This is a genomic window from Pseudomonas frederiksbergensis, from assembly GCF_003732275.1.
Lineage (GTDB): Bacteria > Pseudomonadota > Gammaproteobacteria > Pseudomonadales > Pseudomonadaceae > Aquipseudomonas > Aquipseudomonas frederiksbergensis_H.
In genome coordinates, this window is record NZ_MOBM01000012.1 from 460724 (window position 1) to 518394 (window position 57671).

Below are 57671 nucleotides of genomic sequence, written 5' to 3' on the forward strand. Positions count from 1 at the left end.
GATGCCGGTTTATCAGGCACTGAACACGGCAGAAATCGAGCGACTGGAAGCGGCGATCGATGTATGGAATGAAGAGTTGGGACCGCTGGAGAATTTCATTCTGCCCGGCGGTTCCGCGCTCATTGCCCAGGCCCACGTATGCCGCTGCCTGGCGCGCAGTGCCGAACGGCGCTGTCAGCAGTTGAATGCGATCGAGCCGTTGGCCGGGGTGGGCCTGGCGTATATCAATCGGTTATCGGATTTGTTGTTTGTGGCGGCGAGGTTGATTGCCAAGCGTCAGGGGATTGCCGAGATTTTGTGGCAAGCGGCTGCGAAACCCCAAGTTTAGTCGGCGCGTCCGAAGACGCCATCGCGAGCAGGCTCGCTCCCACATTGGATTTGTGTACACCTCGATCCACTGTGGGAGCGAGCCTGCTCGCGATGAGGTCAGTGGCTACACCGCAGAATCAGACCTCAGGCCAAAACGCCCGAATCCCCGCCACGCCCTGCGCCCCCGCTTCCCAGGCTTTCTGCCGCTCGGCAGGACCAACGCCGCCGAGCAAAAACACCGGCTTGCTGAAGCCCTCGATCAAAGTTGAAGCCTGCTCCCAACCCAATGGCAACGCATCCGGATGAGTCTGCGTCGGTTGCACCGGCGACAGCGTCACAAAGTCCACGCCCATCTGCTCGGCCAGTGCCAGCTCTTCAGCATTGTGGCAAGACGCTGCCAACCAGCGCGACGCCGGTAGTGGACGCCCGGCCGCCGCGTACTTGCGCAACTGTGCCGATGTGATGTGCCAACCGGCGGACGGGAAGTCCCCCAGCCATTCAAACGGCCCCTTGATCATCAACTGCGCCTTGCCGGCACACAGCCCCGTCGCATCCACCGCCAGATCGCGGTATTGCGGGTCGTAGCCGTTGGGCGCGCGCAATTGAATCAGCTTGATTCCGCCAGCGATGGCTTTCTGGATACCGCGCAGCAAGGCCGGGGTTTCCAGGCCCTCCGGGGTGATCAGGTATTCACCGGGCAAACGGGCAGCGGCGACGATCGGCTGGTTGGCGGCCGGAAATTCGTAGTCCACCAGTTCCCGCGCAGTCACCCAGGCCAAAGGCTGACCTTCGGCGCCATGGGGTTCGCCGGTAAACGCCGAGACTTCCCAGACATCCAGCAACACCTGCTTGTCCGGGTAGTCGTGGCGGACTTTGATCATCGGTCGTGCAGTATTGACCACGATACCCAGCTCTTCGTGAAGCTCGCGAGCCAGGGCCGTCTCGACGGATTCGTCATCCTCGACCTTGCCACCGGGGAACTCCCACAAACCGCCCTGATGCTGGGTGTCGGCACGGCGGGCAATGAGGATCTTGCCGCTGCTATCGCGGATAACCGCGGCTGCTACATGGACTCGTTTCACCGCTCTATTTCCTCCAGACCCGCCTTCCGCCAAGCCTTGAAGGCTGGCCATTGGTAGATGGTTTCGACATAGGCCGCGTCGGCCTCGGGCAGTTTTACCTGATAGGTGCGCAGGCGTACGGCGATCGGTGCAAAAAACGCATCGGCCAGGGTCGCGCCCCCAAACAGGAACGGGCCGGTTTCAGTCGCGGTGGCGCGACATTCAGCCCACAACGCCAGCATGCGCTCGATTTCAGCCTGAACCTCAGGTGGGGTCGGCGACAGTGGCGCATCGTGGCTCAGGTCGAACGGCATGTTGCCGCGCATGGCGAAGAAACCGCTGTGCATCTGCGCGCATGCCGAACGCGCCTGGGCACGGGCGGCAGTGTCTTTAGGCCAAAGGTTGGCATCGGGAAATTGCTCGGCCAGATATTCGGCAATCGCCAGCGAATCGGCGATGGTGCCGTGTTCGGTTTTCAGCAGCGGGACTTTCCCGGTCGGCGAATGCTTGAGCAGGCGCTCGCGAGTGTCCGGCTGGTTCAGCTTGATCAGTTCTTCGGTGTAGGACGCGCCGGTCAGGTCAAGGGCCAGTGCGGCGCGCAGGGACCAGGAGGAATGCAGTTTGTCGCCGATGATCAGGTGGAGGCTCATGTTCGGGACCTTTTGATGAGGAAACAGGCCAGTCTAGCTAGCGACTGACAGACCGCCATCGCGAGCAGGCTCGCTCCCACATGTTTTTCTGCCGTACACAAAATCTGTGTTTACTGGAGATCTACTGTGGGAGCGAGCCTGCTCGCGATAGGGTCGACTCGGTCTTAAGTACGGTACTCAGCGTTGATCTTCACGTATTCGTGGGACAGGTCAGTGGTCCAGATGGTTTCGCTGCAATCACCGCGACCCAGTTCGATGCGGATGGTGATTTCTTCCTGCTGCATCACCGCCGCGCCCTGGGCTTCGGTGTAGGTGGCAGAGCGAGCGCCGCGGCTGGCGATGCACACGTCGCCGAGGAATACGTCGATCTTGCTCACGTCCAGGTCAGGTACGCCGGCACGGCCCACGGCGGCCAGAATGCGGCCCCAGTTCGGGTCGGAGGCGAACAATGCGGTCTTGATCAGCGGCGAGTGGGCCACGGTGTAACCGACGTCCAGGCACTCCTGGTGATTGCCGCCACCGTTGACTTCCACGGTGACAAACTTGGTCGCGCCTTCGCCGTCGCGCACGATGGCCTGGGCCACGTCCATGCAGACTTCGAATACCGCTTGTTTCAGCAAAGCAAACAGCGGACCGCTCGCTTCGGTGATCTCCGGCAGTGCTGCCTGACCGGTGGCGATCAGCATGCAGCAGTCGTTGGTCGAGGTGTCGCCGTCGATGGTGATGCGGTTGAACGACTTGTTGGCGCCGTCCAGCAGCAGGTTTTGCAGCACGTCGCGCGAGACTTTGGCGTCGGTGGCGATGTAGCCGAGCATGGTCGCCATGTTCGGGCGGATCATGCCCGCGCCTTTGCTGATGCCGGTGACGGTGATGGTCACGCCATCATGCTGGAACTGGCGGCTGGCACCCTTTGGCAGGGTGTCAGTGGTCATGATGCCGGTAGCGGCGGCTTCCCAGTTATTCACCGACAGATCGTCGAGGGCAGCTTGCAGCGCGCCTTCGATCTTTTCGACCGGCAACGGCTCGCCGATCACACCGGTGGAGTACGGCAGCACCAGGCTTGCATCGACACCAGTCAGCTCAGCCAGTTTGGCGCACGTGCGCTCGGCAGCTGCCAGGCCTGGCTCGCCGGTTCCGGCATTGGCATTGCCAGTGTTGGTCAGCAGGTAACGTACCGGGCCTTGCACGCGTTGTTTGGCCAGGATAACGGGAGCGGCGCAAAAGGCGTTCAGGGTGAACACACCCGCCACTGTGGAACCTTCGGCACAGCGCATGACCACGACATCCTTGCGCCCCGGGCGCTTGATGCCGGCCGAGGCGATACCGAGTTCAAAACCGGCAACCGGGTGCAACGTTGGCAAAGGACCAAGACCAACAGCCATGAATGCGCTCCTTAAAAAGTAGTGTCTGCACCGTCATTACCCCGTTCTTTTAACGTGGCGCGGTGGTTTAAATGGCAAAACGCCGCGACGGCATAAGCCGGTCGCGGCGCGGGTATTTCAGCGTATGAAACGGGTTTACTGGATCTGCCCGTGGCAATGCTTGTACTTCTTGCCCGAACCGCAGTAGCACAGCTCGTTACGGCCCAGCTTCTGCTCGTTGCGTACCGGTGCGGTGGCGAGGGCTACATCGACCTCTTCACCCAACACTTCTGGTTGCTCCAGGCCAGGTGCTTCGTCGTGCTGGAACTGCATGCGCGCAGCCAGTGCCTCGGCTTCCTGACGCAGGCGAGCTTCTTCTTCGATCGGGTCTTCGCGGCGAACCTGAACGTGCGACAACACACGGATCGAGTCGCGCTTGATCGAATCCAGCAACTCGGAGAACAAGGTGAAGGACTCGCGCTTGTATTCCTGCTTCGGGTTCTTCTGCGCATAACCACGCAAGTGAATGCCGTGACGCAGGTGATCCATGGTCGACAGGTGGTCTTTCCACAGGTCGTCCAGTACGCGCAGAACGATTTGCTTCTCGAAGGAGCGCAGTGCTTCGGCACCGGCCTGGTCTTCTTTCTCGTTGTACGCGGCGATCAGCTCGTTCATCAGCTTCTCGCGCAGGGTCTCTTCGTACAGGTGATCGTCTTCGTCGAGCCATTGCTGGATCGGCAACGCCACACCGAAGTCGCTCTGCAACGCCGCTTCCAGACCGGCCACGTCCCACTGCTCTGGCAGCGATTGCGGTGGAATGTGCGCGCTGACGGTTGCGTTGAGCACGTCCTGACGAAAATCGGCGATGGTTTCGCCAATGTTGTCAGCGGCCAACAAACTGTTACGCATGTGATAGATCACTTTACGTTGTTCGTTGTTGACGTCGTCGAACTCGAGCAGTTGTTTACGAATGTCGAAGTTGCGGCCTTCAACCTTGCGCTGAGCTTTCTCGATGGCGTTGGTCACCATGCGGTGCTCGATCGCTTCACCGGACTGCATGCCCAGCGCCTTCATGAAGTTCTTCACCCGGTCAGAGGCGAAGATGCGCATCAGGCTGTCTTCCAGCGACAGGTAGAAACGGCTGGAACCGGCGTCGCCCTGACGACCGGCACGACCACGCAACTGGTTGTCGATACGGCGCGATTCGTGACGCTCGGAAGCGATCACCTGCAAACCGCCCGACTCCAGCACTTGCTGGTGACGTTTCTGCCAGTCGGCCTTGATCTGGGCAATCTGCTCAGGGGTCGGGTCTTCCAGCGAAGCCACTTCCACTTCCCAGTTACCGCCCAACAGGATGTCGGTACCACGACCGGCCATGTTGGTGGCGATGGTCAATGCGCCCGGGCGACCAGCCTGAGCGATGATTTCGGCTTCTTTTTCGTGGAACTTGGCGTTCAGAACCTTGTGTTCGATGCCTTCCTTCACGAGCAGGCTGGACATGTGCTCGGACGTTTCGATGGTGGCGGTACCCACCAGCACCGGACGACCCTGAGTCATGCACTCCTTGATGTCGTTGATGATCGCCGCGTATTTCTCTTCGGCGGTCAGGAACACCAGGTCGTTGTAGTCTTTACGCGCCAACGGTTTGTTCGGCGGAATCACCATGACCTGCAGGCCATAGATCTGGTGGAATTCGAACGCTTCGGTGTCTGCGGTACCGGTCATGCCGGACAGCTTGTTGTACAGACGGAAGTAGTTCTGGAACGTGGTCGACGCCAGGGTCTGGCTCTCGGCCTGGATGTTCAGGTTTTCCTTGGCTTCGATGGCCTGGTGCAGGCCTTCGGACAAACGGCGACCCGGCATGGTACGGCCGGTGTGTTCGTCGACCAGCACGACCTGACCGTCCTGCACGATGTATTCGACGTTGCGATTGAACAGTTTGTGCGCACGCAGGCCGGCATAAACGTGGGTCAGCAGACCGAGGTTATGCGCCGAATACAGGCTCTCGCCTTCAGCCAGCAGGCCGACGCGGGTCAGCATGTCTTCGATGAACTGGTGACCGGCTTCGTTGAGTTCGACCTGACGGGTCTTCTCGTCCACGGTGTAGTGGCCAGCCTTGGTGACTTCGCCTTCGACTTCTTCGACGTGCAATTCCAGCTGCGGGATCAGTTTGTTGATCTCGATGTACAGCTTGGAGCTGTCCTCGGCCTGACCGGAGATGATCAGCGGGGTACGGGCTTCGTCGATGAGGATGGAGTCGACTTCGTCGATCACGGCAAAATTGAGTTCGCGCTGGAATTTTTCTTCCATGCTGAACGCCATGTTGTCGCGCAGGTAATCGAAACCGAATTCGTTGTTGGTGCCGTAGGTGATGTCGGCGGCGTAAGCGGCGCGCTTCTCTTCCGGCGGCTGGAATGGGGTGACCACGCCGACCGTCATGCCGAGGAATTCGTAGAGCGGACGCATCCAGTTGGCGTCACGGCGGGCCAGGTAGTCGTTCACCGTCACAACGTGCACGCCCTTGCCGGACAGCGCGTTGAGGTAAACGCCCAGTGTTGCCACCAGGGTCTTGCCTTCACCGGTACGCATTTCCGCGATCATGCCTTCATGCAAGGTCATGCCGCCGATCAGCTGGACATCGAAGTGGCGCATACCCATGACGCGCTTGCCGGCTTCGCGGGCGACCGCAAAGGCTTCGGGCAGCAGTTTGTCGAGGGTTTCCCCTTTGGCGAGGCGGACCTTGAACTCGTCGGTCTTGGCACGCAATTGATCGTCCGAAAGGGCTACCATTTGCTCTTCGAAGGCATTGACGAGCTGCACCGTCTTGAGCATGCGTTTGACTTCACGCTCATTCTTGCTTCCAAAAAGTTTCTTTAACAAAGGCGCAAACATATCGGCAGGATCTTCCACACTAAAGGGATGGAGGGCGGCCCCGTGAGTCGCCCGTGCAGCCCTCATGGCCGCATGCGAACGAGCATTCTACCCGGAAACGATGGTGAGGAAAGTGGCGTTGTTCCACGATGCATGCACTGCGCTGTGACGGGGCTCACCTAAAATAAGGGCTTTTTACTGAACTTCAACCCGTTCCGGGCACAAGTTATTCGTTGATTTAATGAGTAAAACGTTCACAAAGCAATGGGTCGGGAGCAACGGGGGCTTTCTGTTACCATAGCCGCTCTGTTACTTCAGGTGTCTGATCATGGCATTTCGCCCTCTCACGGCCAGAGCACCCGCCGTTCTGCTTCGCGAAGCCAAACCGCTGAAAGCCATCTTTGGCCACGCTCAACGCCTGGGCCATTTACAACGTTTGGTGGAAAGCCAACTGCAGCCGGCTGCCCGCGAGCATTGCCATGTGGCGTCGTGGCGTGAAGGCAGTTTATTGCTGATTGTCACCGACGGCCACTGGGCCACCCGCCTGCGTTATCAGCAAAAGCGTCTGCAACGACAGTTACAGCTGTTCGACGAGTTCGCCAGCCTGACGCGCATTCTGTTCAAGGTCCAGCCGCCTACCGTTCAGCAAGGGGCTGCGGGACATACGATAAATTTGTCGACGGATGCGGCGGCGACCATTCAGGCGACGGCCGATGGCATTACCGACCCGAACCTGCGGGCAGCCCTCGAACGCCTGGCGGCGCACGCCAAACCCAAGGTTTAAAAGCAGGATCAAAAGATCGCAGCCTTCGGCAGCTCCTACAGGATGTTCACAATTCAATGTAGGAGCTGCCGCAGGCTGCGATCTTTGCTTTTCAGCGGCGTTTGCTGCCTCCGAGCAATGACCCCATCAACCCGCGTACCAATTGTCGGCCCAATTGATTCGCCGCCTGCCGCATGGCTGATTTCAACGCCTGGCCTGCCGCTGTGCCGAGGAATTCCCCAGCCTGTTCGGTGAAACCCGGCTCTTGAGGTGCAGGTTTGCCCGGCGCGGCTTCAGGATCCGGCGCCAGCCCTTTACGCCCCATCAGCACTTCATAAGCCGATTCGCGATCGACCGGTTTGTCGTAGCGCCCCTTGAACGGCGAACCGGCGATCAGCACGGTGCGTTCGGTCTCGGTCAGCGGCCCGATCCGCGATTGTGGCGGTGCAACCAATACACGCTGGACCATTCCCGGCGTGCCCTTGTCTTGCAGGGTACCGACCAGCGCCTCGCCGATCCCCAATTCCGTCAATACCGACAAGGCGTCAAATGCCGGGTTCGGCCGGAAACCGTCGGCGACCGCGCGCAGGGATTTCTGTTCTTTGGCGGTAAATGCACGCAAACTATGCTGAATGCGCAGGCCCAGTTGGGCCAGCACATCATCCGGCAAGTCGCCGGGCGATTGGGTAACGAAATACACCCCCACGCCTTTCGAGCGGATCAGTCGCACCACTTGTTCCAGACGCTCCTGCAACGCCTTGGGCGTACCGGCGAACAATAAGTGGGCTTCGTCGAAAAACAACGCCAGCAGCGGTTTCTCGGCATCGCCACGCTCCGGCAGTTGCTCGAACAGTTCGGCCAACAACCACAGCAGGAACGTTGCATAAACCTTCGGCGCTTCATGCACCAGACGGCTGGCATCGAGCAAGTGAATGCGCCCGCGACCATCCACGGCCGGTTGCAACATGTCTTCCAGTTGCAGCGCCGGCTCGCCGAACAACGCTTCGGCGCCCTGCTGTTCCAGCGTCGCCAGACGGCGCAACAGGGCCTGGCTGGAACCGGTGGTCATCAACGCGGCGTCATCCCCCAGCAATTCGGGGTTGTCGCGCAGGTGATTGAGCAGCGCCTTCAGATCCTTCAAATCGAGCAGCAACAACCCTTCGCGGTCGGCCACCTTGAACGCGGCATAGAGTGCCGACTGCTGACTGTCGGTCAGTTCCAGCAGGCTGCCGAGCAGCAATGGGCCCATTTCGCTCAAGGTTGTGCGCAGTGGATGGCCGGACTGACCGTTAATGTCCCACAGGGTCACCGGATACGCCTGAGGCTTATGGTTCAGCCAGGGCATCCCGGCGATCCGCTCCGCGACTTTGCCTTGAGGGTTGCCGGCGGCGCCCAGGCCACACAGGTCGCCTTTGATGTCCGCCGCGAACACCGCCACGCCGGCATCGCTGAAGGCTTCGGCCAGGCGCTGCAAGGTGACGGTTTTACCGGTCCCGGTAGCGCCCGCTACCAGGCCGTGACGGTTGGCCAGGCGCATGGCCTGGGCGACGGACTGGCCCGCGAGATCGGCGCCGATAACGAGTTGTGATGAGTCAGGCATTTTGTCACCCATGGTTAATCTTTGATCCTTCATGGCCGATAACAAGCCAGAGACCAGACTGAAAATAGCGTCGGTAATTCCCTAAGGAGAGACGGAACTATCAGCTTACTTTCAACACTGCCCATTTTGCGCGCCTTTATAAAAGCACGCCCTGGACATTAAGACTTTAGCGGACCCCCAAGCCATGAATAAAAATCTGCGCTTCAGCCATAAAATACTGCTTGCCGCCGCCCTCATCGTTATTGCTGCCTTCGCCTCGTTTACGTTGTACAACGACTATTTGCAGCGTAATGCGATACGCAACGATCTAGACAACTATCTGCAAGAAATGGGCAGTGTGACGGCCAACAATATCCAGACCTGGCTGGCTGGACGTAGCCTGCTGATCGAGAACCTGTCACAAAACGTCGCCCTGAACGCTGACACCGGCAATGTCTCCAAACTACTTGAGCAGAAGGCCGTGACCTCGACCTTCATGGGCGCCTATCTGGGCAACAAGGATGGCACCTTCATCATCCGCCCTGACAGCAAGATGCCCGACGGCTATGACCCTCGCGTCCGGCCTTGGTACAAGAGTGCCCAAAGCACCGGCGGCTCGGCGCTGACCGAACCGTACATCGATCTCGCGTCCGGCCAGCTGGTCATTTCCATCGTCAACAATGTGCTCAAGGACGGTCAAAGCATCGGCGTGGTCGGTGGCGACCTGAGCTTGCAGGTGATCGCCGACAGCCTCAACGCGCTGGACTTCGACGGCATGGGTTATGCCTTTCTGATCAGCGCCGATGGCAAGATCCTGGTTCACCCGGACAAAACCCTGGCGATGAAGTCCCTGAGCGAGGCGTATCCGAACAACACCCCGCGCATCAGCAGCGAACTCAGTGAAATCGACGTCGACGGCAAGACCCGCATCGTCACGTTCACCCCAATCAAAGGCTTGTCCTCGGTCAATTGGTACATCGGCCTGTCGGTGGATAAAGACAAAGCCTTCTCGATGCTCAGCGAATTCCGCGCCTCGGCGGTCGTCGCGACGGTGATTGCTGTGGCAATCATCATCGCCCTGCTCGGCATGTTGATCCGCATCCTGATCCAGCCGCTGCATGTCATGACCCGCGCCATGGAAGACATCGCCGACGGTGAAGGTGACCTGACCAAGCGCCTGACCATCCAGAATCAGGACGAATTCGGCATCCTCGGCACGGCGTTCAACCGTTTCGTGGAACGGGTTCATACGTCAATCCGCGAAGTGTCCTCGGCCACCGGCCAAGTCAACGAAGTGGCCCTGCGTGTGGTGGCCGCCTCGAACTCGTCGATGTTCAATTCCGACCAGCAAGCCTCGCGCACCAGCAGTGTCGCCGCGGCGATCAACCAGCTTGGCGCCGCCGCCCAGGAAATCGCCCGCAACGCCGCGCAAGCGTCAAGTCAGGCCAGCGACGCGCGCAGCCTGGCCGAAGACGGCCAGCAAGTGGTGGATCGCAGCATTGCCGCGATGAATCAACTGTCGAGCATGCTCAGCGCTTCGAGTACCAATATTGAATCGCTGAACAGCAAAACCGTGAACATCGGGCAGATTCTCGAAGTGATCACCAGCATCTCCCAGCAAACCAACCTGCTGGCGCTGAACGCGGCCATTGAAGCGGCGCGGGCCGGTGAAGCAGGGCGCGGTTTTGCCGTGGTGGCCGACGAGGTGCGCAACCTGGCGCACCGCACGCAAGAGTCGGCGCAACAGGTGCAGACCATGATCGAGGAGCTGCAAGTCGGTGCCCGGGAATCCGTCAGCACCATGAGCGACAGCCAGCGTCACAGCCAGGACAGCGTGGAAATCGCCAACCTGGCCGGTGAACGCTTGAACAGCGTGACGTTGCGCATCGGCGAAATCGACGGCATGAACCAGTCCGTGGCCACAGCGACCGAGGAACAGACGGCGGTGGTTGAGTCGATCAACGTGGATATCACCGAGATCAACACGTTGAACCAGGAAGGCGTGGAAAACCTGCAATCGACATTGCGTGCGTGCTCGGACCTTGAGCAGCAGGCTTCGCGATTGAAGCAGTTGGTGGGCAGTTTCCGCATCTAGAACGTTTGACAGGCCCCAATCGCGAGCAGGCTCGCTCCCACATTTGATCTTCGTTGCTCACAAATAATGTGTTCACAACAGATCCAGTGTGGGAGCGAGCCTGCTCGCGATAGCGATCTGTAAAGCCCCGCAAAACCCCGCTGACACCCCCTCCGCAAAACCCCAACCGAACATCTATCCTTCATATAGGTCAACCAAAGGGAGAACAACGGTCCCGGAGGAATGTTCATCGTGCATATCGCTGACATAACCATGTTCTACGCCCCTGCCAGCGGTGGCGTGCGCACTTATCTGGATGCCAAGCACCGCCGCCTGGGCAACAAGCCAGGCATTCGTCACAGCTTGCTGATCCCTGGGGCTCATTTGAGTGAACAGGATGGCATTTACACGGTTCCGGCCCCTGCCCTGCCCTTTGGCAAGGGTTATCGCTTCCCTCTCCGTCTCGCGCCCTGGCGCAATGTTCTGCAGGATTTGCAGCCCGATCTGATTGAAGTCGGCGACCCTTACCTGACTGCCTGGGCTGCTTTGGACGCCAAGCGCCAACTTGATGTGCCGGTGATCGGTTTTTATCATTCGGACCTGCCGCTGTTGGTCAGCAATCGCATGGGCAACTGGGTTACCCCCAATATCGAAGCATATGTCAGCAAACTCTATGGCAACTTCGACCGGGTTCTGGCGCCGAGTCAAATCATGGCCGATAAACTGATCGGGTTGGGCGTGAAGAACGTTTTCGTACAACCGCTGGGTGTCGACCTGCAAACGTTCAATCCCAGTAAACGGGATCCAGGTTTGCGGGCTGAATTGGGCATCGATGAAAACACTCATCTGCTGATCTTCGCCGGCCGTGGATCCAAGGAAAAAAACCTGCCAGTGCTGCTCAAATGCATGAAACGCCTGGGTCGTCGCTATCACCTGTTACTGGTGGGCTCTTCGATGCCGACCCTGGTACCGCGCAATGTCACCGTCCTCGACGAGTTCTACCCGGCGGCGCAAGTCGCGCGCTTGATGGCCAGTGCCGATGCGCTGGTGCATGCCGGTGATCAGGAAACCTTTGGCCTGGTGATCCTCGAAGCCATGGCCAGCGGCATTCCGGTGGTGGCCGTGGCGGCCGGGGCTTTTCAGGAAATTGTCACTGATCAATGCGGCCTGCTTTGCACGCCGAACAATCCAGCAGCGATGGCCAACGCTGTGCGTGAACTGTTCAGTCAAGGCAGCGCCGCGCTGGGCAAGCAAGCCCGCAGCCATGTCGAGCAGCATTACGCCTGGGATATCGTGGTCGACAGCCTGTTGGGGCACTATCACGCCGTACTCGGCACTCAATGGCCACTGACCGCCAATGGTTGAGCCCATGAACGCGCCCAGCCTGTTACTGGTATTGCACGACGTTGCGCCGCAAACCTGGCCCGATTACCAAGCCTTCGTCGAAGCCGTCGACGCGCTGGGTGAGGTGCCGATCACCTGGCTGGTGGTGCCCGACTTCCACAAGCATAACGACCTGGACGCGTATCCGGCGTTTCGACGTTTGCTGACCCGCCGCGTCGCTCTCGGCGACGAACTGGCACTACACGGTTACTTCCATTGCGATGAAGGCCCCATCCCCCTCACTCCCCGAGACTGGTTCATGCGCCGAATCTACACCCATGAAGGCGAGTTCTACGACCTGTCACAGGAAGCCGCCCTCACCCGCCTGCGAGCCGGAATAGAGGTGTTTCACCGTTACAACTGGCCATTGCAAGGTTTCGTCGCTCCGGCGTGGCTGATGAGCGAAGGCACCCGCCAGGCCTTGCGCCAGTTACCGCTGCGCTACACCAGCGACTCGCAGCATCTGTATCGATTGCCGGATTTCACCGCGATCGATGCCCCGTGCCTGGTCTGGAGCGCGCGCAGCGCCTGGCGTCGAGGCCTGTCGAAAATCGTCAGCGATCAGCGCGAACAACGCTGGCGCCAGGCGCCGGTGATCCGTCTCGGCCTGCACCCCGTGGACATGCGCCATGAGTTCTCGCGTCACTACTGGCTGAAAACCCTCAAGCGCTTGCTCGACGAGGGCCGTGTGCCGATGACCAAGGCCAACTGGCTGGCACAGCAACGCGACCCTATCGGTCGCGCCGCATGAGCCGCGGGATTCTGCTGGTCGTCGCCCTGCTCGCTGCGGTGCTCATCCCGTCGTTGCTGGGCGGCGGCGAGACATGGTCGCGGTTGCAAAGCTTTCCGCTGAAATGGTTACTGATCATGTTCGGCATGATCCTGCTGTGCTGGATGCTCAACACCCAGCGCTTGCGCCTGCTGCTGGGGGATCAACGCGACAAGATCAGTCGCTTCAAAAGTCTCGGGGTAGTGATGTCCGCCGAATTCGCCTACTGCGCCACCCCCGGCGGCAGTGGCGGACCGCTGACCATCATGGCGTTGCTGGCACGCCACGGCGTACGACCGGCCAGGGGCAGCGCCGTGTTCGCCATGGACCAGTTGAGCGATCTGCTGTTTTTTCTCTGCGCGCTGAGCGGGATTCTGATTTATGCACTGTTCCAGCACCTCAGTCAGCGCATGGAATGGCTGCTGACCGTCAGCGCCATCTCGATGTTCGGCGGGCTGTTCAGTTGCGTATTGGCGGCTCGCTACCACCGTTCGCTGATTCGTCTGAGTGGTCGGTTGCTCGCTCGTCTCAATGTCAAAGGCACCACCCGGATGCGCTGGGCCCGAAAGCTCCTGCACTTCCTGGCGGCGTTCACTGACACATTGAAGTTGCCTTTTCAGACGTTGATCACGGTGTTTGCACTGACCTGCCTGCATTGGCTCTTGCGCTATAGCGTGCTGTATCTGGCGTTACGTGGGCTGGGCGTGGATTTGCAGTGGGCCTGGTGCTTTCTGATCCAGATGCTGTCGCTGAGTGCGGGGCAGTTCAGCCTGTTGCCGGGCGGTGCCGGGGCGGCGGAATTGACATCGGCGGCGCTGCTGGCGCCCATGGTCGGGAAATCCACCGCGGCGGCGGCGATTCTGATCTGGCGAACAGTGACCTATTACTTCTACCTGGTGGTCGGTGGGCCGGTGTTTTTGCTGATGCTTGGGCGGCCATTGCTCAAGAAGTTGATGAAGTTCAAGCAGGCTTGAAAGATCACAGCCTTAAAAGATCGCAGCCTTCGGCAGCTCCTACAGCGCCCTTGTAGGAGCTGCCGAAGGCTGCGATCTTTTTCATGCGCCCCCGACTGCATCGTCGGAATCGCCCTGCAACTGCTCCCACAACTCCGCGGCACCGGGAAACTCCGTGCCGTCTTCGGGGCTCAGGTCATCCGGGTCATAGCGACTCAAACAGCCCTCACCCAATGTGGCGGGTGCTTTGGAAGTGGCTTTGTCCAGTGGATCGGCCATGGTCATGTCTCTCTTCACCTGGATCATTCCCACGTGGAGCGTGGGAACGATCCGCAGATCATCAGAACACGACGGTTTTGTTGCCATGCACCAGCACCCGGTCTTCCAGGTGATAACGCAGACCACGGGCCAGCACCATTTTCTCGACGTCACGGCCGAAGCGCACCATGTCCTCAATACTGTCACTGTGACTCACGCGCACTACGTCTTGCTCGATGATCGGACCGGCGTCCAGTTCTTCGGTGACATAGTGGCATGTGGCGCCGATCAACTTCACACCGCGCATCGAAGCCTGGTGATACGGCTTGGCACCGACAAAAGACGGCAGGAAGCTGTGGTGAATATTGATGACTTTATGGGCATATTCGCTGCACAACTCGGGCGGCAGAATTTGCATGTAACGGGCAAGTACCACCACTTCCGCTTCGTGCTGTTTAACCAGGCGCGAGACTTCGGCGAAGGCCGGCTCCTTGTTCTGTGGGTTGACCGGGACATGGTAGTAAGGAATACCGTGCCACTCGACCATACTGCGCAAATCATCATGATTGGAAATCACACAGGCGATTTCGCAGTCCAATTCGTCGCTGTGCCAGCGGTGCAGCAAGTCGGCCAGGCAGTGGGATTCACGGCTGGCCATCAACACCACGCGTTTCTTCTGCTCGGTGTCGGTGATGCGCCAGTCCATCGAGAACTCTTCGGCAATCGGTGCAAACGCCTCGCGAAAGGCTTCGATACCAAAAGGCAGCGAATCGGCACGAATTTCGTGACGCATGAAGAACCAGCCACTGAGATTATCCGAGTGATGGCTCGCTTCAGTGATCCAGCCATTATGTGACGCCAGAAAGTTACTGACTTTAGCAACGATGCCGACGCGGTCCGGGCAAGCAATCACCAGCCGAAAAGTGCGCATGAGGGGGAAACTCCAGAACTTCGCAAAGGCCGCCATTCTAGCGATTGCGCAGCAAAACTGCAGTATTGATGACGTGTGGCCTTGCCCGCAGGTACGGTACAGGTCCTGCAAGCACCGCGTTGCCCCACGCGATGGTGATCTTGTGGGCAATCTTCAAGAGGTCAATGGTGAATATTTGTGACGCTATTTAACTGTCACTCCAAGGTGTGTCCTATTCCGCAACTAATTTAAATAAAACTCCGGTTAAATGTTTACTTGATGAAACACCCTGACTATTATTGTCGCACTGTCACCTGCCATCCAGCGCCCAACATAAGGTAGTCCTCATGTCCTTGATCAACGAATATCGCGCCACCGAAGAAGCTATCAAAGAGCTACAAGCCCGTTTGAAGAATCTGTCCCAAGACGACAAACTGCAAACCGAGCTGGAATTCGAAGGCAAACTGCGCACCCTGATGGGCGAATACTCTAAATCCCTGCGCGACATCATCGCATTATTGGATCCAGAGTCCAAAACCAAGGCTCCACGTGGTGGCGCAGTAAAAACTACCGGCACCAAGCGTGCTCGCAAAGTTAAACAATACAAAAACCCGCACAACGGCGAAGTCATCGAAACCAAAGGTGGCAACCACAAGACTCTGAAAGAGTGGAAAGCCAAGTGGGGCGGTGACGTGGTTGAAGGCTGGGCTACCCTGCTGGGCTAAGCCGCAAGCGTGTCGCAGACTGATCCGCGACCAAAAGAACGCCAGCAAATGCTGGCGTTTTTTTATGCCTGGAATTCAAGCGCAGATTATTTTCATTTTTCAAAGACTCAAACGTTTGCGTAATACCTGGACATGATTCTGCCATTCATCCAGAACCTCTCGCTGAAACGATGAAGCACTAGTCATCAATTGGGCAGCCTCTGTCAGAAAACTTTCCAGGGTATTGGGAGCGCCCCACTCAGGTGCAGACAAACGTTTCTGACAGAATATTCGCCAGCGCTCTTGCTCTTCGAAACTCAACGTCTCGGGGAAGTTGCGTGCGCGATAACGAAACAATAATTCAGGCAAACGTTCATCATCGAAAGGCCATTGCTCTTGTGCTAAATGCGCAGGATCAGCGGTTCTGACTTGCTCGCATAGACGCCGATCCCGATCACCAATAAAACCGTCGTATAACTGTTGCTCGGGGTCCAGGCTCGGGCAGAAATCGTCGCTGGCGTAAATGCCCGACACTTTGTCTCGCCAAACTTGTTGTGCGGCACTTAGCCGCAGCGCTCGTTCGTGATAGAGCGCCATATCCAGCCCCAGACGTTGCTGATCTACAGGACGAAGTACGGACAAAGGCGCCACTACCGGGCACTTATTAATGTGTATGAGCTTGAGCGGCACCGGCAGCTCGCCTTCGGCCAAGTCATCGCGGCGGGTATAAAGCCGCTGACGCAAGGTTTCGGCATCCAGATCGAGCAACCCCTGAGGGTCCAGGTGCAGGTCACAGACAATCAGCGCGTTGCGATTGCGTGGATGCCAGGCCAATGGCAGCACCACCCCCACATAGTTGCGGGCCGCCGAAAAGCGCCCGGAAATATGCACCATCGGCTGCAACAGCCGAATTTGATCCATGACCTTTTGTTTGCCGCGCAATTGAAACAGCCAGTCATACAACTTCGGCTGTTTTTCCCGAATCAGACGCGCCAGGGCGATGGTGGCGCGAACATCCGACAACGCCTCGTGTGCATGCCCGTGATCGATGCCATTGGCGGCGGTCAGACGTTCGAGCTTGAGCGTGACTCGCCCTTCGTCGTCCTTGGGCCAGACGAGACCATCGGGACGCAAGGCATAAGCCGCGCGCACCACATCGATCAGGTCCCAGCGGCTGTTGCCGCCCTGCCACTCCCGCGCGTAGGGGTCGAAAAAGTTTCGATACAGGCTGTAACGGGTCATCTCGTCGTCAAAACGCAGCGTGTTGTACCCGGCCCCACAGGTGCCGGGCGCCGCGAGCTGGGCATGCACCCGTGTCATGAAATCGGCTTCGCTCAAACCTTGCTCGGCCAAGCGGCCAGGCGTAATACCGGTGATCGCGCAAGCCGCCGGATGCGGCAGGATGTCGTCACTGGGCTGGCAATACAGGTTGACCGGTTCGTCTATTTCATTGAGATCGAAGTCGGTGCGAATTCCTGCCACTTGCAGCGGGCGGTCGCAACGGGGGTTGATGCCAGTGGTTTCATAGTCGTACCAGAAGATCGAGGTCACGGGTTGTTCCTGAACTGAAGACCGGCGAAGTCTAGGCGCACATATGGCGCCCCGACCAGCAATCTTGTTATTCAATCATCTCTGACTACTTACCGTGCAATACATAGTTATGTCGTTTTTCCCCAAGAGGCTGCTAGCATCCGACAGACCAGGCCACATCAAGGTTGCCCATGCTCGAAACCACAGCACTGCCAGGGAAAGCGACGCTGTCCTGGCCACTGGACACGCGGTATCACGTCGAAACGCCCGAAGGCATCGACTTGCCGTTGCGCCCGGCCGGGTTGATGGTACGTGCGCTGGCGTTCGCCATCGACCTGGGCCTGCGTGGGGTGATGCTGGGCCTGCTGTTTATTATGTTGGCGTTTCTCGGAAAACTCGGCGCCGGGCTGGGCTCGATCCTGCTGTTCGTGGTGAGCTGGTGGTACATGGTGCTGTTCGAGGTGCTCAATCAGGGCCGCTCGCCGGGCAAGCAATGGATGGGGTTGCGCGTAGTGCATGACGATGGCACGCCGATCGGCTGGTCTGCGTCCTTGCTGCGCAACCTGCTGCGATTTGTCGACATGTTGCCATTCGGTTATTTTCTGGGGGCGATCAGTTGCCTGCAACATCCCACCTTCAAACGCCTCGGCGACCTGGCCGCCGGTACGCTGGTGATCTACCGCGAACAACCGCTCACCCGACCGCAACTGCCTGATGTCCCGCCGCGGCGCGCTGCCTTCGCGCTGACGCTGACCGAGCAACGCGCCATCCTCGGGTTTGCCGAACGCCAGGGTGAACTCTCCGAGGCGCGGGCCAACGAGCTCGCCTCGATACTCGCGCAACCGTTGCAGGTATCGAAGCCACAGGCGAGGGCCGAACTCAACGGCATCGCCCGTGGCCTGTTGGGCCCCACATGAAGCAAAGCCTATTCGAGAGTCGCCACAGCGCCGAATGGGAGCAGTTTGCACTCATGCTTGAACGGCTGGAACGTGGCAAGGACGCCTCTGGAGTCGCCAGTTTTCCCAGCGATTATCGACGACTCTGCCAACACCTGGCCCTGGCTCAGGAACGCGGTTACAGCAGTTTCCTGATCGATTCATTGCAGCAACAGGTCCTGCGCGGGCATCAACAGCTTTATCGGCATCGCAGTCGACTGGGTGCCAACATACTGAGTTTCATCCTCGCCGATTTCCCGCGACTGGTGCGTGAGCAGTGGCGTTTCGTCCTTGCCGCCAGCCTGATGTTTTTTGGCAGCCTGATCGGCTTCGCGCTGTTGGTGTATCTGTTCCCGGACCTGATATACAACCTGATCCCGGCCGAGCAGGTCAGTGAGATGCAAAGCATGTACGACCCCCTCGCCGGTCATCTGGGACGTTCGGCCGAACGGGCGGCCAGTGAAAACTGGGTGATGTTCGGTTACTACATCATGCACAACATCGGCATCGCCTTTCAGACCTTCGCCAGCGGTTTGCTGTTTGGCCTGGGCAGCGCGTTTTTCCTGTTCTTCAACGGGTTGATGATCGGTGCGGTGGCCGGGCACCTGACGCACATCGGCTACGGGCAAACCTTCTGGTCGTTCGTGATCGGTCATGGTGCCTTCGAACTGAGTGCCATCGCCCTGGCCGGTGCGGCAGGCCTGCAACTGGGCTGGGCCTTGATCGCGCCGGGGCGTTTGCCCCGCGCCGAAGCCCTGCAACTGGCGGCGCGCAAAAGCGTGTTGCTGATTTGCGGGGTCATGCTGTTTCTGCTGATTGCGGCGTTTATCGAAGCTTACTGGTCGTCGCGGACCGGGTTCGCGCCGCTGACCAAATACCTGGTCGGCGCGGCGCTCTGGTGCTTGATGGTGACTTATCTACTGTTTGCCGGACGGACTCGCCATGCGCCTGAGTGATGCCAGTGTGGTGATCCGCCCGCGCACGACCTGGGAAGCCATGGACCTGGGGGTGCTGCTGAGCCAGCGCCATCGACGCTTGCTGATGACCAGTTGGGCCATCGTGACCTTGCCGATCTTCGCCCTGCTCACCCTGATGCTGTGGGATTCACCCTCCCTCGCCGTGTTCCTGTTCTGGTGGCTCAAACCAGCGTTCGATCGGCTGCCGTTGTACATCCTGTCCAAAGCCATGTTCGGCGAAACCCCCACACTGAAACAGGCCCTGCACCAATGGCCGCGTCTGCTCAGGTCACAATTACTCGCCAGCCTGACCTGGCGCCGCCTGAGCCTGAGCCGCAGTTTTCTGATGCCGGTGGTGCAACTCGAAGGGTTGGGGGGCGAAGCACGCCAACAACGTTTGCGCGTGTTGCAGCAACGCAACGCGGGCGCCGCCCAGTGGCTGACAATCATCGGCGTGCATCTGGAAACCGCGCTGTGGATCGGCTTGATGGTGCTGTTCTACATGCTCTTGCCGCAACAGGTCGAACTCGACTGGGGCTGGCAGACCTTGATTACCGCTGCCACACAAGACTGGCGCTGGCTGGAACACCTGACCAATACCTTTTACGTTCTGGTGCTGATTGTCTGGGAACCGATCTATGTGGCCTGCGGTTTCAGCCTTTATCTGAACCGGCGCACGCGGCTGGAGGCCTGGGACATCGAGCTGGTGTTTCGCCGATTGCGTCAACGCTTGGCCAGCACGGTCGTCACGCTGCTGCTCGCCGCGATCCTGCAAGTGCCGACGGCGCAAAGCGTCTGGGCCGCCGAACCGGTCATTTCACCGGACTCTGCGCGTCTGCTGGACCAGCCACTGACCAGCCAGGCGTCCCGGGACAGCATCAAGGCCATCCTCGATCAACCCCCCTTCAAGAATAAGGAAACAGTAACGCGCTATCGCTTTGGCGAAGACAAACTCGCCTCCGACACTGCGGACAATGGTCAAACGCCCGCCTGGCTGAAGGCCCTGTTCAGCTTGCTGGATAGCCAACGCTTTGGCGTATTGGCCAGCCTGATCGAAGTGTTGCTGTGGGGCACAGTGATCGGCGCCATTGGGCTGTTGATCTGGCGTTACCGCGACTGGCTGCAGGCCTTCGTCAGCCGTCGACCCACGTTAAATCGCAAGGTCACGTGGCCGTTACCGCAGCAGGCGTTCGGCCTGGACCTCAACCGCGAAACCCTGCCCGCCGACATCGCCGCCAGCGCCGAAAGCCTCTGGCAGACCAATCCCCGTGAAGCCCTCGGATTGCTCTATCGTGCCCTGCTCAGCCACTTGCTGCATGACTTCAACATGGCGCTCAAACCCGCCGATACCGAAGGCGAAGTGCTTCAGCGCGTTGAGCAACTGCAACAACCTGCCTTGCTGGCTTTCAGCAAAAATCTCACCGGGCATTGGCAAAACATGGCGTATGGGCATCGATTGCCACCGGCGCATTTGCAGCAGGAGCTCTGTGACGGCTGGCGCGCGTTGTTCGGCCCGGGAGCGGTCCGTTGAACCGGCGCTTGTGGCTTTCAGTCGGTGCGTTCATCGCCGTGTTGTTGGGCGCGCTGAGTGTTTACCTGTATTTCAAGGCCATACCCTATCCAGCAGAAATCGATCACGGCCCATCCCCCGAAGCCCAAGCCAACCCTTATCTGGCGGCCGAGCATTTTCTGCGCAAACAGGGCCTGACCGTCAGCCACGCCAACAGCCTCGACATCCTGCCGACCCTCGAGCCTCATCAGCGCAGTTTGTTGTTGCTCGGCGATCGGTCGAACATGTCGCCACGACAGGTGAATCAGGTGTTGAACTGGACCCGGGCCGGTGGACGTCTTTTATTCGTCGCCGAAGCCTTGTGGGATGAGAAGACCGGTCAGAGCAATGACCTGCTGCTCGACCGTGTGCAGTTGCACCAGTCCCTGAGCAAAGACCTCAAGGAACCGCCACCCGATCCTGTCGACGATCCCTATCCCAAACTGACCAAGCTCTACCTGGAAAACGAAGAAGCGCCGGCCTACTTCAGCTTCGATACCGCATTCCACCTCGACGACCCGAAAAACCTCGCCCAGGCCTGGGCCAACAGCGGCAAGGCCACGCACATGATGCAACTGACTCACGGGCTCGGTTCGATCACCGTGGTCACCGACGCCGACCTCTGGAAAACCCCGGCCATCGACCAGTACGACAACGCCTGGCTGCTGTGGTACCTGACGGCCGACACCGACGTGACCCTGCTGTTCAATACCGATCACGACAGCTTGCTGACCTTGCTGTGGCGCTACTTTCCACAAGCCCTGGTGGCCCTGATCGCCTTGATCGTTTTCGGGTTCTGGCACGTTGGCGTGCGTAACGGCCCGCTGCTGCAACCGGCTCCGAGAGCTCGCCGCCAGCTTCAGGAACACCTGCGCGCCACTGCTGACTTCATGCTCCGTCACAACGGTCAGCACAGCCTGTTGCATGCCTTGCAACAAGATATCCTGCGGCGTGTCCGTCACCGTCACCCCGGTTTTGAACAACTCGGCGTTGCCGAACAATGGCTGGTGCTCGCACGCCTGACTGGCCAACCCACACGCGCCATCAGCCAGGCCATGAGCCCGCGACCGAAGCAGCGGTTGCCCAGCGCTGAATTCAGCCGTCAGGTCGCCCACCTGCAAACCTTGAGGAACGCCTTATGATCCGGTACTTGGAAAGCGTTAGATAGCTGTGTTATTAGAAACAGACACTTAGAAGCTCAGGCGCTTTAGGGTCGATCTAATGCCCTCAAACTGGTCAGAACAGACAAAGTGATTGGGTTTCTGATTAGTACAAGAGGACGGCAGATGGAACTTGTGTGGGCTACTGAGGATTTAGTGATCGCTGGGCAACCCTATCCGGGGTTCCCTATTCTGCTTTGGGAGTCAATGGAGAGTTGCGTCCCGGCCAATCAGTTTTTTCGTCACTACCTGCTTCGTGGAGCCATTGGCTCTAGGCAGTCCTGGCCCAGTACCGGGCGCGCTCTGTACGATTTCTTCAGTTTCATCCAAGCGCATGAACTGGACTGGTGCGACGTGGATCGTGGCGAGGCCAAGAGCCTTGTAGCGGCCTATCGGGACTACTGCAAGGAGGCGTGCGAGCTGGCACCGAATACCACTCGCCAGCGCCTGACTTACATCTGCAAATTCTACGAGTACGCCATGAAGGAAGGTTGGGTGAAACGCCTGCCTTTCGCCTATGAAGAACGTACCGTGAGGCGTGAAACAGGCTTCCTTGCGCACGTCGATGCCAGTGGCGGCAAAGCCATGGCAAACGATGTGATGCCGCGAAGCCATAAGGCCCTGCCCAAGTTCCTGAGCATGGCCGAGATCAAGTCGCTGCTGGCCACAGCGGATAATCCCCACCACCAGATAATAATGCGCCTGGCGCTGCATACGGGTCTGCGCCGCGAGGAAATCGCCACTTTCCCGCTGGCCTATGTTTTCGACCCGGACAAGGCTGGACGCACCGAACGCAACCTCCGCATTCCGCTCGATCCGTTCGACGGCAGCGGCATGGTGACCAAGCGCAGCAAGCCGCGATATATTTACGTCAGCCGCAAATTCATGGCTGAACTCTATCGCTATGTGACGAAGGTGCGCGGCGAGCGCGCCTCGCTAAGCAAGACCCCACAAAAGGCGCTGCTCCTTAACCAGTCCGGGGAACCCTATAGTGACGGCGGCAAAAGCCTCAACCGAATCATCAGCGAAACCGGTAAACGGGCCGGAATCAAAGTACATACGCACATGCTTCGGCATACCTATGCCACCCAGACCCTAGTCAGCCTTCAGCGCAACCCTGCGAACGGACTGGATCCCCTTGTGTTCCTTCAGCGGCAACTTGGCCACAGTTCAATTCAGACGACCATGGTGTACCTGCACCTGGTCAACGATATGGCCGACGCGGCAGTGCTGGCCTATGACGATGAGTTGAACGCGCTGGCGGGGGCCGCCTGATGGGCAAGCGCAAAGTTTTTACTAAGACCGACCTCAGCGTCCCGCAAGTCGAGCACAGCCACGACATGGCAGGCAATGTGGTAATTTTGCCCGAAGCCATCCCTCCGAATAACACCATGGTCAAGTTTGGACGGAACGCTTCCAACAGCCGTAGCTTCGACTTTGCCCGCTGGTACGGCACTAGCATCAATGCCATCACCTATGCCTGCCAGCGCCAAATTGAACGCTTCCTCGCCGGTCAGGAAGGTGCCGTCATGGGCAGCACAGTGGCTAACTACTGCTTGAATGGACTGCGCAATTTTCTCGACTACTGCATGCTGCGGGCAACGGCTTTTGGCCGTGACTTGGCCCTGGCCGATGTGAACCGGGACCTGATCGACGGCTATCTTGGCCATCTTGCCGGGCTGGGCGTGGCAACTATCGGTCAGAAAAGTTTATACATGAGTACCAAACCCGTGCTACTCGCTTTGGGGCGGCGTGGGCTGATCCCCTTGCTCGCCTACGGCGATGCGGCCACCTTCCCGCACAATCCGTTCCCGCACAGCAATCGCAAGACCAAGGGCGAGACGGCGCTGTCCAAGCGCGAGCGGCAAGCGTTCACGGTGGCGCTGCGGCAGGCAATCAAGCCGATCTGGGCCGACAACGCGCCTGTAACAGGCGAACTGCTTGTCTTCGCCCTGCTGGTCGTAGCGCTGCACACCGGTCGCAATACCACGCCACTGCTGGAAATGGGCCGTGACTGTCTGCGCCCGCACCCCAAGGAAAACATCGTGTTCATGGTGCTGTGGAAACGGCGCGGGTATAACTCCAGCAAGGTGGCTCTGCGCGCCGGGTCGGACGCCGAGCGCCTTCTAGAGTCCACGCCGAGCGTGAGAACCAATGTGGCGAGCCTGATCCGCCGCGTGATGGCCCTGACCGAGCCCTTAGATGCAGAGGCTCCGGACGACCTCAAGGGTCGCGTATGGCTGTATCGCACTCGCGACCCCAAGAGTGTCGGTCAAGTCACGACGCTGAGTGCACAAACGTTGGCTCAGGCGAGAAACCGCCTTGTAGCTGAGTATGGCCTGACCGACAGCGATGGAAGGCCGCTGCGAATCAACATCTCGCGCCTGCGCAAAACCTTTGCCAACCGCATCTTCGAGCTGACCGACGGTGATCTCGCGACTACCGCCGCAGCCCTTGGCAATACCCCTCAGGTAACCGACCAAAACTATTTGGGGCCCGACGAGAATGCCCGTCGCAACTGGCAGTTCATGGGCGTGGTACTGGTTCAGGAGTTGCTGACTCGGACCATCGGTGCAACCTACAGGGACACCCCCATGGGCCGATGCGCCGACCCGGTGAACGGCCAGTACGCCCCGAAGCGCGAGGGCGCGACCTGCATGAACTTCATGAACTGCCTGCGCTGCAAGCACTACGCGGTGACCGCCGAGGATCTGTACAAGCTTTTCAGCTTCTACTTCCGCGTACTGGCCGAGCGCTCGCGTATGGACAAGCGGCGCTGGGCCCGGGAGTACGCCCACATCCCCCGCTTGGTCGACCACTACATCGTTGCCGAGGGACTGCGGCGCGGCACCTTCAAGGCCGAAGCCGTGGAGGCGGCGCGTGAGCGCGCCCGCGCCCTGCCGCACCCGTTCTGGACGGTTGAATTGATCAACACCCTTGAGGTATTTGCATGAGCGACAACACCTTGGCGGCGCTACCCTGGGCACCCCTTGCTGCCCAGCCGGGCGATGTACGTGAGCTCTCCGAATCCGAACGCGACGCCCTGATCATCAGCGCTACTCAGGTCGATGGGCAGTGGGTCATCCTCAGCCACTACGGCGACGACACCTGGCAACTCGACGGCTTCCCCAGCAATGTGCCGGCCAGCAAGAAACGGCTCGACTTCGGCACCGTGCCACCGGCGTTTCGGGCGGTGATGAAGGCAATGCTTTACCGCTACCTACGGCGCGGGCGTCGCGGGATGAATCGGCCTAAAGGCGCCGTGCTGCAAGGATGTTTCTTAACTGCAAAGCCATTTCTGCGCCACCTGGAAGCGCTCAAGCTCGACCACTTGGGTGCGGCGACACCCCTAATCTGCGCGACCTATGTAGCCACCTGCAAGGCGCACCGCCAGACCAGCCGATCCAAGGGCAAGCCACTGTCGCCGCGTGGGCTGCAATGCCGTTTCAGCGCCGTCGAAGCGCTCCATGAACTGAGCCAGTATACCGACGACAGGATGCCGCAGCCCCCTTGGCCCGAGACTTCCGCGATGGCAATGGCGGGGCTTACAGGCCGCGGCGCTCAGAGCGGCAAGACGCCGCTGATCCCCGATGATGTTTTCTGCGCCCTGTTCGAGCGCGCCTACCAGCAGGTTGAGCGCGGCCAGCAACTGCTTGACCTGCGCGAGGCGCTGGATGCCCTCGCGGGGCAGCGTAGGGGGCAGAGTCGTAGGTCTGTCATTGCGGCCAAGAACCACCACCTGGGCGCCCGTGGTTGGGAGGGCGGTCTGAGGGCATTCAACAAGGCGCTGATCGACCTGCGCACGGCCTGCTACATCTTCCTCGCCAGCACCTCCGGCTGTCGCAACCACGAGCTGGCCAACGTGCAGTCGGGCTCGCACCACCGTAGCCAGGACGATGAAGGCACCGTCTTCCACTGGATGCGCTCACGGTCGGACAAGACCGATGCCGGTATCCATGACTGGATGATCCCCGAGGCCGCCGTGCGAACCCTGCGTCTGATGGAACGCTGGGTCGCACCCTATCAGGCAAGGATTGCCGCCGAAATCGTGCAGCGCCGCCGCGCCAGCCCGCATGATCCGCAGATCGTCGAGGCGCACAAGCACCGCCATGCTCTCTTTCTCGGCGTAGATTCGAAAGCGGACAACCAGGTGCGCACACTTACCAACACGTCTTGGGATCTTAACCTCAAGACTTTTGCCAAGGATTGCGGACTGAGCTGGAATCTCGCCAGCCACCAGTTCCGCCGCAAGTTCGCCAACTACGCCGCGCACAGCCGCTTTGGTGACCTGCGCTACCTCAAGGAGCATTACGCGCACTGGTCACTGGACATGACCTTGGGTTACGCCTTGGACGACAGCTGGGGACAGCATCTGGACCTTGAGCTGTACGCCGATATTCAGGCGGAGTTGGAAGATATAAAATTCGGCGTCGTCGATAACTGGCTGGGTGACGAACCCCTGGCCGGCGGCTTTGGCCGCACGCTCAAGCAGTGGCAGCGGGAGCCGCAGAATCTGCTGATCTTCAAGGATCACGCCTCAATGCTGAAGTCCATTGCCGAGAGCACCGCGATTCGCAGTAACGGCCATGCCTGGTGCACGGCGGACAATGACGGTTGCGTCGGCAATACCCTTGAGCGCACTCGCTGCGGAAACTGCAACAATGCTGTAATCGGGCCACGCCACGCGGTCATCTACCAGCGACTCTACGATGATTTGAAAGGGCTGCTGCACTGTACGGACATTGGCGAGGGCGGTCGCCAACGCGTTGAGCGCGACCTGAATCGCTGCCGTGACGTACTGGCCCAGCTGGGAATGGACCCGGAGATTTTAATCGCATGAAGCGCAATAAAAATACAATCAACTACAAGCCAGCGGAGCATCGAGAGAAGGATCTGAAGCTCGCTCTCTACCGCATCCAGAAGGGTCGCTCCAAAACCGGGGAAACCAAGGTTACCATCGCCGCAGTAGCCCGCGAGGCAGGCGTATCGACGGCGCTGATCCACAACCACTACCCAAACTTTGCCGAGGTTATCCGTGAGGCTCAAGGGCGCTCCAGTCGCGCCATGCGTGATGTGAAACACCAAGACTTGGTTGCCGAACGGAAGAAGTCCGCAGCCTACCGTCAGGAGATCGAGGAATTGAGGGCTAAAGTCGCCAGTCTCGCATCCATCAACGAGGTGCTATTGGACGAGACCCGTGTTCTCAAGGCTAAGATGAACGACCGTAAGGTGGTGGATCTGGCTTCAAGGAAGCCGAATGGATAGGTCAATTTCGCAAAGTGCGCACTTTCCGGGAACCCCAACTGTTTCATAGACATGGAACCCTCAATGTCTGTCGCTAAGTCAATCGCCAAACGAATCCAACACATGCCTTTGGGGCGTCCTTTTCTGGGTAGGCTTGTCGCGCAATCTGGCAGTCGCGCTTCGGCAAACAAAGCGCTCTCTAGACTTGTTCAGGCCGGCGCCCTTGAACGTGTGGTTCGTGGTATCTACATGCGGCCTAAGGCGAGTAAGTACTTTGGCAAGGTACATGCTAGCCCTCTGGCTGTGATGAGATTGATGACTAAGGCAAACGGAGAGACGGTTCAAATACACGGGGCTGAAGCTGTTCGTTTGATGGGACTGAGTACACAGATGCAGGTGTTGCCCATTTTCTACACCACCGGGACGACGCGCAAAATCCGTGTTGGGAGTGCCATCTTTCGTTTACAACACGCATCAAAGGATCGCTTTCAGCACGTAAATACCAAGGTAGGAGTAGCTCTTACGGCTCTGCACTACATCGGCAAAAAAGCTTTGTCTTCCGAGGTAGCGTCACATATCCAAAAAACGCTTAGCAAAGACGAATTCAAAACACTCCAGGCTTGCCAAATGCCAAACTGGATGAGAACCGCGTTGAATCTTGTGAGTATTTGAAGTGTGGCATATGGCTCACGCCATTGCTTGGGGGGACCTCTCTGCAGTTTGTTGCATCGACCGGTTGAATCCACAACCCAAAGCCGTCGATTGTCAGAGGGTGCTGCGCCGATAGACAAAAGGTGAGCGCAGACCACGCGTTCACCTCTCGCTGCTGGGCCTACATCTGCAGACCAGGCTCCGGATCTCGCGCCCGATTAATTAACGGAGTCGATAATACCCCGCAACACCCCGCGGACTCGCCACACGTCCATTAAATGCGGCAAGCCAGAGGATTGCTCGGGACCACAATAAACCGCGATCGCGTCGCCGAATGTACCGACGCTTTCGAAGATTCGTAGATCTCCGCTGACCGTCATGCCGACCCGCTTCAAGTACTCACTTTTTTGCCCATCCTTCTCGGCCACGAACGCCACAAGCTCACCACGTAAACTTTCCAGATCTTCCGACTTAGAAAATTTGTGGGATTCCAACAATACCCAGTCGTGATGACGTATTAATGGGTAGCCGCTGTGGTCGACAATTCTGGCAGCGGCGAGTGGGGCCCCTAATATCGCGCTGCCACCAAGAACTCGAGCCTCATCCCCACCTACAGCCGTGACCGAATCGTAAAGCACCCCAACAATCGGCATGAGACGGACCTTATTCCTTGGCAACACTAAAGCTGGCGCGACTCTTTCGCTGACAGATTGCTCACATGCAAGCGTAAGCTTGCTGATATCCGCTTTATCCGAGTGATATCGGCGAGCAAATATTTTTTCGTTGTACAGAGCAACAACAGGTTCACCGCACTTAGTGGTGCGGTTGAGAGAGACAATCAAAACTTGCCCCTTTCTTGCGAAAGCCCCCAAAGAATCCCCTTGGACAACATAAAGAGCTATCTCCCCCAGACAGTCCAGCGAGAAAGTAGCCGCAGGCTCATGCAATGACGCGATGTGAGCCTGTGTCTGCGCGCTAAAGTCCCCCAATACATGGTATTTCTGGTGCTGACACTCAGACAGTGCGGTCGGCGCCTGCGGGACCGTTGCAAAAAAAATGTCTTCATCGTCACGAGTCAGCCGCCCCATAAACCTTGCATAAGCTGCAGCACAACTCCGGATCAAACGATCCACCTCCAAGAACCCTTCTTCGACCACCCCAGCGTCGTAAGGCGTAATCTTCCGAAGGTCGTGGTGCGCCTGGTTTATTGCGGTGTAAAAGTGCGTCCCGGATTTCAAGAGGTTGCAACTCAGTAGCTTTTCAAATGGAGTCTCTTGGAACGGCGATTCTCCTCCGGTACGCGCAGCCGCAAGGTGGCCAATGAGATCTGCGAGGGTCGGTTTGTAAATAAGCATCGGGTCGGCTGCAAGCAAATCCCAAAGTCGGTTCTCAATGTGCAACCGGACTCGCTCCACAAACTCTTGGCTTACTGTGACATCATCGGGATCAGTGGCCCATGCTTCACGACGTTCTTTCACTTCATCAATCGTCGGGGTCAACGCAATCGTCGATCTAGACAAAGACAATGGGCTGATCTGTAGCATGGTCCACGATGGCTGCCCAGATGAGCTTTTCGGCAATTTGTCCTTAACTCCTGCAATAAAACGATTGTCGTTGGAGGTGATAACTATCGCCATCCCGGCGCGCACCAGTGCCGGAACTGCAGCCGCGAGATGTTCGGTGTTTATAGGATCGAAGAAGGTTTGAGGATCATCGAGCTGTAGGATCTCCAATGCCCCGGTACGCTCACGGATACGCTCCCACAGACTAAATACGAACGCCCACACGCAGGCTCTGAGGTGTGAAGAGTTCATGATTTGGTGCGCTTGCACACGCACGGGACCCAGCCCTGCGTAGAGACCTATCCCCTGCGCGCGGGAAGGATCCAGCCCAACGTAACGAGGTCCTCCATTGTAATGAGGACGGTAAATCAAGTTTAGCCAAGTAGTCGTGCGGGCATCCAACGTGTGGATGAGGCCTTGAACTTGGTGTTCGACCAATTCCGGCAGCCGGGTTAGCTGCTGAACGGCTGCAGCGGAGCGCTTGATGAGTCTAAGTCGCTGACTCGCCGCTACCCAGCGCTTACGAGCCGCCTCGATCACGTCAATTTGACGGGTTAGACCAACGAGAGGCTCTGCGGCAGTGATAGCTTGAGTCAGCGCTTGCAGCTGATGCCGAATTGGGAGCTTCACCAACTCAATCGCTTCGTCTAGCTGTTCTCCCCGAGAGAATGGCCCCACCCCTAAATAGCTCATCAGCAGTGGCTGAATAACGCCATCCACGGCCAAGCGTTGAGCACTCAACGTCAAGGCGTATTGCAAATTGGCAAAGCGACTAGCGAGCACACCGCCGACAAGCTCCATGGGCAACTCAATTTGCTCTGGAAGCTCTATGGTTGAAAGCGGTAGCTTCGCCACAAGGCTATCCCACAGGCCCCGTGCACTTATTCGAAGAGGGCGAAGGTCGGTTGCGAAACACTGATCTTTGAGTGCTTCACTGACATAGGCAGTTTTGCAGAGATCAAGAATGCTGTTCCGGCTTCTGTGATCAACGAAAACCTTCAGGCTTTCTGGCAGAGACTCGTTTAGATCGCTCGCAGCTGCTTGCTGCCATTCAGCGAGGGATTTACTGGCATCATTGTGCGCTTTGAGTCCTAGCTGCAACGCGGCTGCAACGTCGGAATCCAACAGAGCGTCAGCAGGCACTTCAGCTAAATCTGTTCCGCAGACGGGGCAGTCCGTAATCGGTTGGTCGGGGGCTTGTCGACGATGCCATTGCGCAACCATGGTATAGAGCTGGTGACGTGCCGCTTGTTGTTTGTTGTGTTGTCGCTTGACATGAGCGTCAGCTCGCTCCGCAAGTTCATTCAGCTTGGCAAGAAGAACCTCTTTGTCTGCTTCGGTGATGTCCTTAACTTGCTGAATGATGCGGAGAGAGGGCAGCCCCTTTAGGGCAGCAGTGCTCAGGTGCTCACGCGCTGAAGTAAGCTGATTGAGCAATTCCTGGCTACGCTCCGAGGTTTCCACCGAAGCGGCGTTCCCAAGGATCGTGGCAACATCCACCAGCCCCGTTGTCTGGTGTTGAACAAGCCTGTCCCGAACACTTGCAATCGCACTGCTGCAATTCTGTTCCGCGCTTACTTTATCGGGAGTAAGTAGCTCCGGCTCAGATCCAAGCGTCTCGCTCTCAGCACGCCACGCTTCAAGGAATGAGTTTTTAGCGTCTATGAACTGACTACGAGCGTTGTCTTTGGCATCTGTAGCAGAGTCAGTTTCGTCCTTCTCCAGTCGCCGGACAAGACGCGGCAATCGCAGCCCCAAATCCTGTAATGGCCGTAACCCTGTAAGTTGAGCTATTGCTTCGGCAAAGGTCGTCTTATCATCAAAACGCATACTAGCAGCGATTGCAGGCATGAGAGTACCGGCTTCGATTGCCCACTGCGGTAACCCTAAAGCTTCTAACCCAGTGGAAATCTCAGACACGGCCCCCCTGTCATTTCGCTTCAGCTCTCGCCTCACAGTCGCAACATTCCCATGCTGGTCTTTTAGGTCCAGCTCTACCCACGTGTCGCAGGCGGGGCGATCATCTAAAAGCGACAGATCAACTGCTGAAGGCAAGGGGACGATTGCAGGCAGGGTGAAGCTGCTCTCGCTATCACGATCAGTTGAGATGACGTCGACCGAGATTGGAATGTGGACCGGCGACGGCATATGTTGTGAACGGTGAGCTTTACCGGTCAGGCACCACATGATTGCACTCTGCAGAGCGGACTTCCCCGCCCCGTTGAACCCCCAAATGCAAGTTACGTCACGACCAAGTCGAAACGTGAAAATTTCAGGGGCTTTTCCTGCAGCATCGCAATGACGATGTAGCCCTGCAAAACGATGAGCACGGAACTCTTGGATACGCCAGCGAGGGCGAGAGGTGCTCGATTTCAAGAGCTGACCGCAAGCCTGGTACGCCTTCGGCTTAGCGATTGCATCAAGTAACTGCTCGACCTCCGCACCAACTACTTGTTTTGCCTGCACCCAGAGTTCTTTCCGACCAGCATAAAAGCCTAATGCCATGCGAGCATCTTCGTGATCCAAAACGAAAGAGCCAGCGCCTTGGGACAGATTGATCGGTTGACAGTTGCACAAGGCATCGATGATTTGATCCAAAGTGCAGCTTTCTAAATCCAGTGCTTCAGCTTGTGTCGCGGGACCGGCTTGCATGAGTTCATTCCTTGGCATCATAAACCAGTAGAGGCTATGACTCTGAAAGTGAGCACGACCCGCTGGCTGACTGACGGCCTTGCTGAAGGTACTCCCCGTACCAAGTAATTATGCTCGTTCACAACATAAATTTTTGAGAAGACTTTCGCCAGGGAAATTAGGTGTGCAAGCGGAACGTGGGGTGGGGTTGGCGTGACCAAGCCTACGTCCTGATTGTGCTGGAATTGGCATTAGCCGTAATGAATTTTCGGGGGTTCAAGAAGAACCTGGGCATGCGCCAGGCTGGCGGTGAGGATGCACAGCAGCATTAAATTTGTAACAGACACAGCGGCGCACCTTGCTGCTGTCGGAGGGAAAGGATAATAGCCTCGAGCCCGGCTTTCGCTGACGCGGATCCAGTATTCAATCACTACAGAACCCGTCTCGCTAAGCAGCGTGCCACTGTCCGAAATGGGTCGTTCTCTGCCGGTCTTCACTGTGGGAATACTGGTAAATTCCGATGCAATCGGGTGGTTCGGTGGCTGCATTTCGTATCTGGGCGCGTAGAGCTTTAGGATTAAGTAAAGAATTTTTGTCCTTGTGGGTGTTTTATGCATTTAGAGGAAAGATTCCTTTCCCTTAAAGCTGATATTTAAGTACAAAGTGGAGAAGCAATGCGACGCATCAACCAGAGCGCGATGAGCCGCGTCGTCATTTAGTTTCTCGGTATCACGAGTAGTCGGAGTCGACCCAAAGCTGATGGTGGCGACAGGAAGAAATCGGCCAGAAGCGGCAGGTCGACAACAGTGCAGGTGCCGCATTGTTCTGAGTATTGGTGGAGACGCGGCCACACACCGCGAGACCAGATAGAAGCGTTTCGACCTCAACATCCACCCAGTGCGTAGGATACAAATAATTTCAGACCCACTTGCTCACTCGAAGCTTCTGAAAAGCTCCATTGCCTCATCATCGGAAAGTCCCCGCATGAACAGTTCATAGCTTTTCATTTCCTCTGCCGTAGGAACGGTGAAGTCTGGAATCGCCCGAATTCCATCAGCAATGTCCCTGCGAGAAATATTTCCCTGAATAATCATGCCGCTATTCATCTGATACTCCAGCGAGCCGCATTCCCGGTTCATGTACCCCACAGCACCACCTACCATCATCGCGCTAGGACGCTTCCTGACCTCATGCTTGGCGAGGGCGACACGTAGGGTCTCCAGCCTAATGAAAAGGAAATTGATACGCGCCAGATCGTCCTCCAGCGCCTTCACAAGCGAGGGGTCATCAATCAGAGCCTGAACCTCATCCGCCCTTTGTAGAGCTGTGTAGTTGATATATCCCCGGTCGCGTTTGAGGTCTTTGAGCTTTAGATGAAGTCCTGAATTCTTAGCAGTTTTGACGTAGCCTTTGGCTTTCTCACCACGTTCGCATGACCTCATAAGCGCTGAAAATCCACATCTGCGACTGAGCGGCAAGGAAGACCGAATCATAGGGGTTGGAGGTTTCGTTGAATTTCGCGCGGAGGTAGTCGTACTCCAAATCCATCACGAATTCATCGACGATGGTCAGGTTCATCGACTGACTGACGAGGTTCATATCCGTGTTGAACAATTTCAGCGATTTCAGAGACTCACCCAATGCGTATTGGGGAATCTGACCTGGGTGGAGATAGGAAGGCACATAATCCCTGTCATGGCCGTAGTCATCGTCAATCATGAGCGCCCTCCCCCCGTGTGGGATTTTATTATTCAGTTGATCCGCAATCAGTTTTTAACTCATCAAGGATGTCTTGCGAAATATCAACACCTGGAGACATATTTTGGAAGACTACAAGCCGAAGGAAGGAAATAGGAATGACATGCCTGAGAATGCCGTGCGTGGTGTTGGGCACAATACCTCTTTCAGTTACCCGGCTCTGGGGGCAGCTCAATAACGAATTCGTCGCCGAACCAAGCTGTAATCTGCCGCAGCGCATTTGGACTGAGCAGTTGGGTAAACAATAGTGCCAAACGTATCTTTGGACGTGAGCACGCCACGTAGAAGAGGTTGCGATTGTTTTCAAATCGCGCACGCTTATCCGCAGGAGGCCCAGCCTCACACCATTCGAGCATTTCAGCGAAGTTGTACTCGTTCCAGCCGCGTCCTAGGACAACGACCACGTTCTCAAACTCAGCTCCCTTGACCCCATGCTTGGTCGCGAAGGGCGTGTGCCCATCGATGAACTCATCAAGTGCTATCAATTCACGATAAGGCACCCCCCGCAACTTTCGCAGCTGCGTAACCCTCCGAGGTTCTTCGTCACTCACCTCTTCCCCAGCAGCCTCCAACCTTTGTTCGTTCCGCACCACGGCATCGGGCAATTGCATTTGGGGCACCCTGCGGAGGTGATCAATTACGTCGCCAATGGTTCCTGTCAGCCTCAGCTCGTCCAGTGTGTCCATGGCTTCGACCCACGCCACTTTATCGTCATGCTGGCGGATTGTTGGACGGTCACTCGCCAAGTGTTTGAACATTTCGCCAAAACGGCGCTGAGCGTATGCCGCGCAAGCGGGTTCAAGATGATCAGTAAGGTACTTTATGTGCGGATCTTCCTTTTTTAACCACGACTCATTGAACCGCCCAAAGATTGGTGGAATGGACTCGTAGCCCTGCTCCCGGGCAATGCCGCTATGGTTGAGGATCAAAATCTTGGTTTTCTTGGGAGAGAAGTCCCATCCTTCAGCGATGAGCTGCGCTTTCAGGTATGAAAAATATGCACGTGCAGCATCGGGGCTAGTATCACCTTTCCAATGCCCACCACCCTGTCCTGTTCGTCTAACGCCAGGCCAACCATTGGTGTGAAACACACGAGCCTCACCGATCAATTCGGGGTCACTCACCATCTGAAGTAATTCCGGCCGCATGTGATTGAGCACGTCGACAATACGAGAGGCAGATCGGAAATTCGCGTTTTTGTCGATCACCTGAAGAGCTTCATGTTCGACCAAACCACAGCCTGAACCGTAGATTTTTTGCCAATGATCCCCAAAGAGACCAATCAATGGCCCCTCTGCACGATCCAAAAACCATGACCGTAACGCTTCGAAGAATTGCTCATCCGTGTCCTGATACTCGTCGATGAACAAAATGGGATATCGCGAGGTGATCACCGCCCTGAATTTCTGCGACGGTAACGCTTGAATCATCAAAGTGAGCACATCTTCATGCCGAATCAAGACTTCTTCGTCAGAGACCCTAGGGATGCCCATTTCGTAATGGATTCGTCTCCCGCCTATGCCTCCCAGAGGTTCAAAGCGCTCTCGCCAAAAGTCTTGGCCACTGAGGAAGGTCCGGAGCGAGGTCTGAAAATCCTTGAGAACAGACCAGCAGAAGCCATGCACCGTCTCTGCTCGGATCGCAGGGTGGGCCTGAAAACGAGAGATGATTTCGTCTTTCGCAACGTTGGTATAGGTGATGCAGGCAATCTGCTGCCCCTGACGGACCAAGGCAGTTCCCCTACGTTCGATCAGAAGGCTCAGAGCCTTCTCCAGAGAGTACGTTTTGCCCGCACCTGCTCCGGCTTCGAGTCGAAAACTTTGGCCTTCGTCGAGACATGCGAACATGCATTCTAGTGCTTGTCGACCGGCAATATCTGCTGGGCTCTCCTGACGGTTAGGCATCACCATTGCCTCTTTCAGCGGCTATTACTTGGCCGGCAGCCTCTGCGACGACGGCCATTGCTTGGACAGCTACCTGCGCATCGACGACCGGAGCGCCAACGGCTAACCACCGCAATCCTTCTGCGATATATCGAGGCACCGCCCAATTCGTATCCTCAATCGCATATTTCAGAGCGAACTCAGATTTTTTCTGATCAGCCGCATGCCCATAAGCCAAAAACGCTGCATCACCTTGGCCTAAATCAAATCGGCCCAGATTTGCCAGAATGAAGGCGTCCTCAAAACTCCTGCCCGATGGTCCATCGGCCACCTCAGGTACCTGGTACGCCAGACGCCTAGCTCCCTTCGTCTTCTCCGCCGACGTTTTTGCAAGCAGTTGCGTCGGAGAGATGTTGGGTTCAAACCAGTCCTTGAGGCATCCATTGCTGGTGAACTGACCTTCTGCTACGGGACAAGCTTTTCGTTTGTTGTCCGCGTTTGGCTTAACGGAATCGATATCCGTCACAATCAGGGTACGCAGCTCCAAGAAGGAGAGAAGGTCGTGAAACCGGTGCGCATACGCCCCACCAACTTCCATCACAGTCACGTATTGACTCGCAAGCTTGGGCTCGCCGACCGCGGCTGCGTCAGTTTTGGCAATCATGGTCGGCAGAAGCAGACGCTCAGATGTGCCTTCAATCAAGATTGCCTTGTCTGCAAAGAACAGATCACAGCGCGTGAGCGTGAGGTACTGGTACAGAAAATCTCTATCCGGCAGGGACACGCCACCCATCCCCTGCCTGAGGTCCTTGATTTTGGACTGCCGGATACCGTGCTCATCGGCCGCTGACAAGAAGTAACGCATGGTTTCAAAGCGCGCCTCGTTGGCCATATGCGGAGAGTGAGTGGAAATCACAAACTGCACTGGCCATGGCCGACTGTCGTTCAGCTGCTTCTCAAACTCCCCTTTGATCAGATGGAGCTGACGGATGAAGACTTCCTGCATCTGGGGATGCAAGTGTGCTTCAGGCTCTTCGATGAAAATGAGGTGGACACTTGCCGCTGCTGGCGTTGCCTGGAACTCCCTGAAAAATTTCAGCAACTGAAGAAGGATGTATACCAGGTTGCGGACGCCTAAACCGTTGTAGCTCTCCGGCAAAGTCAGTCCATTTACGCCCCGATACCTAACCTGCGTATGGTCTTTAAGCAGCCGCTCGACATCAAAGGTCGTGACGGTAGTAAGGCCGGGATCATCGAGCCCCGGGTATCCAAACAGCTCGAATGTCGGGAGTAGGGATGTCAGGCCGGCATTGAAGCCGTCATGAAGATCCTTCTGAATTTTTTCAACGGCACCGTGAAGTTGTTCAGCGGTTGTGCGCTTTTGAGGATCAGTCGGATCCGTCAAGGCCGACTGGAAAAGCACCTCAACCACTTTGCCAAGAACATCGCGTTCCCGATGGGTGTCATCGTCCAGTCCGCGTTGCGCATTGATGAATCCTCCGCGGATCAGGGTGGTGAGAGATCTGAGTTCAAGATCCTTTCGATTCGTGGGGTCGTTAGGGTCGACAGCTTCAAGTCGAGCCTCGTAAGACGATGCTAGGCGTACCTTGATCAGGTTAAAAAACGCAGATCGCTCAAATTGTTCATCTCCGGGCAGCGGAATTACCTCGAACAATGAATCCAAAGCTGTAGGCTTCGGCCCATACGTGAGGACGATGCGCGCACACGAACAATCTGGATCAAGATCCACAATGCACTCGCTGAGCGAACCCAGATCCGGCGCGTTGATGTCGTAAGAAATGTCCAGCGTGACTTGGACAGCTGGAAGCATGGCTGCGACGTCGGCACGGGGAACACCATTATGCAACGCATCAAATGCTGTCCAAAACCGCTCGTGGCAGCCGAGGGAAAAGTCCTCTAATTTGAAAGAGGGCGCCCTGTCCGAGAGCAACCGACGAAACACCTCGGCAATAGACGTTTTGCCACAATTGTTCCGCCCGACAATCAAAGTGGTTCCAGCTTCAAGCCCAAGACTGACGTCTTGAAGCAACCTGAAATTCTGAATTTCAACGCGCTCGATCTGCATGATGTCCCTACCGTGAAATCGTATGGCCATCAATGTAGATGCAAACGCAGAGTAGTCAATACCGACTCAAAAATGCACTCTGACGTCGACGATTAAAGTTCTCCCGGCCCCAACCACACCCACTGGCAGTACTCCACGGAGCAGGTTACTCCGTAGTTTGAATAGAACGACCTGCGGAAGCATCATAGCGGCTCTCAACCGGAAGACCCGAATCCTGGCTTGCCGCTAGCGGATAACCGTCCGCTTCGGTTCGGTTGCCGTCCTTCGCGACAGGCAAAAAACGGCCATTTGCGGCCTGTCGCGAAGGTAGGATGCCGATCTATAGCTGCATCCTTTCGTTATCAGAATTAGGTCGAAGGCTAACACCGACAAGCTAAAGTTTTTCGTACACCACCTCGAATTCTTCACCCAATTCCTGTTGGATGGATTTCAGTAATTTAGCGGCAGCCTCGTCAAATCTTGCGTAATCGTCTGCATTCCAAGGGCCGGGATCAGGTGGGTAATCCCAGTTCAGCGAGGTGTCATGCCACTGTGAAAGCTCGTTAAGCATTGCTTTGACTTCGTCACTGAGTGGTAGCCTCTCTTCAATAGGCCCTACAGAAAATTTATCCCGTGCAATATTATTTCCACACCAAAGGCAACCGCCGCCCCATTCGAACATTAAGCGAACACGATAGCGTTCTGCCCTCATCATTATTGGGCTCCAATTTTTTGTGGGTACATGGTGTGCACAATAGGCTGGCAAAGATATCCACGCTAGGCCAGCGACTGTTATGACAGGCAGCTTAGGGTCGTTTTCAGCCCTTTGTCACAGGCAGTAATCGGCCAATACCCGCTAGAATCAGCGGCGTGAAGTGTGTGTTGGGAGACATCAGGCATGCCTCCAAAGCGGCTTTCAGGTACCCGATGAGAGACGGGCGACATCGGGCGTGGATTCGGCACCAACGCAAATCTCGCTTTGACGTCCCAGGAATAGAAAGACCACGGCGGCAGTGAACAGCGTGAACATCGCCAGCAGTTGCAACAAGGTGTTGAATCCTGCGGTGTAGGCCAAGCGCAGCATCGTCAACGGGATTTGGCTGGCGTCGGTACTCGCGTGCTGGATATCACCCATCACCAGGCGTTGCGCGATAGTTGAATAGTCAACAGCGGACAGTTTGACCGAGTCACTGATGCTCAGATGGTGTGCGACCAGGGCCGTCAGCACCGCAACAGTGATTGCCAGGGCGACACCTTCGCTGGCCACTCGCGTCGTGTTGAAAATACCGGCGGCCATCCCAGCCCGTTCCATAGGGATCACGCTGATCGACAAACCATCCATCAAGCCCCAAGGCAGGCCTGTACCGATACCGGTCAACAGCATGGCCGCGATGATCTGCGCGTGCGCGCCGACCGGGATCTCACTCAGCCAGTAGAGCCCGGCAGCTGCGATCACGAAGCCGATTGCGCAGAGTACGCCTGCCGACAACCAGCGAGTCAGCGACGCGGCAATGATCGGGACAATCAGCATCGGGGCAGAGAGTGCCAACATCATCAGCCCCGCTTCAAAGGCACTGGCCCCTTCCACGCCGATAAACCGAAACGGCAACAACACAATCAAGACGATGTAGCAATAGCAGGTGCCGATCGGCAGGATCTGTACACCGACAAAGCGCGGAAACAGAAATAGCCCCAGTTCCAGCATCGGATGTTTTGCCCGATTCTCAACAATGATAAACAGCAGCAAAAAGACCGCCGACGTTCCAAGCAGTGCATGGATGACCGGCGAGCCCCAGCCTTGCTCAGGTGCCAGGATCACCGCCGTGGTGAAGGTGATCAACAGGCCGGAAAACGTCAGCACGCCGGGTGTATCCAGACGCTGTGCTTGCGGGTCGCGGCTTTCTCGCATTTTCGGCAGGGCAAATATCAAGGAAAGAATGGCGAGCAGGGCCGTGAAAAGGAAAATTGCGCGCCAGCCCATGTACTCGATCAGCAACCCCGATAACAACGGACCGAAGGCCAGGCCAACCCCGAAAGTGGTGCCCAGAAGGCTGAAAGCACGCGTCCTGGTATGCCCATCAAACTCCTGTGCCAATGCCGCCGATCCGCTGGCCAGGGCTGCCGCCGCGGCAATGCCCTGCACGCCGCGCAACAGGTCCAGCCAGAAAATATCGGGAACCACCGCCAACAGGGTCGACACCAATGCAAACAACGCCATGCCGCACATGAACAGGCGCTTGCGTCCGTAGAGGTCAGCGAGGGTGCCGGCGGCCATCAGTAGGCTGCCGAAGCTAAGCATGAAGGCATTGGTGATCCAGGCCAGTTCCGTGGGTAGGGCATCAAAAGTTTGACCAATGAACGGCGTAGCCACTGCCCCGCCGGTAAAACTCATGGGTAATACCAAGGCTGCCAGGCAAATTGCAGCCAAGATGGAGTGCCGACCATGGGCCGGCAGCGGTTCGGTAGCTGAGTTCATTAGGTGATTCCCTGCATATCTATGAAGTATCCGTGCTGTCCAGGCCGAGGCGCGCGATCGTTCGTACACTCTAGTTAGGATACAATCGAAGATAAACGGGCTTCTATTCCACTTATAGCGAACCAAAAGGATGTAATTGAGTTGTGGACAGTCTTAGTGGGGTGATCTCATTCGTAAAAACCGCCGAGGCGCTCAGTTTCATCAACGCCGCCAGGGCGTTGGGGATTTCTGCCTCGGCCGTGGGCAAAAACGTCGCCAAACTTGAGGCTTCGCTGAATGTGCGGTTATTGCACCGCAGCACCCGCAAAGTCAGCCTGACCGCGGAGGGACAGTTGTTCTATGAACGCTGCCGCAAGATCCTCGACGATCTTCAAGATGCCCGGGCGATGCTTTCCCATGCCACACAGGAACCCCGTGGAAAGTTACGCGTCAGCTTGCCCACCATCGGTTATCGCTTTCTCTTGCCCCATATGGCGCGGTTTCGCAAAGCCTACCCGGAGATTGAGCTGGAACTGGACTTCAACGACCAGTTGGTGGATGTGATCGATGAAGGCTTTGACGTGGTGATTCGCAGCGGCGGGCAGGCCGACTCCAAGCTGATGGCCCGCAAGCTGGGGCCTTTTAAGTTTGTCCTGTGCGCATCGCCTGACTATTTGCAGCGTAAGGGACGGCCCGTCACTATCAGTGACCTGGAGCATCACGAGTGCTTGCGTTACCGATTTGTCACGACGGGTAAAATAATGGACTGGAGTATGTCTTCAGCCCCCCAGTTCACGCAGTTGCGCCTGCCAACCGCTCTGACATTGAACAATATGGAAGCCATGCTGATGGCCGTGGTGGATGGGCACGGTATCGCATTTGTCCCGGACTTCCTGGCGCGCGAAGCTATCGCCCAGGGGCACCTGGAAACGGTGCTCGACGGTCACAGCGAAGATCAAGGGCAGTTCTGGGCGTTGTGGCCGTCCAGTCGCCATCTTTCACCGAAGATCCGCGTATTCGTGGACTTTGCTGCCGAGCATCTGTTTGCCATCCCTTCCGTCGACAGACCAACTGTAACTCGCTCATGAAGCCGGTAATCGCTGACCGTCCGTTGTGGGTCGATTTCGGTCAGTCGACAGGCAACAATCGGCCAATAGCGGTCACTGGGATGCGCCTAGAAAACGAGTTGATTCTGGGCATCAGAAATGACTGTATTTGCCGACACGATGGCTGATATCTTTCCCGCGCACCAAATCGTGTCCAACCCATCAAGGAAGATAAAGACAATGAAAATATTACTCATTGCTTCGCTAGGAGTTTTGTCGCTAATTCAAACATCACTATCCTTCGCGGATAATGTTAATGGAAAAAATCTCTATTTACAGCGATGCACCATGTGCCACGGAATAGATCTCAAAGCAACAGGGCCATTGGCTAATAAAAGCAATCCTCCTACACCTGATCTAACAACATCCGCCTTTAGAAAACGATTAAATGATTATCCGGGCGTAATTGTATCATCGATAATACTTCGACCCAATGGAGACTTGATTCCAAAAACTTTGCGAGAGAATGGTGTAAAGCTATCGCCGTACTCATGGAGGATTAAAGATTTGCGCGATTTGAATCAATACATGGGTGGTGTGATTTCAAAAAACCGATGATTTTTGAGATGAGAGGTAGGCACAGAAATCTAAAAGCTATTTCAGGTTTGAGGGCTTGTGGGGCAATGCCGGTGAGCCAATCCACAGCCAAAAGCAATGGGATGGACTCCTCCTCACCTCGGCATCTTGAGTGCCAGACTGACGGTGCGAACCACAGTCAATAGTGAGAAGGAGTCCACACATGAAGCTTATGCGCATTGGGGTCGACTTGGCCAAGAACGTGTTTCAGATTCACGGCGTGGATCGTCATGAGCAGCCCGTCTGGCGGCAGCGTTTACCGCGCGATCGCTGGCTTCAAGCGGTGCTGGAGAAGATCGAGCCCGGCTGTGAGATCGGCATGGAAAGTTGTGGCGGTGCGCACCATTGGGCGCGGCAGCTACAGGCACGTGGATATCGGGTAAGGCTGATCGCGCCGCAGTTCGTCAAACCATACGTCAAGAGTAACAAGAACGATGCCAACGATGCCGAGGCAATCTGTGAGGCGATGAGCCGCCCCAGCATGCGCTTCGTCGCCGTCAAGACCATCGAACAACAGGATATCCAGGCGACGCATCGCATCCGGGCCGGCTTAATCGAACAGCGGACGGCCAAAGCCAATCAGATTCGTGGGCTGATCGCCGAGTACGGCCTCGTTGCGCCGAAGGAATTACTGATGCTGCGTCGCGCAATACCATGCTGGCTAGAAGATGCAGATAACGGTTTGACGGCACGCTTTCGTCGTCTGCTGAATGGCTTGTGGAATGACCTGCACGCACTTGATGAGCGCGTAAGCGAACTCGATGGCGAGATATCTGCGATCGCGGCAAGTGAGCCAACGGCGGTCCGTTTGCAACAGCTGCGTGGCGTCGGCCCGATGATTGCCACCGCGCTGGTTGCTGCCATCGGTGATGCCAGTCAGTTTGCCAACGGCCGACAACTGGCCGCCTCATTAGGGCTGACGCCAAAGCAACACAGCTCTGGCGGCAAGGATCGACTGCTTGGCATTAGCAAACGTGGGGATGCTTATCTGCGAACGCTGATGATCCATGGTGCGCGGTCGGCACTGCGTACCGCCAAGTCCAAAGACGATCGACTCAGCCAGTGGGGCGTCCGTTTAGCCGAGCGCTCACATCCCAATGTGGCCGCTATTGCTTTGGCGAACAAAACTGCACGCATGGCTTGGGCGATGCTGCGCAACGGCACTGATTACCAACCGGATCGGGCTGCGGCCTGACCCATTCATCCCGGGAGAAACCCCACACACCACGATTGCGAAGCAACCCGAGCAATGGCAAACCGGTCGAACCGGCGTCGGCAAAACCCTTTAATGTCCAGGTGCGTAAAGCACGTAAAAGCGATTGGGAGCTGACGCGCGAATAGCCCATCATGGCCCTGCATCAAAACGATGCCGCAGTAAGAGGCCGAATATACGTGTGCAGTCGGCACGGGCGCCAAAGTAAAGGAGGCTTGCAACGAGGAGGAGTCCATATACGGTGCTCCGCCCGCCGCGTTTCATTCATCTGACTTCACTAGCGAGCTCGCTAGCTGAGGCCATTGCTCTATCAACGCATCGCGTACTCGTAGTCCTGCGGGTACGGGTTGCGCTTGGTCGTCTTGAACCAGACGGGCGAAAACCAGCGAATGCTCATCCTTGGTCGCCCAACCGATAAACCAGCCGTAGCCATGGGCCTCATCGCTGCTACCGTTCCCCATTCGAGGAAAGGCCGTGCCTGTTTTGCCGTGAACATCCCAACCGTCGGGCCGTTGGGCGATTTGCGAAATCCGACTCGTCATATCAAAGGCATGTGGGCTCACTGGTAATTGGCGATTCACCAGTCTCTTCAAAAAAGTGATTTGCTCTTGAGGGGAGATCTTCAAAGAGGAACTGATCCAGGCACGATCAAGGCCATTATTTTTTTCGGGATCACCAGACAGGTCGGTATTTCCGTAATCGAATGACTCGGTATATCGCTTGACCGCAGCCTCTCCAAGCGCATGAGTGACGCGCTGAGAGAACCACACCACGGAATACTGAAACCATCGAACTGCATCTGTAGGCTCCAGCCAAGCAGCTCCGCCCCAATCAGGATCACCGGGATGATATGGCAACGTTGGAGAATGTTCATCTTGCAAAAAGGCTGCGTCGAAGCCCATCAGGCTTATCGCGATTTTGAATGTTGAGGCGGGGGTCACTCGATTGTTGCAATCACCCTCTTGCAGCAAAACATCACCGCTTTTTGCGTCAGCCACAATGGTGCAGATAGTCCCGGCCCGTGCTGCTGAAATACTGAATCCCAGAATCATTAAACCCAACGCAACGCTGCGCATAAACATGCATTCTATTCCTTTAGTAGGTGCCCCATGAGCCCTGCCCGCGTGGGCGACGCAACTCATCCGTTCGAGCGAATTTTACCTGAAGGCGCTGCATCAATGTCAGTTTTGGGTCCAGGCTGTGTAAAAGCCCAGGCACCGTTTAAAGTCTGCGTTGCTACGTAAAACTTGGCAGTCCCTGGTTAACCAGCAGACCTGAAATTTGCGTAGGACCGCGATTATCGTTCTGGTTCTGAATCTCGGCCCTGCGCCAATAAGTTTTTACATAGCCTCGGTCGTCGCGACAGTCAGAAACCGGCCAATAGCAGCCGTTGGAATATCCTCTCTGATATGAGACAAAGGCGGGAGCCATTCGGGTCATCCATACAATCAAGGAGCGTTCCACATCATGGACGAAGCAATTATTTACCGAACCGCGACCGTAGAAGACGCATTGAGAATGTGTGAGTTAGGACAATTGCTCAACGACGTACACCACGCCGCCCGTCCCGATATTTACGCCCCGGCCACCCAAAACTTTTCGCGCGACCTTCCTCACTGGTCAGCCCTTTTTGAGAAACAGGGTCATGTGGTATTCATTGCAGATGTCGGACTTCAAGCTGCGGCGTTTATTACCGCCAGCCTATCGTCAAGCTCAGGGCCGCTAATGCAACCGCTGAAAGTTGTTCGCATCGGTTCGGTGTGTGTAGCCGAACAATTTTGGGGAAAAGGCATTGGACGCAGTCTGATTCAGCTCGTGAAAAACTGGGCTACCACAAATGATGCCCAAGACTTGAGGTTGACTGTTTGGCCGTTTAATTCGCGTGCCGCGCGTATGTATACAGAATTTGGGTTTGAGACTCGTGCCTACGAAATGGGAATGCGTTTGTAGGGATGAAGGTTCAAGCGAACTCTGCATGATCGTTCGAGACTGACAGCTTTATAACGGCCAGAAGCGGTCACTGGGATGCGCCTAGAAAACGAGTTGATTCAATGGGCATCAGAAATGACTGTGTGTGCCGACACGATGGCTGATATCTTTCCCGCGCACCTAATCGCGTCCAATCGACGCTGATCCCATCAAGGAAGATAAAAACAATGAAAACAGTGCTCGGCGCCCTGCTCCTTATCTGCCTAAACATACCGTTATTGTATCATCGATAATACTTCGTCCAATGGAGACTTGATTCCAAGAACTTTGCAAGAGAATGGTGTAAAGCTATCGCCGTACTCTTGGAGGATTAAGGATTTGCGCGATTTAAATCAATACATGAGTGGTGTGATTTCAAAAAATCGATGATTTTGAGATGAGAGGTGGGCAGATGCATCACACCCTCTCCACGCTTCACCATCAGGTACTGGCCGTGGGCGCTCTGTGGGATGACGATGCAAGAAACGTCAAGCCAGTCTTGCGCCTGGCCGTGGCGCGAAAACGAAGACCGTGGTTTGAGGGCTTGTGGGGAAATCTAAGAGCCATTTCAGGTTTGAGGGCTTGTGGGGTAATGCCGGTGAGCCAGTCGACCTCTCGCGGGCACATCGCTAATGAACAATCTCGGATTAATACAAGTTCGGGCGGCTCTCCGCATCTAGCAGCAATCGGCTGCGGTCGTGACAGGTAACGGCCCAGAGTGTGTAAAAACGCTAGATCCCGTTTCGATCTTCAAGGCTGAGCGGCTGTCCGGCTTCGTAGCCTGATCAAGGCACGATGTCCCTTCCTGATGAGCTAAACCGCCCCAGCAACGCGCCAGATCATCGGGATACGTAAAAACAGGCCGGGTTTTAGGCCGTTAGCGCCTTCATCAAGTGATGGGTACCGATGATTTTCATGACCCGTTTCAAGTTGTAGGCGAGCACATTCAAGCTCATCTCCGTACTCACCCCGGCCAGCTTTCGCGTCAGGAAGTGCGTCGCACCCATCCATTGTTTGGGCGTCCCGAAGGGATGCTCAACAGTCCGTTTTCGGACTCGCATCATCTCTGGTGCTTTGCTCAGCCGAAGCTGCATCTCCTCCAATACGTCTTCATGCTCCCAGCGTCGAACTCGTCGTTCTGTGCTCGGTGTGCACTGCAATTTCAACGCGCAGCCCTGGCATTTCGAACTCCAGTAACGATGCAGCTTCAGGCCTTTTTCAACGTAGGAGTAGTGCCAGATCAGCGCCTCTCCAGCCGGGCAAATGTATTCGTTTTTTGCCGGGTCATAGACGAAGGCATCATTGTTGAAACGCCCGTCAGCCTTGGCTCCAGAGGTCATCGGCTTGGGCACATAGGTGGTGATGCCTGCATCGTGACAAGCCAGGATTTTCTCGCTTTTGAAGTAACCTCGGTCAGCCACCACCGACAACGTATCTGATGCCATCGCCTCGCGGGCCTGCTTGGCCATTGAGCTGAGTTGATCGCGGTCGGAACCGACGTTGGTCACCTCATGCGCAACGATCAAATGGTGCTGCGTATCGACCGCTGTCTGCACGTTGTAGCCAACGATTCCCGTGCCGCGCGTCATCATGGAGCGGCTGTCTGGATCGGTCAGTGAGACCTGTTTATCCGGCGATTCATTGAGCTGGATTTCGATCGCCTGAAGCTCTTTCATTTGAGTTTTGAGCTTGGCGATTTTCTCTTCCAGCCGCACGGCACTGGGCTCGGAAGCTGTGGGTTCTTGCCGATCGGTAGCATCGAGTGCCGTCAGGTAACGGTTGATGCTCGATTCAATTTCTTCCATGCGCCGTTTCAGTTTGGCGCTGGTGAAATTGCGGTCGCGGTTGTTGACTGCCTTGAACTTGCTGCCATCGATGGCGACCAGATGTTCTCCGAACAGTCCCAACTGCTGACACAGCACAACGAACTGGCGACAGACGCCTCTGATGGCTTTGCTGTTGTCTTTTCGGAAGTTGGCGATCGTCTTGAAGTCCGGCATCAAACGCCCGGTCAACCACATCAGTTCGACATTGCGTTGGGCTTCTCGCTCCAAACGTCGGCTCGACTGGATGCGGTAGAGATAGCCGTAGATGTAGATCTTCAGGAGGATCGCGGGGTGGTAAGCAGGCCGGCCAGTATCGGCTGGAGTGGCACCTTCAAAACCCAGATTGACCAGGTCCAGTTCGTCGACGAAGACGTCGACTACGCGCACTGGATTGGTATCGCTGACGTAGTCGTCGAGACTCTCGGGAAGTAAGGTGCCTTGGCCTCGATGTTCACCTTGGATAAAGCGCTTCATAGGCGATCCCTGCGATGAAATCCTCAAAAATCATAGCAAGTGTTCGCGAAAGCGTTTTTACACACTCTGGGCCAAAAGCAGCCGGTGACGAATCAAACACAACGATGCGTCCAGTCTGCCAAACACATTCGCCTCATGAGTTTTCACACAGCTTGCAAAAGTCATGCGAATAGGGATAGATCGCTTTAAAACGTCAACTCATCCCTTGTCTCGCCGCCAGGTCTATTTATGCCGCTGAGCTTTCATAAAATGCACGCCAATGGCGATGATTTCGTTATCGTGGACTCGCGAAACTCACCCAATCCAATCACAAGCAATATGGCTCGGCGAATGGGAGATCGGAACCGAGGAGTCGGCTTCAATCAACTCGCGGTGGTGCTCGACTGCGATGATGCAGATGCGCGTTTGATGTTCTGGAATGCAGATGGCTCAACGCTGGACGCTTGCGGCAGCGCAACGCGGGGGGCCGCGGATATGCTGATGCGCGAATCCAATACGACTTCGGTCGCACTGCGAACCAACCGTGGCCTGCTGACTTGCGAACGAACTTCAACCGGTGCCATTTCTGTAAACATGGGAAAGCCGCTTTTGGGCTGGTCGGATATTCCTCTGGCTCTGGAAATGGATACTTCAATGTTGCCACTTGCCGGTGACCCAACAGCTTGCAGCATGGGAAATCCGCACTGCACCTATTTTGTGGATGATCTGACAGCAGTTGAGATTGCGACGATTGGACCGACAATTGAAACCAACCCATTGTTTCCCCTCAGGACGAATGTGCATTTCGTCCAGATCATTGACCGAGAGCACATCCGGTTGCGTATTTGGGAGCGTGGGGGTGGTATTCCGCTGGGTTCAGGCTCCTGCTCTTGTGGCGCCGCGGTTAACGGAATTCGTCGTGGCTTGTTAGCCAATTCCGTTGAGGTTGAATGTGACGGCGGAGCTGTAACGGTTCAATGGGATGGCGTGGGATCAGTCTTTCTCACCGGGCCGGTAGAGACGACTTTTTCAGGAGTAATCGCGGATACTCTGTTGAAAGCCTGATTTTCAGGTAGGCCGCTATCGGCCCAGGCTGTGTAAAAACGCAGGCACCGATTTTAAGCCCGCGTTGCTACGTAAAATCTGCCCGTGCTTGGTGAAGTAGCGGAGCTGAAATTTGCGTAGGAACGGGATTTTCGCTCTGCTTCTGACCGTCAAACCAGCTCTAAAACGTTTTTACACAGCCTCGGCCAAAAGCAATGGGATGGACTCCTCCTCACTTCGGCATCTTGAGTGCCAGACTGAAAGTGCGAACCACAGTCAACGGTGAGAAGGAGTCCACACATGAAGCTTACGTGTGGCAGCAGCTCCGTAATTTCACTCGTCTGCCGACGCAGCGGGCGAGTCAGATTATCGATCTGCTGCCACATAAGTGGGCTCGTTAGTAGGCGTTCCGGCAATACATCTTGCGGCCCATCACCAAGTGTGACGGTGTGCGTAGCCTGATACACAGAGCCTCGGCCAATTTTTCATCAATAAAATCGACCCATAGCAGACACTTAACGTCTCATTTAAGACGTGCGGGAATGTCGTATGGTGCCCGTGCCTACGGCAAGTCATGCGCACTCCCGCACTTTCGGGCTCTGCTAGAAGCTCCACTCCTCAGCCCGAACTAGCTGGCAAAACGGCCCGTCAAGAGTTGCGTTGTGATGAGCGACGATCTCCTCAGCTTTCATCACTGGCGTGTCTGAACAGGTATGGCCTTCGGCGATGAGTACCACATCGAAGCCAATATCACGAGCAGCACGGCAGGTGCTGTCGACGCAGTATTGAGTTTTCATCCCAGTGACTACCACACCGGTAGCGCCGCAAGAGCGCAAATTGTCAGCTAGGTCGGTCATTTCAAAGGCATTGGGCCGCCGTTTTTCGAACACCACTTCTCCACCCAGCAGCTTCAGTTCCTGTGCAACCATCGTAAGCGGGCTGCCTGGTTCGATTGGAGATCCAGCGGGCCCGATGTGGCGCGCGAGAAAAATCGGAGCGCCTGCGCTGCGTGCCTTGTCCATCAGGGTATTCAGTGTTTCCAACAACTCTTCGCAGCGCCATAGTTTTTCCGGGCCGTGAACAAGCCCGACTTGGATATCGAGTATCAACAGGGCGTACATGGGTGCATCTCCTTGCGTTTGAGCCAGCGACACAAGGGCATAAAAAAGGCCCTGTCCATCGCTGGCGGGCCTTTAAAGTTCGTCTGCTATTGGCTCACGAAACCTCGCACGCTCCGCTTTCAGCGGTCGTGGTGGTGGTAGTCGAGATGAGGCAATAGGTAGTCATGGATCGACACTAGCAATATTGCAACGAGCTGACAAGCCAGGATCCTAGAGTGAGTGCTTTTGGCAGATGGGGTAGGGCAAGTTTACGGAAATCAGGTCTTGTGTCACTCATGCGAAATTGCACCTCACTTGACCACCCGTTTGCATCGCATTTGACCAGCCATTTGCAACGGAGTGACCAGCACGGGTCGTGGTCATTACCGGCCACGAACTGCCATCAGCCCTCGATTACAACCGCATTGCAGATGGCCGCTATTGGACGTATACCGACGACTCGCGTTGCTGGGAATTATCCAGATCGCTCAATTTCTCAGCCGTGACATCCGCGCCGGCCGACAGCAGAAAGTGTAGTATCAGCGGCCGATCAATCCGCTGATTTCTGATACCCAATATGCATGCAGTCAACAGAACATCGAACCGCTATGACGGTAAACACATTGTAATTGTGCATGGTTATACTGCCTCGCCCAATGTGAACTGGTTTCCTTGGTTGGCGGAGGTGCTACGGGCGCAAGGCGCGCGAGTTAGCATTCCAGCTATGCCTGATTCGTTCAATCCCGATCCAATAAAGTGGGCATTGGCGTTGCAGCAATCACTGCCAGCAGCCGACACAAACACAATCCTCATAGGGCATAGTCTTGGATGCATCACTGCTCTACGGCATTTGTTGTCCTTACCCGCACACACCCTAGCTGGCGGAGTCTTGCTGGTCTCCGGCTTCGATAGAACGGTGTCTACGTTGCCAGAACTACACGCCTTCACAGATGCACCGCTAGACCACGCGGAGGTTTGCCGTCGTACACAGAAAATCATCTCGCTGTTTTCCGACAACGATTCAATTGTTGACCCGACAGCATCGATCGAACTTTCCCGCAATCTCAACGCCGAGCAACAAGTCGTTAGTGGCGGCGGACATTTTCTCGATCGCGAGGGATTTGTACAGTTTCCAGAAGTACATACGGCTATTGCGAGGCTTCTTGAGCACGAGACACAGGTTTAGCCGCTGGGGTATCCCAGTCAGTGTTTGCGTTCGCCGAAGACATTCGACAGCTGCCTTGGAATGAGAAACGGAGATTCGCATGGGAGTTCTGTGAACCTGCTCAGGATCGTTATCTGCCGGCCGTCACTACGGCGTCTGCTGGTCAGGTCGAATGCAAGCGGTTGGTCAGCACAAGTGCAATTGACTGGTCAGTGGCAATGCAAATGGGTGGTCAAGTCCATGCAGTTACGTAACTCAGGCAGGCTGCCATTTATGCGGCAGCAACTGGTCTATTTCACTCGCCCGCTGCGTCGGCAGACACGTGAGAACATCCTTCAGGTAAATATACGGATCATGCCCGTTGAGACGCGCCGATTGGATCAAACTCATGATCGCCGCCGCCCGTTTGCCGCTACGCAACGACCCTGCGAAGAGCCAGTTCTTGCGTCCAAGAGCCCATGGTCGGATCTGGTTCTCGCACCAGTTATTATCAATGGGTACAGCCCCGTTATCGAGGTAGCGCGACAGCGCTGCCCAGCGTTTCAGGCTGTAATCCAGCGCTCTGCTGATAGCCGAACCTTCAGGCACAAGGTCGCGCTGGGCGATCATCCAAGCATGCAGCCTCTCCACCACCGGTACGGCTTTTTCTTGCCGTATTCGACGGCGTAAATCCGGTTCCAGGTCGCGGACTTCGCTCTCGATTTCGTAAAGCAACTGGATGTAGCGCAGGGCCTGCTCGGCGAGCATGCTCTTGTTGGTGGCGTGCAGTTCGAAGAACTTGCGCCGCGCATGGGCCATACAGCCGATCTCGCTCACACCGAGTTCAAAACTGGCTTTGTAACCGCCAAAATCATCACAGACCAGCTTGCCCTTCCAGTCTTTCAGGAAGTTGCGAGCATGCTCTCCGGCACGGCTGGGGCTGAAGTCATAAACCACCGCTGCCAAGTCCGAGAACTGGCTGGTGGCATAGGCCCAAACATAAGAACGGTGGGTTTTCTTCGAGCCGGGAGCAAGCATCTGTACGGGTGTTTCATCGGCGTGGATGACTTGCTGCCCAAGCACCACGTCGCGCAGCGCGTCGACCAGAGGCTGTAACTGCACGCCAGTCATGCCAACCCATTGAGCCAAAGTTGAACGTGGAATTGCCAAGCCGGCACGACCGAAAATCGATTCCTGACGGTACAGCGGCAGATGGTCGGCAAACTTGGCGATCATGACGTGGGCCAGCAACCCGGCGGTCGGGATGCCTTTGTTGATGACCTGCGCCGGAACCGGTGCCTGGATCAGGGTTTCGCAGTCATCACATACCCATTTGCCACGGACATGGCGCTCGACGGTAAATACGCCGGGCGTGTAGTCCAGCTTCTCGCTGACGTCCTCACCGATGCGTTTGAGTGCGCAGCCACATTGGCAGTGAGTGTTGTCCGGTTCGTGATGGATCAACGTGCGTGGAAACTCTGCCGGCAACGCAGTGCGCTTAGGTTTTTGCTTTTTCTCGATCGGCGATGGAGCGGTTTGCAAAGCTTGAAGCTCAGCTTCAATCGCCGCGATATCGGTATCTATCAGGTCATCGAGCAAGCTGGCCTGCTGCGGATTCAACTGCTCGCTGCGCTTGGCAAACTTCAAGCGCTTGAGTTGCGCGATCTCGTGGGTCAGCTTCTCGATAACCGTTTGGTCGCGGTGGATCTTCTTGCCCATTGTCTCGACTGTCTGATCGAGACTCTCCACACGCTGCATCAACTGCGCTGCCAGAGCGCGCAGTTGTTCAGGAGTAAGGTGGTCGAGATTGGGGAGCGAAGTCATGGCGCCGATTTTGCCAGAGCAGGCAGTTCGCGGCGATAGACCGATAGGCTAATGGCAGCCGTTAAAGCAGTGTGATCGCGCCGCCAGACCCCACGCGCTGCCAAGGCAGGCCCAGCACCAAGACCTGAAGTTGCTCAGTATCCAACTGTATTTCAGAGCCATGGCGAATGCTTGGCCAGTGGAACTTGCCTTGGTTCAACCGGCGAGTAGCCAGCCAGATGCCGAAACCGTCATGCACCAGAACTTTCATACGAGTGGCGCGGCGGTTGGCGAATAGATAAGCACAGTGCGGCTTCGCCGCACCGAACACCGCGATCACTCTGGCCAACGCGGTCTCGGTGCCAGCACGCATGTCCATCGGCTCGGTGGCGAGCCAGATGGAGTCGATGCGAATCATCGCAGCAGGTCTCGAAGAAAGGTCGCGCACGCAGAAGCACTTTCAGTTGGCCAGTTCACCTTGACGGTGCCACGCGGGTGCTGGATCTCAACGCAGATAGTCGACGATGCAGCTTGCGAATTTACTCCGGCCAGTTGCATGGGTAACGGAATAAACGCAGGTTGCAGCGCCGTGCTTTTCTGCGCTTGTACCCGAATCCATTTATGGACGAGGTTTGCGTTGAGGCTATGGCTGAGCGCGATGCTGGCAATAGAAGCGCCTGGCTGGGCACACTCTTGAATGACTTGGGCCTTGAAGGACTTGGAGTAGGAACGGCGTTGTGGCTGCATGAAATACCCGCTTAAAAGGCTAGAACTGGTGACCACTTAAATTTAAGTGCACACCATGTCGTGGCTTTGCGGGGCTGGGTAGATGACTTGGCCGGACGGATACGCTCGTTAAGCCTCGCCGTGTGTACGAGTTTGACTTTGCTTAGGGACGTGCCTCCAAAGCTGCATGAGCGCCAAAGAAGCAAGACTCGCGATAATGAGCGCAAGTGAGCTTATTCTAATGCTCAGCCCCCAAAAGTCGATCAAGTAACCTGTTATCACCGGGATCGCCCCAGCGGGCACATACCCCCCCATGTTGAACACTGCGTTGGCTTCGGCTCTGCGCTGCGCAGGCACGCGGTCAGCAATAAGGGTCAGTCCACCTAACTGGCCCAAGCCTTGACCGGCGCCTGCCAACAGAGCGGAAACGATCAGCCATGGAGCGGAACCGGTTTCTAGCGCGATCCACACGAAAATCATTGAAAAGACAGTACCGATCCCGCTAAGCGAAAACACGGTACGGCTGCTGTATCGCTTCGCCGCAAACTGCACGCCCACGGCGACGAGGAACATGGAAAAGGCCATACAACCCGTGACAAGGGGACTGTTCACGCCTAGAAAAGTCGCTATCAGCTTGGGGCCGAGCGAGAGGATGAATGATGTCGAAGTTATCCCAGGGCCGAAGAACGCTATCCCTAACAGCACGATGCCGAAACTTTGCTTAGCAACGGTGGGCAAGCGCGGTTTAAACGAACCCCCCCCCAAGCTTCAGGTTCTTCTGATTAAGCAGCGCCACGAGCGCCACGCACAAAATCACAATCTCAATTCGGAAGACTGTGTGGATCGGGTTTGGAAAATATTGCGCCACGCCCCCCGCCAATAACGGCCCGGTGCCTGCTCCGGCCACCATTGCGACAGACGCCATTAGCGAAGCAAAGTGCTTACGATGCGGCTGAGCATGCTCAACAACATTCGCCATCCCCCCAGATACAACGAGGCCAACCGAAACGCCTGTGAGAAAGCGTGCGAGCATCAAGACGCCCATGCTGTTGGCCTGGTCGAAAAGAATCGCTGCGACGATAGCAAGCCCCACACAGGGCAGGAGGAGTGCTTTGCGCCCGTAGTGGTCGGACAACTGCCCCGCGACGGTGAGAGTAAGAAGGAGGCCGATGATGTAGCAGGCAAATATCACGGTCAGCACCCCGGATGTGAAGCCGAGGGATTGCTGCCAAGAGCTGTAGAGCGGCGTAGCCGCATTCGACAGTATAAAGATCGCGGTCACGATCCACGCTGTGCGGTACACAGCCATTGAGCTTTGTTGGGGATGGGTACTGCTCATTGGTGAATAGCCTCTATCTTCAGCCAGAAATTCAAATTCTGACTAGGGTAGAGATATGCCAGGTGACGGCCTATTCGCTAAAACCACAAACGGGATGTGAAAAAATTCACGGCTCCTGCGCCAGCGTTTAGCCCCTCCATGAGGAAATCCAAGACTGCTCGGATTTTTAGAGAGCTGCGGAGATCTTCATGAAACGCGAGCCAGATGGGCAGTTCCAGCGGTGTGTGATCCACATCAACGGTAACCCTCGCCAGCCCATACTCAATGCCTAAAAAATCTGGCAGGAAAACTATGCCAGCATTACCTACGGCAGCTAATGCCTGGATGCGCAGGTCATTGCTGGTGACGGAGAGCGGCCGTCCACCCAGCCGATCCAGGAGCCATTGCTGCTGTATCGAATCGTCCATGCTACGGTCGTAGCCTATGAACTCGAACTGTTCAGGTTCACGTTGATGGATGTAGTCCTTGCTAGCATGAGGGTAAAAACGCAAGGAGCCGAGGCTTTTGGCGACGACGCTCTGTTCTTCCGGCCTGCTGAAGGTAATGGCAATATCGGTTTCTTTCCTTGCCAACGAAGCGGCGGACTTAGCTCCAACGAGCCTGAGCTGTAACCGGGGATATCGCTCGCGCAATACTCCGAGCCGCCGAGCTACCAAAGTTCCGAGGTACGCAGGAGGTGCGGACAAGATTACCTCACCCTCAATGCGACTTTCTTCCCCGTCAGCGAATCGCCTGAGTGCAAGTGACGCAGACTCCATCTGCGCTGCATATTCACCTACCCTCACACCATCCTCGGTCAGCTGGTAAACACGGCCCCTACGATCTACCAGCTTCATGTTCAAAGAGGCTTCGAGGGCAGCTATTCGGCGAACCACAGTCGCGTGCTCCACCCCCAGCGAACGTGCCGCAGCGGCTAAGGAGCCCTCATGAACAAAGGCAAAGAAAAAACGGAGGCTATCCAGTCGAGCATATTAATCATCAGGTGTGGTTACGAGAGGCTTTTCAGCAAGCTATAAGCCTAGCTTACCGAGTAATCAGGGGACACTGCCGCATAACGGTTGGACTCAAGGTCGTCCCACGTTATTGGCCCTCAAGAACCTCCTATGCGATGACAGCAGTCACGACGAACATGGCATGTTCAGTCCCCCGAGGCTTTTAGAGCAACGGGCAAGTTCGCGGCTGACATGGGCACACCTGTCTTACCGTCATCGCTCAGAAGTCGGCTTCACTGCTCGCCACGCTCACGTCCATGTGCGCTTAAGGGATCGCTTCCAGCAACCCGACGTTGCGATTGCGCTTTCAACCCAGTTAAGGTCAGTTTCATACGCAAGGTGTATTGCACAGACGCTTACGTCGAAGCGTTGGGAGATCGCGGTAATCAGCTGCGTTTCCGTTAGCGGGAAGTGCGCCTTCGGAAACATGAAAAACAACTCTTGAGCGTTCTGAGGAAAGCCGCAGATCATTTTAACGTCGCTAGCCTTTACCGTATGCGTCCGGGCATCCCGTCTTGCGTAGATAAACCGGTTGCCACCTATGTGGCAGCAGTTACGCAATATCACTCGCCCGCTGCGTCGGCCGGCGCTTGAGGACGTCCTTCAAACAAGCATACGGAGTAGGCATCTGCCCAAGGCATCTTGCTATTTCTTACGCGACTGCCTGTTGTCAGGCCGCACTCCTGGATACGTTCAGATTTTTATACCTTGACTCCAATACGCTTATAACTATTGCGAAGCGTAGCCGTGGTAAAAAAACGTTTGAACAAAGCATGGTGCGCTCCATGAATTCAACACTTGGTGCTTCTCGTATCATTCGATTCGGAATGTTTTGTGTTGCCTGTTTCCTCCTCTCCATCTCCTATGGGGCAACCTTCCTGTTGTCGTTGCTGGTGGCGTCTTTTGGAGGCGATGAGCGTGATGCAGGCCAAGTATTTGCTGTAGCCATGATCAGCACTTTAGTGGCTGTCCTTGGGTCGGGGCATGTTATGAAACGCGTCGGGGCGTGTCGCTGCATTGCCCTTGGTGCTGTATGCCTGGTCACTGCATCGTTAGGTTTCGCGCTCGTGCCAGGTCTGGGCATTGCTTTGATGACGTGCGGCTTGATCCTGGGGTTAGGCTGGGGGCTCTTTTACACGATAGGACCCATCATGGTTGCAGCGATGGTCGAGCCAGCCCGACGGGCCCATTGTTTCGCGCTTCTATCAGGAAGTATGTTGACAGGTATCGGCAGCGGCCCCTTGATGGGCAAGCTGTCAGGCTATCTAGGCATGCCTGTCCAGGCAGCATTTTTCTGTGCAGCAGTAGCGGCTGCACTGGGCGGGTTGTACTTCTGGCAAATTGGAGCAGGCGCGCGCGACTCTCGGCTGCAACCCATCGGCCAGCCGCAAATCAGTCTAGGGACTGCGTCACGTGTATTGCGGTCGCACTCAGCGTTATCGATTGTTATGGTTGGCTTTGGGGGAGCAATATTCGGTGGGATGGGTAGTTTTCAGACCAGCTACGCGGCCAGCCTCGGGCTCGATTACTCACTGTTTTTCATCGGTTTCATGGGAGCGGCCATCGGTTGTCGTTTGTTGATTGCCGGGTGGGTGGTTAAGCGCAATCCGTTGTCGGCCTCCTGCATATTGACGACGCTCATGCTCATCGCCGTGGTGGGCTTTAGTGAATGGGTTCACGATAGCTCCAGCTACCTACTCACCGCCGCACTCCTCGGAGTCGGGTACGGGCTGAACTACTCGGTGATCAATGGTCTAGCGGCCAATGAGGCGCCCACCGAGCTGACTGCTCAGGCGCTTTTACTCTTCAGCCTGTCGTACTTCATCGGTGTATTCGGATTCCCATTCATCGCTGGCAAGCTGATCAGTTCCACCGGGATACACGGGATGCTGCTAAGCATTGGTTTAATCGCGTTGCTGGTTTGGGGATTGAGTATAGGCCGTTGGCTATTCTGGCGGTTTGGGAAGGCGGAGATGCTTTCACCCCGAATATAGCTTTTCAATTACCCATCAAGGGATGAGCACTGTATGCCGTAATAGTCGGTCATCTGTGTCTATCGATGCGACTGCCAGACTGATACGGTTTGGCATCCACTGCAATTTGATGAGGCATCTGAGCGCCTCGCTTAGATATGCAGCCAAGCCAGCGAACCCAACATGACGCCAACACCCGCTGCCCCAAACGAGATCCGCTTGAGCCATTCCTTACGCGTCAGCAAGGTAATGGCCGCCAGTGAAATTGCTATTTGAATCGCTGTCATTGCCTGGGCCCAGCGGTGATGCAGATGCAGCACCTGCTCTGACTTCTCGTCCCACTCTCTTGCCCCCTGTTCGAATGCTTCAGCCTTCTTGCGCGCT

General features: G+C 56.4%; 49 protein-coding genes and 4 pseudogenes (2 of these 53 running past the window's edge). 25 read left to right on the plus strand and 28 right to left on the minus strand.

Annotated features, from left to right (window positions below):
* Nucleotides 1–328: the 3' portion of a cob(I)yrinic acid a,c-diamide adenosyltransferase gene (locus BK662_RS10180; RefSeq protein WP_007906604.1), read on the plus strand. 254 nt of this gene lie to the left of the window's left edge; the window shows 328 of its 582 coding nt (coding positions 255–582); the start codon falls outside the window, past its left edge; its stop codon occupies nt 326–328.
* Nucleotides 329–446: 118 nt separating this feature from the next.
* Here the strand turns inward: BK662_RS10180 and BK662_RS10185 are convergent, their stop codons facing one another.
* From BK662_RS10185 to secA, 4 genes are all read right to left on the minus strand, one after another.
* Nucleotides 447–1391 carry a Nudix family hydrolase gene (locus BK662_RS10185; RefSeq protein WP_123357938.1) on the minus strand — a complete coding sequence of 315 codons (945 nt, stop codon included), beginning with the start codon at nt 1389–1391 and terminating at the stop codon, nt 447–449.
* The gene (locus tag BK662_RS10190; protein WP_123357939.1) at nt 1388–2020 is read right to left on the minus strand and encodes a glutathione S-transferase family protein; all 633 of its coding nucleotides are present in this window, start codon (nt 2018–2020) and stop codon (nt 1388–1390) included. Before BK662_RS10190 ends, BK662_RS10185 begins: the two co-directional genes overlap by 4 nt.
* A 164-nt stretch (nt 2021–2184) precedes the next feature.
* A complete protein-coding gene (gene argJ / locus BK662_RS10195; RefSeq protein ID WP_123357940.1) occupies nt 2185–3402 on the minus strand; it encodes a bifunctional glutamate N-acetyltransferase/amino-acid acetyltransferase ArgJ in 1218 nt (405 codons plus the stop codon).
* A gap of 135 nt (nt 3403–3537) precedes the next feature.
* Nucleotides 3538–6273 carry a preprotein translocase subunit SecA gene (gene secA, locus BK662_RS10200; protein WP_123357941.1) on the minus strand — a complete coding sequence of 912 codons (2736 nt, stop codon included), beginning with the start codon at nt 6271–6273 and terminating at the stop codon, nt 3538–3540.
* A gap of 307 nt (nt 6274–6580) precedes the next feature.
* Between secA and BK662_RS10205 the strand changes: the two genes are divergently transcribed.
* The gene (locus tag BK662_RS10205) at nt 6581–7036 is read left to right on the plus strand and encodes a DUF721 domain-containing protein (RefSeq protein ID WP_123357942.1); all 456 of its coding nucleotides are present in this window, start codon (nt 6581–6583) and stop codon (nt 7034–7036) included.
* Between the two features lie 91 nt (nt 7037–7127).
* Here BK662_RS10205 and BK662_RS10210 read toward each other — a convergent pair whose 3' ends face one another.
* Nucleotides 7128–8615 (minus strand): helicase HerA-like domain-containing protein, encoded by a 1488-nt coding sequence (locus tag BK662_RS10210; protein ID WP_123358132.1) that lies wholly within the window; start codon nt 8613–8615, stop codon nt 7128–7130.
* Between the two features lie 184 nt (nt 8616–8799).
* Between BK662_RS10210 and BK662_RS35995 the strand changes: the two are divergent.
* The 5 genes and pseudogenes from BK662_RS35995 to gpgF all read left to right on the plus strand — a co-directional run.
* Nucleotides 8800–9831, plus strand: a pseudogene (locus BK662_RS35995) (HAMP domain-containing protein); the annotation flags it as partial.
* A 93-nt stretch (nt 9832–9924) separates the two neighbouring features.
* Nucleotides 9925–10689 (plus strand): methyl-accepting chemotaxis protein, encoded by a 765-nt coding sequence (locus BK662_RS36000; protein WP_411736823.1) that lies wholly within the window; start codon nt 9925–9927, stop codon nt 10687–10689.
* A 222-nt stretch (nt 10690–10911) separates the two neighbouring features.
* Entirely contained in the window at nt 10912–12033 is a 1122-nt protein-coding gene (gene gpgS, locus BK662_RS10225; protein WP_123357945.1) for an N-acetylglucosaminyl phosphatidylglycerol synthase, read from the plus strand.
* Complete coding sequence (gene gpgD, locus BK662_RS10230) at nt 12026–12802, plus strand: N-acetylglucosaminyl phosphatidylglycerol deacetylase (protein WP_123357946.1); 777 nt, start codon at nt 12026–12028, stop codon at nt 12800–12802. The genes gpgS and gpgD overlap by 8 nt, the downstream gene beginning before the upstream one ends.
* Entirely contained in the window at nt 12799–13794 is a 996-nt protein-coding gene (gpgF, locus tag BK662_RS10235) for a glucosaminyl phosphatidylglycerol flippase (protein ID WP_123357947.1), read from the plus strand. The genes gpgD and gpgF overlap by 4 nt, the downstream gene beginning before the upstream one ends.
* A gap of 81 nt (nt 13795–13875) precedes the next feature.
* Here gpgF and BK662_RS34750 read toward each other — a convergent pair whose 3' ends face one another.
* A complete protein-coding gene (locus BK662_RS34750) occupies nt 13876–14052 on the minus strand; it encodes a hypothetical protein (RefSeq protein WP_185047100.1) in 177 nt (58 codons plus the stop codon).
* 61 nt (nt 14053–14113) lie between these two features.
* Nucleotides 14114–14962 (minus strand): formyltetrahydrofolate deformylase, encoded by an 849-nt coding sequence (gene purU, locus BK662_RS10245; protein WP_007903852.1) that lies wholly within the window; start codon nt 14960–14962, stop codon nt 14114–14116.
* Nucleotides 14963–15288: 326 nt separating this feature from the next.
* On the opposite strand from purU, the gene mvaT reads away from it, so the two are divergent.
* Entirely contained in the window at nt 15289–15666 is a 378-nt protein-coding gene (mvaT, locus tag BK662_RS10255; RefSeq protein ID WP_007933316.1) for a histone-like nucleoid-structuring protein MvaT, read from the plus strand.
* 99 nt (nt 15667–15765) lie between these two features.
* On the opposite strand, the gene sbcB is transcribed toward mvaT, so the two are convergent.
* Complete coding sequence (gene sbcB / locus BK662_RS10260) at nt 15766–17196, minus strand: exodeoxyribonuclease I (RefSeq protein ID WP_123357949.1); 1431 nt, start codon at nt 17194–17196, stop codon at nt 15766–15768.
* 170 nt (nt 17197–17366) lie between these two features.
* On the opposite strand from sbcB, the gene BK662_RS10265 reads away from it, so the two are divergent.
* The 9 genes from BK662_RS10265 to BK662_RS10305 all read left to right on the plus strand — a co-directional run bounded on the left by BK662_RS10265 (nt 17367) and on the right by BK662_RS10305 (nt 27691).
* Nucleotides 17367–18092, plus strand: coding sequence for an RDD family protein (locus tag BK662_RS10265; protein WP_123357950.1), 726 nt, complete (start codon nt 17367–17369; stop codon nt 18090–18092).
* Nucleotides 18089–19066: a stage II sporulation protein M gene (locus BK662_RS10270; protein ID WP_123358133.1), complete on the plus strand. Its 978-nt coding sequence runs from the start codon at nt 18089–18091 to the stop codon at nt 19064–19066. Before BK662_RS10265 ends, BK662_RS10270 begins: the two co-directional genes overlap by 4 nt.
* Nucleotides 19053–20597: a DUF4129 domain-containing protein gene (locus BK662_RS10275; protein ID WP_123357951.1), complete on the plus strand. Its 1545-nt coding sequence runs from the start codon at nt 19053–19055 to the stop codon at nt 20595–20597. The genes BK662_RS10270 and BK662_RS10275 overlap by 14 nt, the downstream gene beginning before the upstream one ends.
* Complete coding sequence (locus BK662_RS10280; RefSeq protein ID WP_123357952.1) at nt 20594–21757, plus strand: DUF4350 domain-containing protein; 1164 nt, start codon at nt 20594–20596, stop codon at nt 21755–21757. Before BK662_RS10275 ends, BK662_RS10280 begins: the two co-directional genes overlap by 4 nt.
* 144 nt (nt 21758–21901) lie before the next feature.
* Nucleotides 21902–23050: a tyrosine-type recombinase/integrase gene (locus BK662_RS10285; protein WP_123357953.1), complete on the plus strand. Its 1149-nt coding sequence runs from the start codon at nt 21902–21904 to the stop codon at nt 23048–23050.
* Entirely contained in the window at nt 23050–24729 is a 1680-nt protein-coding gene (locus BK662_RS10290) for a hypothetical protein (RefSeq protein WP_123357954.1), read from the plus strand. Before BK662_RS10285 ends, BK662_RS10290 begins: the two co-directional genes overlap by 1 nt.
* Nucleotides 24726–26615, plus strand: a complete 1890-nt coding sequence (locus BK662_RS10295; protein ID WP_123357955.1) for a site-specific integrase — start codon at nt 24726–24728, stop codon at nt 26613–26615. The genes BK662_RS10290 and BK662_RS10295 overlap by 4 nt, the downstream gene beginning before the upstream one ends.
* The gene (locus tag BK662_RS10300; protein WP_123357956.1) at nt 26612–27040 is read left to right on the plus strand and encodes a TetR/AcrR family transcriptional regulator; all 429 of its coding nucleotides are present in this window, start codon (nt 26612–26614) and stop codon (nt 27038–27040) included. The genes BK662_RS10295 and BK662_RS10300 overlap by 4 nt, the downstream gene beginning before the upstream one ends.
* A gap of 63 nt (nt 27041–27103) precedes the next feature.
* Nucleotides 27104–27691, plus strand: a complete 588-nt coding sequence (locus tag BK662_RS10305; protein ID WP_185047101.1) for a DUF6088 family protein — start codon at nt 27104–27106, stop codon at nt 27689–27691.
* A 197-nt stretch (nt 27692–27888) separates the two neighbouring features.
* Here BK662_RS10305 and BK662_RS10310 read toward each other — a convergent pair whose 3' ends face one another.
* The 8 genes from BK662_RS10310 to BK662_RS10335 form a co-directional block, all read right to left on the minus strand.
* A complete protein-coding gene (locus tag BK662_RS10310) occupies nt 27889–31884 on the minus strand; it encodes an ATP-binding protein (protein WP_123357957.1) in 3996 nt (1331 codons plus the stop codon).
* A 230-nt stretch (nt 31885–32114) separates the two neighbouring features.
* Nucleotides 32115–32480 (minus strand): hypothetical protein, encoded by a 366-nt coding sequence (locus BK662_RS34625; RefSeq protein ID WP_148057924.1) that lies wholly within the window; start codon nt 32478–32480, stop codon nt 32115–32117.
* 315 nt (nt 32481–32795) lie between these two features.
* Nucleotides 32796–33305: a hypothetical protein gene (locus BK662_RS10315; protein WP_185047102.1), complete on the minus strand. Its 510-nt coding sequence runs from the start codon at nt 33303–33305 to the stop codon at nt 32796–32798.
* Nucleotides 33283–33582 (minus strand): hypothetical protein, encoded by a 300-nt coding sequence (locus tag BK662_RS34755; protein ID WP_185047103.1) that lies wholly within the window; start codon nt 33580–33582, stop codon nt 33283–33285. The genes BK662_RS10315 and BK662_RS34755 overlap by 23 nt, the downstream gene beginning before the upstream one ends.
* A gap of 185 nt (nt 33583–33767) precedes the next feature.
* Entirely contained in the window at nt 33768–35525 is a 1758-nt protein-coding gene (locus tag BK662_RS10320; RefSeq protein ID WP_123357958.1) for a UvrD-helicase domain-containing protein, read from the minus strand.
* Complete coding sequence (locus BK662_RS10325) at nt 35518–37590, minus strand: ATP-dependent nuclease (protein ID WP_123358135.1); 2073 nt, start codon at nt 37588–37590, stop codon at nt 35518–35520. Before BK662_RS10325 ends, BK662_RS10320 begins: the two co-directional genes overlap by 8 nt.
* Nucleotides 37591–37963: 373 nt before the next feature.
* Nucleotides 37964–38284: an immunity protein CdiI family protein gene (locus BK662_RS10330; protein WP_221179099.1), complete on the minus strand. Its 321-nt coding sequence runs from the start codon at nt 38282–38284 to the stop codon at nt 37964–37966.
* Between the two features lie 201 nt (nt 38285–38485).
* Nucleotides 38486–40045 carry an MFS transporter gene (locus tag BK662_RS10335; protein WP_123357959.1) on the minus strand — a complete coding sequence of 520 codons (1560 nt, stop codon included), beginning with the start codon at nt 40043–40045 and terminating at the stop codon, nt 38486–38488.
* A 143-nt stretch (nt 40046–40188) separates the two neighbouring features.
* Here BK662_RS10335 and BK662_RS10340 point away from each other — a divergent pair, with 143 nt between their 5' ends.
* The 3 genes from BK662_RS10340 to BK662_RS10350 all read left to right on the plus strand — a co-directional run bounded on the left by BK662_RS10340 (nt 40189) and on the right by BK662_RS10350 (nt 42901).
* Nucleotides 40189–41112 (plus strand): LysR family transcriptional regulator, encoded by a 924-nt coding sequence (locus tag BK662_RS10340; protein WP_123357960.1) that lies wholly within the window; start codon nt 40189–40191, stop codon nt 41110–41112.
* A gap of 198 nt (nt 41113–41310) precedes the next feature.
* A complete protein-coding gene (locus BK662_RS10345) occupies nt 41311–41688 on the plus strand; it encodes a c-type cytochrome (RefSeq protein ID WP_123358137.1) in 378 nt (125 codons plus the stop codon).
* Nucleotides 41689–41869: 181 nt separating this feature from the next.
* A complete protein-coding gene (locus BK662_RS10350; RefSeq protein WP_123357961.1) occupies nt 41870–42901 on the plus strand; it encodes an IS110 family RNA-guided transposase in 1032 nt (343 codons plus the stop codon).
* 278 nt (nt 42902–43179) lie between these two features.
* Here BK662_RS10350 and blaOXA read toward each other — a convergent pair whose 3' ends face one another.
* On the minus strand, nt 43180–44001 hold the full coding sequence (blaOXA, locus tag BK662_RS10355) for a class D beta-lactamase (protein ID WP_259695892.1): 822 nt from the start codon (nt 43999–44001) through the stop codon (nt 43180–43182).
* 385 nt (nt 44002–44386) lie between these two features.
* Here blaOXA and BK662_RS10360 point away from each other — a divergent pair, with 385 nt between their 5' ends.
* Both BK662_RS10360 and BK662_RS35190 read left to right on the plus strand, forming a co-directional pair.
* Nucleotides 44387–44869 (plus strand): GNAT family N-acetyltransferase, encoded by a 483-nt coding sequence (locus BK662_RS10360; RefSeq protein ID WP_123357962.1) that lies wholly within the window; start codon nt 44387–44389, stop codon nt 44867–44869.
* A 253-nt stretch (nt 44870–45122) separates the two neighbouring features.
* A pseudogene (locus tag BK662_RS35190) lies at nt 45123–45277 on the plus strand (cytochrome c); the annotation flags it as partial.
* Nucleotides 45278–45756: 479 nt separating this feature from the next.
* Here the strand turns inward: BK662_RS35190 and BK662_RS10370 are convergent.
* On the minus strand, nt 45757–47187 hold the full coding sequence (locus BK662_RS10370) for an IS1182 family transposase (protein ID WP_123357963.1): 1431 nt from the start codon (nt 47185–47187) through the stop codon (nt 45757–45759).
* Between the two features lie 228 nt (nt 47188–47415).
* Between BK662_RS10370 and dapF the strand changes: the two genes are divergently transcribed.
* The gene (gene dapF, locus BK662_RS10375) at nt 47416–48231 is read left to right on the plus strand and encodes a diaminopimelate epimerase (protein ID WP_123357964.1); all 816 of its coding nucleotides are present in this window, start codon (nt 47416–47418) and stop codon (nt 48229–48231) included.
* Nucleotides 48232–48812: 581 nt separating this feature from the next.
* On the opposite strand, the gene BK662_RS10380 is transcribed toward dapF, so the two are convergent.
* A complete protein-coding gene (locus BK662_RS10380; protein ID WP_123357965.1) occupies nt 48813–49331 on the minus strand; it encodes a cysteine hydrolase family protein in 519 nt (172 codons plus the stop codon).
* A 556-nt stretch (nt 49332–49887) separates the two neighbouring features.
* Between BK662_RS10380 and BK662_RS10385 the strand changes: the two genes are divergently transcribed.
* Complete coding sequence (locus BK662_RS10385; protein WP_123357966.1) at nt 49888–50496, plus strand: RBBP9/YdeN family alpha/beta hydrolase; 609 nt, start codon at nt 49888–49890, stop codon at nt 50494–50496.
* A 234-nt stretch (nt 50497–50730) separates the two neighbouring features.
* Here the strand turns inward: BK662_RS10385 and tnpC are convergent, their stop codons facing one another.
* The 8 genes and pseudogenes from tnpC to BK662_RS35210 form a co-directional block, all read right to left on the minus strand.
* Entirely contained in the window at nt 50731–52278 is a 1548-nt protein-coding gene (gene tnpC, locus BK662_RS10390; RefSeq protein ID WP_123357967.1) for an IS66 family transposase, read from the minus strand.
* 61 nt (nt 52279–52339) lie between these two features.
* A complete protein-coding gene (gene tnpB, locus BK662_RS35195) occupies nt 52340–52675 on the minus strand; it encodes an IS66 family insertion sequence element accessory protein TnpB (RefSeq protein WP_123357968.1) in 336 nt (111 codons plus the stop codon).
* Nucleotides 52672–53004, minus strand: coding sequence for an IS66-like element accessory protein TnpA (tnpA, locus tag BK662_RS10400; protein WP_259695893.1), 333 nt, complete (start codon nt 53002–53004; stop codon nt 52672–52674). Before tnpA ends, tnpB begins: the two co-directional genes overlap by 4 nt.
* A 108-nt stretch (nt 53005–53112) precedes the next feature.
* The gene (locus BK662_RS35200; protein WP_311196281.1) at nt 53113–53688 is read right to left on the minus strand and encodes an MFS transporter; all 576 of its coding nucleotides are present in this window, start codon (nt 53686–53688) and stop codon (nt 53113–53115) included.
* Between the two features lie 40 nt (nt 53689–53728).
* Nucleotides 53729–54322 (minus strand): MFS transporter, encoded by a 594-nt coding sequence (locus BK662_RS35205; protein WP_259695894.1) that lies wholly within the window; start codon nt 54320–54322, stop codon nt 53729–53731.
* A gap of 77 nt (nt 54323–54399) precedes the next feature.
* A complete protein-coding gene (locus BK662_RS10415) occupies nt 54400–55158 on the minus strand; it encodes a LysR family transcriptional regulator (protein WP_375538987.1) in 759 nt (252 codons plus the stop codon).
* Between the two features lie 9 nt (nt 55159–55167).
* Nucleotides 55168–55284 (minus strand): annotated as a pseudogene (locus tag BK662_RS35810) (helix-turn-helix domain-containing protein); the annotation flags it as partial.
* A 381-nt stretch (nt 55285–55665) separates the two neighbouring features.
* Nucleotides 55666–55785 (minus strand): annotated as a pseudogene (locus BK662_RS35210) (GNAT family N-acetyltransferase); the annotation flags it as partial.
* 314 nt (nt 55786–56099) lie between these two features.
* Here BK662_RS35210 and BK662_RS10425 point away from each other — a divergent pair.
* Nucleotides 56100–57308: an MFS transporter gene (locus BK662_RS10425; RefSeq protein WP_123357971.1), complete on the plus strand. Its 1209-nt coding sequence runs from the start codon at nt 56100–56102 to the stop codon at nt 57306–57308.
* 131 nt (nt 57309–57439) lie between these two features.
* Here the strand turns inward: BK662_RS10425 and BK662_RS10430 are convergent, their stop codons facing one another.
* Nucleotides 57440–57671: the 3' portion of a DUF4337 domain-containing protein gene (locus BK662_RS10430; protein WP_123357972.1), read on the minus strand. It continues 347 nt past the right edge of the window; 232 of the gene's 579 nt are visible here — the last part of the coding sequence; the start codon falls outside the window, past its right edge; the stop codon is at nt 57440–57442.

Bases quoted from the DNA above. Each gene is read 5' to 3' on its own strand.
- BK662_RS10190 (WP_123357939.1), bottom strand. From the start codon at position 2,020: ATGAGCCTCCACCTGATCATCGGCGACAAACTGCATTCCTCCTGGTCC.
- argJ (WP_123357940.1), bottom strand. From the start codon at position 3,402: ATGGCTGTTGGTCTTGGTCCTTTGCCAACGTTGCACCCGGTTGCCGGT.
- secA (WP_123357941.1), bottom strand. From the start codon at position 6,273: ATGTTTGCGCCTTTGTTAAAGAAACTTTTTGGAAGCAAGAATGAGCGT.
- BK662_RS10205 (WP_123357942.1), top strand. From the start codon at position 6,581: ATGGCATTTCGCCCTCTCACGGCCAGAGCACCCGCCGTTCTGCTTCGC.
- BK662_RS10210 (WP_123358132.1), bottom strand. From the start codon at position 8,615: ATGCCTGACTCATCACAACTCGTTATCGGCGCCGATCTCGCGGGCCAG.
- BK662_RS36000 (WP_411736823.1), top strand. From the start codon at position 9,925: ATGTTCAATTCCGACCAGCAAGCCTCGCGCACCAGCAGTGTCGCCGCG.
- gpgS (WP_123357945.1), top strand. From the start codon at position 10,912: ATGTTCATCGTGCATATCGCTGACATAACCATGTTCTACGCCCCTGCC.
- gpgD (WP_123357946.1), top strand. From the start codon at position 12,026: ATGGTTGAGCCCATGAACGCGCCCAGCCTGTTACTGGTATTGCACGAC.
- gpgF (WP_123357947.1), top strand. From the start codon at position 12,799: ATGAGCCGCGGGATTCTGCTGGTCGTCGCCCTGCTCGCTGCGGTGCTC.
- BK662_RS34750 (WP_185047100.1), bottom strand. From the start codon at position 14,052: ATGGCCGATCCACTGGACAAAGCCACTTCCAAAGCACCCGCCACATTG.
- purU (WP_007903852.1), bottom strand. From the start codon at position 14,962: ATGCGCACTTTTCGGCTGGTGATTGCTTGCCCGGACCGCGTCGGCATC.
- mvaT (WP_007933316.1), top strand. From the start codon at position 15,289: ATGTCCTTGATCAACGAATATCGCGCCACCGAAGAAGCTATCAAAGAG.
- BK662_RS10265 (WP_123357950.1), top strand. From the start codon at position 17,367: ATGCTCGAAACCACAGCACTGCCAGGGAAAGCGACGCTGTCCTGGCCA.
- BK662_RS10270 (WP_123358133.1), top strand. From the start codon at position 18,089: ATGAAGCAAAGCCTATTCGAGAGTCGCCACAGCGCCGAATGGGAGCAG.
- BK662_RS10275 (WP_123357951.1), top strand. From the start codon at position 19,053: ATGCGCCTGAGTGATGCCAGTGTGGTGATCCGCCCGCGCACGACCTGG.
- BK662_RS10285 (WP_123357953.1), top strand. From the start codon at position 21,902: ATGGAACTTGTGTGGGCTACTGAGGATTTAGTGATCGCTGGGCAACCC.
- BK662_RS10290 (WP_123357954.1), top strand. From the start codon at position 23,050: ATGGGCAAGCGCAAAGTTTTTACTAAGACCGACCTCAGCGTCCCGCAA.
- BK662_RS10295 (WP_123357955.1), top strand. From the start codon at position 24,726: ATGAGCGACAACACCTTGGCGGCGCTACCCTGGGCACCCCTTGCTGCC.
- BK662_RS10300 (WP_123357956.1), top strand. From the start codon at position 26,612: ATGAAGCGCAATAAAAATACAATCAACTACAAGCCAGCGGAGCATCGA.
- BK662_RS10305 (WP_185047101.1), top strand. From the start codon at position 27,104: ATGTCTGTCGCTAAGTCAATCGCCAAACGAATCCAACACATGCCTTTG.
- BK662_RS10310 (WP_123357957.1), bottom strand. From the start codon at position 31,884: ATGCAAGCCGGTCCCGCGACACAAGCTGAAGCACTGGATTTAGAAAGC.
- BK662_RS34625 (WP_148057924.1), bottom strand. From the start codon at position 32,480: ATGCATAAAACACCCACAAGGACAAAAATTCTTTACTTAATCCTAAAG.
- BK662_RS10315 (WP_185047102.1), bottom strand. From the start codon at position 33,305: ATGAGGTCATGCGAACGTGGTGAGAAAGCCAAAGGCTACGTCAAAACT.
- BK662_RS34755 (WP_185047103.1), bottom strand. From the start codon at position 33,582: ATGATTGACGATGACTACGGCCATGACAGGGATTATGTGCCTTCCTAT.
- BK662_RS10320 (WP_123357958.1), bottom strand. From the start codon at position 35,525: ATGCCTAACCGTCAGGAGAGCCCAGCAGATATTGCCGGTCGACAAGCA.
- BK662_RS10325 (WP_123358135.1), bottom strand. From the start codon at position 37,590: ATGCAGATCGAGCGCGTTGAAATTCAGAATTTCAGGTTGCTTCAAGAC.
- BK662_RS10330 (WP_221179099.1), bottom strand. From the start codon at position 38,284: ATGATGAGGGCAGAACGCTATCGTGTTCGCTTAATGTTCGAATGGGGC.
- BK662_RS10335 (WP_123357959.1), bottom strand. From the start codon at position 40,045: ATGAACTCAGCTACCGAACCGCTGCCGGCCCATGGTCGGCACTCCATC.
- BK662_RS10345 (WP_123358137.1), top strand. From the start codon at position 41,311: ATGAAAATATTACTCATTGCTTCGCTAGGAGTTTTGTCGCTAATTCAA.
- BK662_RS10350 (WP_123357961.1), top strand. From the start codon at position 41,870: ATGAAGCTTATGCGCATTGGGGTCGACTTGGCCAAGAACGTGTTTCAG.
- blaOXA (WP_259695892.1), bottom strand. From the start codon at position 44,001: ATGTTTATGCGCAGCGTTGCGTTGGGTTTAATGATTCTGGGATTCAGT.
- BK662_RS10360 (WP_123357962.1), top strand. From the start codon at position 44,387: ATGGACGAAGCAATTATTTACCGAACCGCGACCGTAGAAGACGCATTG.
- BK662_RS10370 (WP_123357963.1), bottom strand. From the start codon at position 47,187: ATGAAGCGCTTTATCCAAGGTGAACATCGAGGCCAAGGCACCTTACTT.
- dapF (WP_123357964.1), top strand. From the start codon at position 47,416: ATGCCGCTGAGCTTTCATAAAATGCACGCCAATGGCGATGATTTCGTT.
- BK662_RS10380 (WP_123357965.1), bottom strand. From the start codon at position 49,331: ATGTACGCCCTGTTGATACTCGATATCCAAGTCGGGCTTGTTCACGGC.
- BK662_RS10385 (WP_123357966.1), top strand. From the start codon at position 49,888: ATGCATGCAGTCAACAGAACATCGAACCGCTATGACGGTAAACACATT.
- tnpC (WP_123357967.1), bottom strand. From the start codon at position 52,278: ATGACTTCGCTCCCCAATCTCGACCACCTTACTCCTGAACAACTGCGC.
- tnpB (WP_123357968.1), bottom strand. From the start codon at position 52,675: ATGATTCGCATCGACTCCATCTGGCTCGCCACCGAGCCGATGGACATG.
- tnpA (WP_259695893.1), bottom strand. From the start codon at position 53,004: ATGCAGCCACAACGCCGTTCCTACTCCAAGTCCTTCAAGGCCCAAGTC.
- BK662_RS35205 (WP_259695894.1), bottom strand. From the start codon at position 54,322: ATGAGCAGTACCCATCCCCAACAAAGCTCAATGGCTGTGTACCGCACA.
- BK662_RS10415 (WP_375538987.1), bottom strand. From the start codon at position 55,158: ATGAAGCTGGTAGATCGTAGGGGCCGTGTTTACCAGCTGACCGAGGAT.
- BK662_RS10425 (WP_123357971.1), top strand. From the start codon at position 56,100: ATGAATTCAACACTTGGTGCTTCTCGTATCATTCGATTCGGAATGTTT.